The organism is Sphingomonas crocodyli (assembly GCF_004005865.1).
GTDB lineage: Bacteria > Pseudomonadota > Alphaproteobacteria > Sphingomonadales > Sphingomonadaceae > Rhizorhabdus > Rhizorhabdus crocodyli.
Genome location: NZ_SACN01000004.1, coordinates 1 through 56,992, shown reverse-complemented (window position 1 = coordinate 56,992; position 56,992 = coordinate 1). Strand labels below are relative to the sequence as shown.

Genomic DNA, 56,992 nt, shown 5'->3' with positions numbered 1-56,992 from the left:
GCCTTCCGCCAGGAAGACGGGGGCGGCCCGCCCGCCGCCGCACTCGATCGCGCAGCCGGTGATCGTCGTATCCCGGTGCGCCAGATAACCGATCAGCCCGGCGACCCGATCGGGCTGGAATGCGCGTTCGAGCAGGGCGACGAACGCCTTGTCGGGGATCTGGCTGGTCATCTGGCTGATCGCGGTGGGCAGGATCACGTTGACGCGGACGTTCTGCGATGCGCCCTCCATCGCCCAGGTCCGGCTGGCGGCGAAGATTGCGGCCTTCGCGGCGACATAGGTGCTGGTATATTCCGATCCGAAGATCGCGGTCGACGCGGTGTTGATCAGCCGCCCGTTCCCCGATGCGACGAGATGCGGCCACACCGCACGCGCCAAAGCCAGCGTCGAGGCGAAGTGCGAATCGAACACCCGATCCCATTCCTCCGGCGCCATCTTGTGGAACAGCCCGCCGCCGGTGAGGCCCGAACTGTTGACGACGATATCGAGCCGTCCGTAGCGATCGATCGTCTGCGCGACGATATCGTCCGCGCGATCGACCGACGATGCCACCACCGCAATCGCATCGCCACCGGCGGCGACGATCGCGTCGGCAACGGCCTGCGCGCTGTCGCTGATATCGTTGACGATCACCTTCGCCCCCAGCGCGCCGAACATGCGCGCATAGGCGCCACCCAGCGAACCGCCGCCGCCTGCGACAATCGCGACCTCGCCATCGAAGCGCAGCGTTTTACCCATCCACTCTCTCCTTGGAAGCGGCCGTTGTCCGGCGCGCTTTTTCACCGCAGATGCCGCGGCTCTATTATGTAAGTATGCACTCACTTTTGCTATCGACGGCCCCCGGATGAGTCAATACGAAGGGCCGGAACGAAGAATGCGTAGGGAGGAAATCATGACCGATCAGCCCGCAGCGGCCACGCTGCACTCCGCCGTCGCCGCGCTCGATCCGATCGTCGCGCTGCTCGCGCTGGTGCATCTGACGGGCGATCGGACATTGCTGCGCACGCTGGGCGGGGAGTTTGACGGCGTGCCGCGCGGCGGGGCCCAATCCTCCTTCAACCCGCGCGATACGGGCAAGCCCAAGGAACTCGATCCGGCGGTCGATGCCGATATCCGCGCGCGCCTGATCGCGGCGATGGAGAGTAATCCGAACCCGATCATCACCCAGCCCGATCGCGCGCTGTTCCAGCAGATGGCGGATTTCTGCATCGGCATGCCGCTCAAGCCCGATGCCACCGCGATGGGGCGCGAACAGGCGGGTTTCTCGCGTGACGAGGGCGCGGCCGAGGCGAAACGGGTGCCGCCCGAAGGCTTCAAGGTGTTCGTGCTGGGTGGCGGCATGGCCGGGCTGATCGCGGGCATCAAGCTGAAGGCCGCCGGCTTCGACTTCCAGATCGCCGAGCGTTGGGATGCGATTGGCGGCACCTGGATGGTCAATCGCTATCCGCATGTCGCGGTCGATACGCCCAGCGTCCAATATTCGCTGTCGTTCGAACAGAATGCGTCGTGGACCAAATATTATCCGCGCGGCCCCGAATATCGCGCCTATCTCGATCGCGTCGCCGACAAATATCAGATCCGCGACAAGATCGCGTTCAATACCACGATGACCGGATGCCACTGGGACGACGATCGCAATCTGTGGACGATCACGTGCACGCAGGACGGCAAGGAAGTCGTCTATGAGGCGAATGCGGTGGTGGTGGCGATCGGCTTCCTCAGCCGCCCGTCCTTCCCCGACGTGCCCGGTCTCGACAGCTTCGCAGGGCCGGTTCTCCATTCGGGCAACTGGGACGACAATGTCCAGATCGAGGGCAAGAAGGTGCTGGTCGTCGGCACGGGTGCGACCGCCGCGCAGCTGGCGACCAATCTGGGTGGGCGCGCCGATCACCTGACGATCGTGCAGCGCCAGCCCAATTATATGATGCCCGATCAGAAGACGCTGAAGGAGGTCGATCCCGACGAACGCTGGGCGCTGGAGCATATCCCCTTCGTGACGCAATGGCGCCGGTTCCAGAGCCTCGTCAGCTTGCTCACCCTGCCGATCTCGCCCGCCGTCATCGATCCCGATTATCGCGCGCGCACCGGCGGGGTATCGGCGATCAACGAAGGCGCGAAGCAAGTCAGCCTGCGCTACATCGCGGAAAAATTCGCCGACCGGCCCGATCTGAAGGCAAAGGTGACGCCCGACTTCCCCTTTTTCGCCAAGCGGCCGATCCTCGATTGCGGCTATTACGACACGTTGAAGCGGCCCAATGTCGATCTGGTCGAAGGATCGCTGGCGCGGGTCGAGCCCGACGGAGTCGTGCTGAAGGACGGCACCCGCATCGCGTGCGACGTGCTGGCGCTCGCGACCGGATGGACGCTCGATTATATGTCGAACCTCGACATTCGCGGGCGGGGCGGGCGCAAGTTGTCCGACACATGGGCCGAATATCCTTTTGCCTATAAGGGGCTGGAGGTGCCGGGCTTCCCCAATTTCTTCGTGACGAGCGGGCCGAACTCCGCGCTCACATCCTCGCACACCACGCTCGCCGAACAGCAGATCCATTATATCGTCGAGACGCTCAAGCTGATGGTCGATGAGGAATTCGCCGCGGTCGAAGTGACGCAAGAAGCGTGCGACGCCTATAATCGCGATCTGGAAAAGCGGCTGGAACAGACGATCTGGATCCAGAGCGGCACCGCCCACGGCTATTATCGGCACGCGACCGGGCGGATCGTGCTGGGCTATCCGGGCACCAACCTCGAATATTGGCTGGCGCTGCGCCGTCCGGTGGTGGAGGACCATCGCTTCACATCGAGCGATAGCGACGCCGCGATCGAGCCGGCGAGGGCGGTCCTCACCTGACGCCCCAAATGTTGCACCGTTGAAATGCGGCGCAATCGGGCTGCAAATGCCGGGGTCCATCGCTCCCTTGCCCGCAAAGCAAGGGAGCAACGCCATGCTGCAGACGCATCCGGAAACCGCGTTCGAAATCGACCTGAAGAAGCATAGCGCGATGGCGTGTGAAAACGGGCGACATTCGGCGGTTTCGCGCGTCCACGATCCGGCCTTGGGCGTCAGCTATGCCGAATGCCGCCACTGCGGATGCAAGCTGATGCGCACCGCCGCCGCGCGCCGCTGGTATCGCACCGGCGTGATGGGTTAGCGACCAAAACAGCCATCATGCGTTCAGTCGGGGTGAGTCATGAGGCCCCGATATGTCCGAATCCGCTATCGCCCTGAACCGCTTCGGTATCGGCGCACGGCCTGACGATCCGGCCCCGACCAATCCGAAACGCTGGCTGATCGACCAGTTCGATCGCTACGAACCGCGCCCGGCCGTGTGGGCCGCATTGCCGCCGATCGCCCAGCTTGCCGATGATTATGCGCAGGTGCGCATGGAGGTGCGGCAGGCGCCCAAGGACGATCCCGCCAAGAAGGATGCGCGCAAGGAGATGCGCCGCGACGCGCGGCAGAACTATCAGGATGCGGTCAATGCGCGCGCAGCCTCCGCGCTGACGGCGGCGGCGCCGTTCGTCGAGCGGCTCGTCTGGTTCTGGGCGAACCATTTCGCGGTGTCGGCCGACAAGGCGACCGTCGTCCCCTTCGCAGGCAATTTCGAGGCGGAGGCGATCCGCCCGCATGTTCTGGGCCGGTTCGAAGACCTGCTGCTCGCCGCCGAACGGCATGCGGCGATGATGCTCTACCTGGATCAGGCGCAGTCGATCGGGCCGGACAGCATAATGGCGCGGCGGGCGGCGATGAACAATCCGGGGCGGCAGCGCGGCCTGAACGAAAATCTGGCGCGCGAGATTATGGAGCTGCACACGCTGGGCGTCCGCACCGGCTATTCGCAGGCCGACGTGACCGAGTTCGCCCGCGCGCTGACCGGATGGAGCGTCGGCGGGCTGGGGCGCGGCGGCGGACGGCCGGGCGGCCCCAATCAGGGCGATCCCGGCGAATATCTGTTCCGCCCCGGTCTCCACGAACCCGGTGCGCGCACTATCATGGGGCGCAGCTACACCCAGGTGGGCGAGGCGCAGGCTGAGGCGATCCTGCATGATCTGGCCGTCGCGCCGGCCACCGCGCGGCATATTGCGACCAAGCTGGCGCGGCATTTCGTGGCCGACGATCCGCCGCCTGCGCTGGTCGATCGGCTGTCGGCGGCTTTCCTGCAGAGCGGCGGCGATCTGCCCAAGGTCTATCGCGTGCTGATCGATGCGCCCGAGGCTTGGGCGGCGGGCGCATCGAAGTTCAAGACGCCGTGGGAATGGAGCATCTCCGCGATGCGCGGGATCGGGATGCGCGAGATCGGGCAGATGCAGGTCGCGCCCATGCTCAACCAACTCGGTCAGCCGGTCTGGCGCCCCGGATCGCCGGCGGGCTTCGACGATGTCGCCGCCAGCTGGGCCGCGCCCGACGCGCTCGTCCGTCGGGTTGAGGTGGCGCAGCGTTTCGCGCAACGCGTCGGCGACCGGCTCGATGCGCGCAAGCTGGGCGCGACATTGATGCCCGGTACGATTGCGCCTGCGACCGAACAGGCGATCGGCCGCGCCGAAAGCCCGGTGACCGGTCTTGCGCTGCTGCTCGTCTCGCCCGAATTTCAAAGGAGGTGAGGATGATGATCCGCCGCCAGTTCCTGCGCTTCTCCGCCATCGGTGCCGGCGCATTGCTCGTCGCGCCGCGCCTCGCGCTCGCGGCGGCGCAGACCGATCGCCGCTTCCTGTTCGTGATCCAGCGCGGGGCGGCGGACGGGCTCAACACCGTCATTCCCTATGCGGATCCGGCCTATGCCCAATTGCGCGGCGCGCTGGCGATCGATCCGACGACCGCGACCAAGCTCGACGCGCAGTTCGCGTTGCATCCGTCGCTGGTCGAGATCGGCAAGATGCACGGCGCGGGGCAGGCATTGTTCGTCCATGCGGTCGCCTCGCCCTATCGCGAGCGATCGCATTTCGATGCGCAGAACGTGCTCGAGACCGGCGGCACCGCGCCCTATCGTCTGCGCGATGGCTGGCTCAACCGGCTGACCGGCATGATGACGGCGCAGAAGGAGGAGGCGATTGCCTTTGCGCCGACCGTGCCGATGGCGCTGCGCGGCCCCGCCGACGTCACCAGCTACGCGCCTTCCGCGCTGCCGCAGGCGACCGACGATCTGCTCGCGCGCGTCGGCGATCTCTACACCGAAGATGCGCAGCTCGATCCGCTCTGGCGATCGGCGATGGCGACGCGCGGCATGGCGGGCGAGAATGGTCCGAAGCAGGATCCCGCGAGCCTCGGCAAGCTGGCGGCCGGCTTCCTCGCCAAGCCCGATGGCCCGCGCATCGCGATGATCGAGACGGGCGGGTGGGATACGCATAGCGGGCAGGCCGGGCGACTGGCGGCGCAGTTGAAGGCGCTGGATGTAATGCTGGCGAACCTGCGCGACGGGCTGGGGCCGGTGTGGAACGATACGGTCGTGCTGGTCGCGACCGAGTTCGGGCGGACGGCTGCGGCGAACGGGACGGGCGGCACCGATCATGGCACCGGATCGGCGGCGATGCTGATCGGTGGTGCGGTGAAGGGCGGGCGCGTCGTTGCCGACTGGCCGGGGCTGGCGCAGGCCAACCTGCTCGATGGCCGCGATCTGAAGCCGACCGCGCAGCTCGACGCCCTGATCGCGGGCGCGGCGGGCGAGACCTTCGGGATCGATCCGCCCCGCGTCGCGCGCACTCTGTTTGCCGATGCTGTGCCCAGGCCAATGACGGGGCTGGTGCGAACCTAAGGCACCGACGCGAGATAGCGGGGCGGTTCGCGCCGGTGGGTGGCCTGCTCATAGGCGTAACCGATCGCCAGCAACTTCGCCTCCGACCAGGCCGGGCCGATGAAGGAAAGGCCGACCGGCAGCCCCTTCACAGGCCCCATCGGCACGGTCAGGTGCGGATAGCCGGCGACCGCGGGCAGGGTGGAGGCGCCGCCACCGCTCGCGCCGCCGCCGTTGACGAGGTCGCTTGGCCAGGCCGGCGGATTGGTGGGGGCGATCAGCGCGTCGAGCCTGTCTTTCGCCAGCATCGCATCGATCCCCTCGACACCGGCAAGCCGCGTCGCGGTCGCGGCGTCCTTCTGGACGGCGGGGTCGGTGACGGGTTTGGCGGCTTCGGCAAAGCCGAAGATTTCCTGCCCGAACCACGGCATTTCAGCGTCGGCATGCGCCTTGTTGAACGCGATCAAGGCGGTGAGATTGCGGCTCGGCACCTCGCTGGGGTCGGTCGACGCCAAATAGGCATTGATCCCCTCCTTGAACTCGGCCGACAGCAGGTCGCGCGTGATGGCGCGGATCGGCCGCAGGTCGAAGGCCGGAATCTCCACGATCTCCGCGCCGCCCTTTTTGAGGTCGGCGATCGCGTTGTCGAACAGCGCGTCGACCGCGGGGTGGAAGCCGGCGGCGAAGCGCATCACCCCGATCCGCTTGCCCTTCAATGCGCCGGCATCGAGCGCGGCGGCATAATCGATCTTGTGCGCATCGGACTGCGTGGTTGCGGGATCGGCCGCGTCGCTACCGGCCATCGCGCCGAGCAGCAGCGCGACGTCGCGCACCGATCGGCCCATCGGCCCGGCCGTATCCTGTCGCGCGGAGATCGGGATGATGTGGGTGCGCGAGACGAGGCCAACGGTCGGCTTCAATCCGACGAGGCCGTTGAGCGAGGAAGGGCAGACGATCGATCCGTCGGTTTCGGTGCCGATCGTCGCGGCGGCGAGGCTGGCGGCCGCCGCCGCGCCGCTGCCCGCGCTCGATCCGCACGGATTGCGATCGAGCGCGTATGGGTTGTGGGTAAGGCCGCCGACCGCGCTCCACCCGCTCGTCGACTTGAGCGATCGGAAGTTCGCCCATTCGGACAGGTTGGTCTTGCCCAATATGATTGCGCCCGCCGCGCGCAGCCGCGCCACCACAGGCGCGTCACGGCCGGTGACATTGTGCGCCAGCGCGATCGATCCGGCGGTGGTCGGCAGTGTGCCCGCGCTTTCGATATTGTCCTTGATCAGGATCGGCACGCCGTGGAGCGGGCCGCGCACCCTGCCGGCCTTGCGTTCGGCATCGAGCGTGCGGGCCTGCGCCAGCGCGTCGGGATCGACGGCGATGACGGCGTGGAGCTTCGAATCGATCTTGGCGATGCGCGCTTGATAGGCTTTGACGAGCGCGACGGCGCTGGTGCGGCCCGCCGCCATCTCCGCCGCTAGGGCATCGATCGGCTGCTCGACGATATCGATCGCCAGTGCGGCGGCGGGCGCCGCCAGCAATGTCAGAGCCAGACCCCAGCGAATCATAAATTGCCCCTCCCCGATCGGCCGAAGCTGATCGAAAAGCGCGGAAGCGCCAAGCCTGTGCTGCGGCGCGGCGTGGGGTCAGGGCAAATGGGGTGTCGCGCGCTCGACCGCGGCGAGCATCTGGTCGAGCCGTTCGACGGCGGCGTCATCGCCGTCCTTCACGGCCTTTTCGATCAGATGGACGATGTGCGGGATGGCATCGGATCCATAAAGTTTGATGATTTCAGCGGCTTGTTCGTCATAACCGTTCGGCTCGCCCATATCGCCCTCTGTTGCAACGCGACATCTCCCGGGCGCGGAACAGCTTGTCCCCTTTGCCGTATCTTTGCCAAACAGCATCCGGCCGGGTAGCGATGCTGATCCGGCTGACATGGATGCAAGCTGAACGGAGTGCTCCGGAATTTCCCCGATTACCGACATTATTCGACGAAAGCGTGACGGCCATGCGCTGACCGCTGACGAGATCGGACTGGTGGTCCGCCGCCTGGCCGATGGGTCGCTGCCGCGCGAGCAGGCGGCGGCGCTGGCGATGGCGATCTTCCTGAACGATATGGACGCGCGCGAGACGGCGGCATTGACCGCCGCGATGGCGCGATCGGGAACGATGATCGACTGGACGGGGCGACTCTCCGGCCCGGTGCTCGACAAGCATTCGACCGGCGGGGTGGGCGACAAGGTCAGCCTGATGCTCGCCCCGATCATCGCGGCCTGCGGTGGCTTCGTGCCGATGATCGCGGGGCGCGGCCTCGGCCATACCGGCGGCACGATCGACAAGCTGCAGAGCATCCCCGGCTACGATCCGTTCGCCGGCATCCATCGTTTCCAGCAGGTGGTGGCCGATGTCGGCTGTTCGATCGTCGGGCAGACCGATGATCTCGCCCCCGCGGATCGTATGATGTATGCGATCCGCGACGTCACCGCGACGATCGAGTCCACGCCGCTCATCACCGGATCGATCCTGTCGAAAAAGCTTGCGGCCGGGCTGGGTGGCCTCGTCATGGACATCAAGGCGGGCAGCGGCGCGTTCATGTCCGACGATGAAGAGGCGCGGGCGCTGGGCAATGCGATCATCGCCAGCGCGCGTGAGGCAGGACTGCCAGCGCGCGCACTCGTTACCGATATGGACGAGACGCTGGGCCATGCCGCGGGCAACGCGCTCGAGGTGATGGAGGCGGTCGCCTATCTGCGCGGCGACATCCGCGAGGCGCGGTTGCACGGGGTGACGGTGGCGTTGTGCGCCGAAATGCTCGTGATCGGCGGCCTTGCGACGGACATTGCGGATGCCGAGGCGAAGGTCGAAGCGGTGCTGGCCAACGGCGCGGCGGCCGAGCGTTTCTCAAAAATGATCGCGGCGCTGGGCGGGTCGGCCGACCTGCTCGATCGGCCCGAGACGCATCTGGCGGCCGCGCCCGTCATACGGCCCGTTCCGGCGCCCGTATCCGGTTGGCTCGCGAAGGTCGATGGCAAGGCGGTGGGCGAGGCGATCATCGATCTGGGCGGCGGGCGGCGGCGCGTCGACGATGTCGTCGATCCGCGCACCGGCTTTGCCGATGTGGTCGCGATCGGCACGCGGTTCGACGCGGGCGATCCGGTCGCGATCGTCCACGCGGGTGACGAGGATGCGGCCGATCGCGCGGTGGAGGCCTATCTGGCCGCCTGCACGTTCGACGATGCGCGCCCGGCCGATCGCCCGCTGGTGCGGATGGTGTTGGGGCGCTGACGCGGCAGGGGCTTGCGCCCGCCGTCATCTTTGGGTCACATTCGCACTTGCAGCACGAAAGGGCCGCGAGATGAGCGTTGAGCCGGGCATTGTCGATCGGGGCGTCGCGGATGGGCCGCGCACCGTCACCCTGCCCGCCCGGCCCGAAGGGCTGCGGATCAGCGCCGACGATACCGCCGTCGTCGTGATCGACATGCAGAATGCCTATGCGACGGAGGGCGGCTATGTCGATCTCGCGGGCTTCGACATTGCGGGCGCGGCCGGGGTGATCGGGAAGATCGGCACCGTCCTCGATACCGCGCGGGCGGCGGGGGTGCCGGTGATCTTCCTGCAGAACGGCTGGGACGCCGATTATGTCGAGGCGGGGACGCCGCAATCGCCCAACTATCACAAATCGAACGCGCTCAAGACGATGCGCGCGCAGCCCGAACTCAAGGGGAAATTGCTGGCGCGTGGCGGCTGGGATTATGAACTGGTCGACGCGCTGACGCCCAAGCCCGGCGACATCCGCGTCCACAAGACCCGGTACAGCGCCTTCTTCAATTCGCAGCTCGACAGCATCCTGCGCTCGCGCGGCATCCGCAACATCGTCTTCGTCGGGATCGCGACCAACGTCTGCGTCGAAAGCACGCTGCGCGACGGCTTCCACCTCGAATATTTCGGGATCATGCTGGAGGACGCGACCCACCATCTCGGCCCGCCGATGATGCAGGAAGCGACCGTCTACAATGTCGAGAAATTCTTCGGCTGGGTTTCGACCGTGGCCGATTTCTGCGGCACCTTCGGGCAGATCGAGAAAGCCTGATGCGATGGCGCGCCGCATCCCTGCTGGTTGCGGCGGGATGGTTGTGGGCCGGCGTCGCGCCCGCCGCGCAGCAGAGCGCCGAAGATTATGTGCTCTCGATCTATGAAGTGCTGCCCGACAGTGACTGGACCAAGCTCCATTACGCCCCAAAGCTCGATGTGCTGATCCGGCGGGATCAGGCGTGCGCCAAGGCGACGCGCGCGATCTGCCGGCTCGATTTCGATCCTTTGTGCGGGTGTCAGGATTTCGCCGGTGATTATCGGCTGGAAAGCATCCGATCTTTGTCCGCCACCAGGGTCGAAGTCGTGATCGACAATGGCGGACGGCAGGTGATCACAATCGATCTGGAGCCGCTCGGCGCCCGCTGGGCGATTGCCGATATCCATCACAAGGACGTTCCCAGCCTTGTCGCGCTGTTGTCGCGCGACGTGTCAAAGGAGTAGCGCGCGTGCCGTTCGAGCCGATCAATCCGCCCCAATTCCCCACCCCGATCGCGCCTTATTCGAGCGGCGCAAAGGCGGGGAACACGCTCTACGTCTCGGGCATGCTCGCGTTGGGCGAGGGCGGGGTGGTGCTGCATATCGGCGATGCGGCGGCGCAGACGCGGCATGTGCTGGACGCGATTAAGACGACGGTGGAGGCGGCGGGCGGCAGCATGGCCGATGTCGCGTTCAACCACATCTTCCTGAAGGACTTTGCCGATTATCCTGCGATGAACGCGGTCTATGCCGAATATTTTCCGGGCGCGAAGCCCGCGCGCTACTGCATCAAGGCCGATCTGGTGAAACCTGATTGCCTGGTCGAGATCGCCAGCGTGGCGCACCTGCCCGCATGAGCGTTTCCGGGGGGCTTCACTGGGAAGCATTTGGGCAGCCGGGGGCGGAGCCGCTGATCCTGTCGGCGGGGCTGGGCGGATCGGGCGGTTACTGGGCGCCGAACATCGCCGCGCTCGCGCGCGATTATCGTGTGATCGTCTATGATCATCGCGGCACCGGCAAATCGGATCGCACGCTCGAGGGGCCGGTCAGCGTCGATACGATGGCCGACGACGTGATCGGGCTGATGGACGCGCTGGGGATCGAAAAGGCGCATTTCATGGGCCACGCGGCGGGCGGGGTCGCGGGGCTGGCGCTCGCGCTCAAGGCGCCGCAGCGATTGTGCCGGCTGGTGGTCGTCAACGGTTGGTCGAAGCTCGATCCGCATTTCGCGCGCTGCTTCGACATCCGCCTCGAAATCCTGCGCAACGGCGGGCCGCGTGCCTATCTGCGCGCGCAGCCTCTGTTCCTCTATCCGGCCGAGTGGATCTCGCGAAACCTGGGCCTGCTCGACGATGAACTGGAACAGCATCTCGCCAGCTTCCAGGGCGCGGACAATCTGTCGAAGCGGATCGCGGCATTACGCCTGTTCAACATCGATGCGCGGCTGGGCGAGATCGGCGTGCCCACGCTCGCGCTCGCGGCGGAGGACGATATGCTGGTGCCCGCCAGCTGTTCGCAGCGTATCGCCAACGGCATTCGCGGCGCGCGGCTTACCCTGTTGCCCAAGGGCGGCCATGCCTGCAACGTCACCGTGCCGGAACGGTTCGACGATATCGTGCTACGCTGGCTGAAGGCGTTTGATTGAACCACCGACATCCTCCCCCGCCAGGGGGAGGTGGCGCCAAAGGCGACGGAGGGGGAGGGCGGCGACCAAATGGCGTTTCGCGTCCTCCCCCTCCGTCAGCTACGCTGACACCTCCCCCTGGCGGGGGAGGATGAGAATGGATTGAGGTGAGGCGATGCAGGTCGGTGTCTTCGTTCCCATCAACAACAATGGCTGGCTGATCTCGACGACGTCGCCGCAGTACAAGCCGAGCTTCGATCTGAACAAGGAGATCGCGGTCCGCGCGGAAAGGCACGGGCTCGATTTCCTGCTGTCGATGATCAAACTGCGCGGCTTCGGCGGCAAATCCGAATTCTGGGAATATGGTCTCGAAAGCTTCACGCTGATGGCGGGCCTCGCCGCGGTGACGGAGCGGATCAAGATCTTCGCGACCTGCCCGACGTTGGTGATCCCGCCGGCCTTCGCCGCGCGGATGTGCAACACGATCGATTCGATCAGCCACGGCCGCTTCGGGCTGAACCTGATCACCGGCTGGCAGCCGCCCGAATATACGCAGATGGGGGTGTGGCCCGGCGACGAGCATTTCAGGAACCGGTACAAGATGCTCGACGAATATGCCGGCATCCTGCGCGAGCTGTGGGAGACCGGCGTCTCCGATTTCAAGGGCACCTATTATCAGATGGACGATTGCCGCGTCCGGCCGCAGCCGACCGGCGACATGAAGATCATCTGCGCGGGGAGTTCGGACGAAGGGCTCGCCTTCTCGGCCAAGTGGGCGGACTATGCCTTCTGCCTGGGCAAGGGCGTCAACACGCCGACCGCCTTCGCCTCCAACAACGAACGGCTGGCGGCGGCGACCGCGAAGACGGGGCGCGACGTTTCGATCTTCGTGCTGGTGATGATCATCGCGGCCGAGACGGACGAGGAGGCCTTCGCCAAGTGGAAGCATTATAATGACGGCATCGATCTCGATGCGATCGACTGGCTCGCCGATCAGGGCGCGAAGGACACGCACAATACGACGACTAACGTCCGCCAGCTTGCCGCCCCCGAGGGCGCGATCAACATCAACATGGGCACGCTGATCGGCAGCTACGAAAATATCGCGCGGATGCTCGATGAAATGGCCGAGGTGCCGAATACGGGCGGGGTGCTGCTGACCTTCGACGATTTCGTCGAAGGGGTCGAGGCGTTCGGCACGCGCATTCAGCCGCTGATGAAGTGCCGGCAAAACGTGGCGACCGCATGAGCGCCGAATCCGTCCGCGCGTTTCTGGCCGAACATGCGCCCGATGCCGAGATCATCGATCAGGGCGCCAGCACCGCAACCGTCGAAGAGGCAGCCGCCACTTTGGGCGTCGAGCCGGGGCGGATCGCCAAGACATTGTCGGTGCGCGTGGGCGACCGGGTCGTGCTGGTGGTCGCGCGCGGTGATGCGCGGCTCGACAATCGCAAGGTCAAGGATGCGCTGGGCGGCCGCCCGCGCATGCTGGGCGCGGAGGAGGTGATGGCGCTGACCGGCCATCCGGTTGGCGGAGTCTGCCCGTTTGGTCTGGCGACTCCGCTCGCGGTCTATTGCGATCATTCGCTGCGCGATTTCGACGAGGTTTTCCCCGCCGCCGGATCGCGCACCAGCTCCGTCCGGATCACGCCGGATCGTCTTGCCGCCGTCACGGGCGCGACCTGGGCGGATCTTTGCCGTCCGCCCGAAATCGAGTCCGGCGAGGGCCTGCCCCCCACATAGGGGAGGATCGCTTCGCCCGTGCTCGATATCCGCCGCCGGCGGGTTGAACAAACATAGTCGTCGCAAGCGGTTGCATGCATCATTCACTGTCCGGATTCGGGCCGGAAATGTCGTATTTCTGCTGCGCGCGCTCGTTTGACTCGACCATCGGGTAAGGTTTACCAACCGTTAAGCGGCAGGGGTGCCGCGCGATCTGTCCGGCTGCGGTCGGTCAGAGGGCGTGAGGGGGAAGATGACAAATCGATTCGTGGCGGGCCGCGCGCTCGCCAATGCCGCGCGTGCAGCCGTCATTCTTGGCCTTGCTACCCCCGCTATGGCGCAGGTCGCTCCGCCTCCCGTCGCGCCCGCTGGCTCCGTGCCGCAACAGGATCAGCTCGATCTTCCCAAGCCCCAAAGCGCGGCCCCCGCATCGCGTGCCACGGTCGACAGCCGCAAGGTGCAGGCGGCGCCGTGCCCGCTGGCGGATTCGGATGTGCTGGTGTCGATCAGCCAGGTCGAGTTTACGGGCCCCAATGGCGGCGCGCTGCCCGAAGGGTTCGGCGCGCTGCTGGCTGGCATCGCCGCCAGCCCGCCGTCGGGCGAGCAGAAGGTCGCCGTGGTCTGCGAGATCCGCGATCGTGCCGCCGCCGTGCTGCGCAAGGAAGGCTATGTCGCCTCGGTCCAGATTCCGCCGCAGCGGATCGAGAACGGGCAGTTGCGCCTCGAAGTCGTCGCCGCGCATATCACCGAGGTTCGCGTGCGCGGCGATGCCGGCCGCTATCGTCGCACGCTGGCCGCGCGCATCGAGAAATTGAAGGCGCTCAATCCGCTCAACGAGCATGATGCCGAACGCATCCTGCTGCTCGCCGCCGACGTGCCGGGGCTCGAGGTGCAGCTCACCCTGCGCCCCGCGGGGACCGAGCCGGGCGCCGTCATCGGCGACCTGACGATCGCCGCGCGCCGCGCGACCGTGCTCGCGAACGTCCAGAATTACGGTTCGCACCAGCTGGGCCGCATCACGATGTACGGCCGCACCGATCTCTACGGCCTCACCGGCCTGTCGGACGTGACGTCGATCGGAGGGCAGGTGACGGGCGATCTGCAGGAGCAGCGCGTGCTGCAGGCCGTCCACCAGATGGGCCTTGGCAATGACGGCATCACGATGTCGCTCAACGGCACCTATGCCTGGTCGCGCCCCGATCTCGGCACGCTCGATCTGCGTGCGGAATCGGCGATTGCAGGGATCGAGTTCAACGCGCCGATCGTGCGCAGCGTGCGCAAGAGCCTGTTCGTCGGTGCCGGCGTCGACATCAGCGAGCAGCGCACCCGCGTCTTCGGCGGCAACAATGCCGCGGGCAATGCCAGCAGCAGCCCGCTGAACCGCGATCGCATCCGCGTCGCCTTCCTGCGGCTGACCGGCATCCGCCGCACGCCGACGCTCGACGGCGGCGACGCCTTCTACCTCGCGGGCCGGCTGGAGGTCCGCAAGGGGCTCGACATCCTGGGCGCGACCAAGATGGGGCTGCAGACCGGTGGCGGCTATCTGCCCTCGCGGATCGAGGGCAGCGCGACCGCGTGGGTGGTGCAGGGCGATCTCGACGCGGCGGTGCAGGTGACGCCCGCTCTGTCCTTCGCCGGTTCGGCGCGCGGGCAGTGGGCGAACGATCCGCTGCTCAACTATGACGAATATTCGATCGGCAATCTGACGATCGGCCGTGGCTACGATCCGGGCGCGAACAGCGGCGATCGCGCGATCGGCGTGCGCGGCGAGGCGCGCGTGCGCTGGTTCAACACGCCGCGCCTGCGGGTGGAGACGTTCGGCTTCTACGACCATGTCTGGCTGTGGAACCTCGACAGCTCCGCGATCGAGGATAATCGCAAGCTCGGTTCCTATGGCGGCGGCGTGCGCGTCTCGCTGCCCGGCATGGCGACGCTCGACGTCATGTACGCCAAGCCCACCGATCCGCCTTTGCTGTTGCCGGGGGTGAAGAAGGCGTCCGATCGCCTGATGCTGTCGCTGACGGCGCGCTTCAATTCGGGGGGCAAGTGATGCGTAGCGAGAAGCAGGCTATGGGGAGCCGCCCGGTGAAGATCCGTCCAGCGAAGATCCGCCACAAGCTGTCGGTTTCGACGATCCTGATGACCGGCATGATCGTAGTCATGCCGCAGACGGCGCGCGCGCAGGCGTTGCCGACGGCGGGCGATGTCGCGAACGTCGCGATCTCAGCCGAGGTCGGTGGCGCGATGCCCACCATCTCCAATCCCACGGCGACGAGCCTGCAGGTCGATCTGGGCGCCAATCGCACGATCATCGACTGGAACGGCTTCAACATTCCGACCGGCAATTCGGCGAACTTCACCGATGTCCGCACGGCCGGAGCCGGTACGACGCCGGTGGCGGTGCTGAACCGCGATATCAGCGGTGTCGGATCGGTGATCGATGGTAGCCTGACCACCACGACTCCGAACATCTCGGTCTATCTGCTCAACACCGCTGGCATCACCATCGGTACTGGCGCCAACGTCAATGTCGGTGCCCTGATCGCCAGTTCGCTCAACATCACCAACGACAATGATTTCCTGAACGGGTTGAACACGCTGCGCTTCATGGGCGGAGCGAACGACACGACCGGTGTGACGATAAATGGCGGGACGATCCAGACCGCCAGCAATATGGTGTTTCTGGGCGCGACGGTGACCCAGGACATCGGCGCAAGCTCGACGGCGACGGGCGGAAGTGCCGCTTTCGTTGCGGGCACTGACATCACGATGACGGCGAGCGTGGGCAGCCCTCTCGCCTTCCAGATCAATCGCGGCACCACGGTTGCGAACGCAATCACGGCAAGCGGCACGATCAACGGCCAGAACGTGACGCTGGCGTTCGCCACGCAGGATGCCGTCGCCGCTGCCACGCTCAGCGTCGACGCCAACATCACGGCGACGACCGCGACGGCGACCGACCGGGGCGTCGTGCTGGCGGCCGGCACGGCGGCGACGGGCGTGACCTTCGGGGGCACCGAAACCAATGGCGATGGCGCGGTCGTAGGCGGCGGCGACATCACGTCGAGCGGCACGGTCGATATCACCGGCCGCAATGGCGTGCTCCTCGTGGGCACGCTGACGCTGAACGGCGTTTCGACGGTTTCGTCGGCGACGGGGAACGTGACGCTGACGGCGGTCGAAGGGATGACCAACGGCGCGGGCGCGCTGACCGTCACCGCGTCGTCGGGCGTCGCGTCGCTGATCGGGGCGATCAATGACATCGCGTCGCTGACGATCGCCGGGGCGACAGCCGTGACGCTCGACAACGGCACGGTCGTGACGACCGGCGCACAGAGCTACACCGGCGCCGTCACGCTGGGCGCGAACGCTTCGCTCACCGGCTCGACCGTCAGCTTCGCCAGCACCGTTAACGGCACGCAATCGCTTTCGATCACCGGCGACGCCAGTTTCGGCGGCGTGGTTGGCGGCACCAATGAACTGACCAGCCTCAATGTTTCGGGCCTCAGCTCGATCGGTGCCGACATCTCCACCAGCGGCGCGCAGACTTATACCGGCGCGGTGACGCTGACGGGGGGCGCTACACTCGCCAGCAGCAGCGGCGGTGTGATTGGTTTCACCGATACCGTCGACGGTCCGTTTGGCCTCACCGTCACCAGCGCCGGCGCGAAGAATTTCGGCGCGGCGGTCGGCGGCAATGCGTTGCTCACCTCGCTCACGACCAGCGGGGCCGGCACCACCACGATCCGCAGCGTCAGCACCAGCAACGCACAAAGCTATGGCGATGCGACCACGCTGGGCGCCGATGCGATTTTGACCGGTAACGGCATCACCTTCTCCAGCACGCTCGACGGCGCACAGGCGCTGACGATTGCGGACAGCGGCACGACCACCTTCGGCGGGGTGGTCGGCACGGTGGCGCTCACCTCGCTCACCACCAATGCGGGCGGCACGACCGCGATCAATGGTGGATCGATCACGACCACGGGCGCGCAAACCTATAACGACGCCATCACGCTGGCCACGAACAACGCCACGCTGACCAGCAACAATGCGGGTGCGATCAGCTTCGACAGCACTATCAACGGCGCGCGGGCGCTGACGGTCAACACCGGCGGCGTCACCGCGTTCAACGGCGCGGTGGGCGGCACTGCTGCGCTCACCAGCCTGACGACCGATGCGGGCGGCGGCACCTCGATCGGCGCGAACATCCGCACCGCCAACGCGCAAAGCTATGGCGACGCGATCACTCTGACGGGCGATGCGACGCTCAGCAGCACGGGCAACAGTGCGTTCAACTTCACCACCACGATCGACGGCGCATTCGGGCTGACGGTCACCAGTTCGGGCGATACGACCTTCGGCGCGGCCGTAGGCGGCACCACTGCGTTGACGGGCATCAGCACCAATGGTGGTGGCACGACCAATATCAACACGGGTTCGATCCGCACATCGGGCGCGCAGAGCTATCTCGACAATGTCGTCCTGGGCGCCGACGTCACGCTCACCAACGGCGGTACGGCGGGCTTCTTCGGCACTCTGGACAGCAGCGGCGGCAACAATTTCTCGCTGACGGCGGGCCGCGTGCGCTTCGACGGCGCGGTCGGCGGGACGGAGGCGCTGGGTAACATCAGCGTCGGCGTGGCGGCGATCAACGGCGGAGCGGTCACCACCACCAGCACGCAAAGCTATGGCGGTGCGGTCACGCTGGGTGCGGACACAACGCTCACCAGCACAAGTGATGCGGGGATCAGCTTTACCGATACCGTGAACAGCCTCGCGGCCAACCGCTCGCTCACGCTGGCGACGGCGGGGACGACCACCTTCGGCGGCGCGGTCGGCGGTTCGCTGGCGCTCAGCACTTTGTCGGTCGGCGGCACGTCGAGCATCGGCGCATCGATCGCCTCGACGGGTGCGCAGACCTATACCGGCGCCGTCACCCTGACGGGCACGAGCACGATCAGCGGCGCGGGCCTCACCTTCTCCAGCACCATCAACGGCGCGCAGGCGCTGACACTTACCGATAGCGGCGCGACCAGCGTGACCGGCGCGATTGGCGGTAACGCAGAACTCGCCAGCCTTACCGTCAATGGCGGCGGTACGCTCGCGCTGACGGCGGGTAGCGTGACGACCAGCGGCGCGCAGAGCTATGCGAACCGACTGCTCCTGGCGGCCGACACCACGCTGACGAGCAATAGCGGCGGCGCGATCACGCTGACCGGCGGTGCGCAGAATGCCTTCGCGCTCACCACCGGCACCGATGGCGCGACTTCACTCAGCGGCGGCGTCGGCACCACGGCGGCGCTGACATCGATCACCACCAACGGCGCCGGCACGCTCACGCTCGGCGGCCAGTTCAATGCGACGGTCGGCCAGAGCTACAATCAGTCGGCGACGACGCTCAGCGGCCTGGTGCAGATCACCGGCTTCTCGAATTCGGACGTCACCTTTGCGGGCACGGTCGATGGCGCGGCCTCCGTGGTCATCAACACCGGCGGCGCGACCACCTTCACCGGCGCGGTCGGCAGCAATAGCGCGCTGACCAGCCTGCAAACCGACGCTGCCGGCACGCTGGTGCTGACCGCGGGCAGCGTGACGACCAGCAGCGGCCAGACCTATGGCGAAAACATCACGCTCGCGGCCGATACGACGCTCACGAGCACCGGCGGCGGCGTGCTGTTCAGCGGCACTGTGGATGGCGCCCAGACGCTGACCATCAGTTCCGCGACCACCAGTTCGTTCGGCGCCGCGGTCGGCAACGGCACTGCGCTGGCCAGCTTTACCAAGAATGGCGCCGGCACGATGCAGGTCGTCGGCGGCCTCGTTCGCACCACGGGCGCGCAGACCTACAATAGCGGCACGTCGTTCACGACCAACGCAACGCTGACCAGCACCACCGGCGGCGACATCCTGCTCAACAGCGGTTCTGTCGGCACCAACGGGTCGCAGACGCTGACGATCAACACGCAGGGCAACAGCCGGATTTCGGGCGCCAGCAACCTCGCCTCGATCACTACCGATGCGGGTGGCACCAACACGCTCAGCGGCACGATCTCGACCGTCGGCGCGCAGACCTATAACGGCGCGATCACGCTGGCGGCCAACACCATGCTCACCAGCACCGGCAATGCCGACTTCATCTTCGACAGCACGATCAACGGCGGCTTCGCGCTGACCGTCAACACCACGGGCGTGACGACCTTCGGCGCGGCGGTGGGCGGCACGACCGCGCTGACGACGCTGACGACCAATGCGGGCGGCACGACCAATATCAACGGCGGTTCGATCGCGACCAGCGGCACGCAGACCTTCAATGACGCGGTCGTGCTGGGCGCGAACACGACGCTGACCAATGGTGGCCTTGCGACCTTCGCCAGCACGCTCAACGGCGCCTTCTCGCTCGGCGCGAACGCCGTCAGCTTCGGCGGCGCGGTGGGCGGGACCAGCCCGCTAAACAACCTGACTGTCACTACGGCCACGGTCAATGGCGGTTCGGTCGCGACCGTCGGCGCGCAGACCTATAGCGGTGCGGTGACGCTGGGTGCGGCGACCACCTTGTCGAGCAGCATGAGCGGCAACATCGCCCTCAACGGCGGGACGAGTGGCGCGTTCGGTCTGACGATCAACACCGCAGGCGTCACGACGATTGCGGGCGCGACCGGCGTCGCATCGATCACCACCGATACCGGTGGCACTAACACGCTGGGCGGCACGATCTCGACGACGGGCGCGCAAAGCTATGGCGGCGCAATCAACCTGGCGGCGGATACGACGCTGGTCAGCACCGGCAACAGTCCCTTCAACTTCGGGAGCACGATCGACGGCGGCTTTGCGCTGACCATCACGTCGTTCGGCGCCACGACCTTCGGTGCGGCCGTGGGCGGCACGACGGCGCTCGCCAGCCTGACGACCACCGACTTTATCGCCACCAATATCAACGGCGGTTCGGTCCGCACCACGGGCAACCAGCGATATTACGACCTCAATCTGGGCGGCACGACCACGCTGACCAGCACGGCGTCGGGCGATATCGCGATCACCAACATCGTCGCCGGCACCGGCACCGTCGGCCTGACGGTCAATACCGCCGGCATTTCGACGATCAATCGCGCGTACGACCTCACGTCGCTCACCACCGACGCGGGCGGCACGACGGCGCTGGGCGGCGACATCCAGACCAGCGGCGCGCAAACCTACAACGACAATGTCACGCTGATAGCGGATACGACCACCAACAGCGGCAACGCCGCGATCACCTTCGCCGGCACCGTGAATGGCAACCAGCGACTGACGGTCATCACGAACGGGACGACCACATTCGGCGGCGCGGTGGGCGGGTCGACCGCGCTCAGTTCGCTCCTCTTCTTTCCGGGCGGCACGCTCAATCTGAACGGCGGCGGGGTGACCACCACTGGCGTCCAGAATTATGCGGTCAACGCCGTCCTGGGCGCGAACACCGCGCTGACCAGTACCAATTCGGGCGCGATCTCCTTCGCTGGCTCGGTGGATGGCGCGTTCGCGCTGACGGTGAACACTGCCGACACGACCACCTTCGGCGGCGATGTCGGCGGATCGACCGCACTTCAGAGTCTCACCACCGATGCACCCGGTTCGCTGGTTCTGCAGTCGGGTCTGGTCACGACCACCGGCCTGCAAAGCTATGGCGACAGTCTTAACCTTTCGACCGATACGATCCTTACCAGCACCAATGGTGGTGCGATCACGCTGGGCGGCACGGTCAACGGCGCCTACGGCCTGACGGTCAATACGACGGGCGCCACGACGTTCAGCGGCATCGTGGGCGGCGGGAACGCCCTGACGAACCTGACGACCGACGCGGGCGGCACCACCACAGCCCACACGGTCACAACTACCGAGAACCAGACCTACAATGATGCGCTGCTGCTGACGGCCGATACGACGCTCACCAGCACGGCCGGCGGTACGATCGACATATTGGGCGGCGCGGACGGCGGCTTCGCACTCACGCTGTCGAGCGTTTCGGCCACGCTGGCGGGCGGCGTCGGCGGTACCGCGCCGCTCACGTCGATCACGGCCGAAGGCGGCGGCTTCCTGACGCTGAACGGCGCGATCACGACATCGGGAGCGCAGAGCTACGATCACGCGACGACGACACTGACGGGCACGACCACGCTGGCGGGCAGCACGGTCGGCTTTACCGGCACGGTCGATGGCGCGTTTGCGCTGACGGTCAACGCCAGCGGCGCGACCAGCTTCGGTGGCGATGTCGGCGGCACCGATGCGCTGGCTTCGCTCACCACCAATACGGGCGGCACCACAACCTTCGCGACCGGCCTTGTGACGACCACCGGCGCGCAGACCTATGGCGACAGCGTCTCGCTCGTCGCCGGCACCACGCTCACCAGCACCACCAACGGCAATATCTCGCTCAACGGTGGCGTGACAGGCGCGCAGACGCTCGCGCTCGATACGCAGGGCACGTCGAGCATCGTCGGCGCGACCGGCCTCACCTCGATCACCACCAATGCGGGCGGCACGACCTCGCTCTCGGGCACGATCGCGACGACCGGCGTGCAGACCTATAACGACGCCGTCACGCTGGCGGCGTCGACGACGATCACCGGCACCGACATCAATTTCGTCTCGACGATCAACGGCGCGCAGGCGCTGACGGTCGGCGGCACCGGCACGACCACGTTCGGCGGCGCCGTGGGCGGATCGACCGCGCTCGCTTCGCTCACCGTCAACGGCGGCGGCACGACCAGCATGACAGGCGGCGCGATCACCACGTCGGGCGCGCAGACCTACACCGAAGCCGTCACCGCAACGGGCGCCGCTACGTTCAACGCGGGCGGCGCGCTCGGCTTCACCTCGATCAGCGGCGACAACAGCCTGTCGCTGACGGGCGGCGGCGTCACCGGCTCGACCCTCAGCGGCACGGCGGTCACGGTCGCCTCGACCGACGGCTCGGTCACGATCAACGGCGCGGTGACGGCATCGGCGGGCGACTATACCGTCACCGCCACCCGCACCTCGCCCGGCACCGCGACCGTCACTCTGGGCGACGGCACCACCATCCTCCAGCAGGCGACCGGCGCCATCTCGATCAGCGGCCGTGACGGCGTGACGGGCAGCACCGGACTGACGCTCACGTCCAACTCGGGCGGGGTGGCGGACGCGGGCAACACCCGGACCGTCACGCTGGCGAGCAGCGCGGGCGAGATCAACTTTGCCGCTGGCTCGACGTTGAACGGTGGGACGGCTCAACAATCCAATATCGTCGTGAATACGAACGATGCGAGCAAGGCCGTCCAGCTTGGCAACATCACGGCGAAGTCGGTGACGGGCCTTGAGGCGCGGCTCGGCACCGTGACGATCGGCAATGCGACCCTCTCGGGTGGTATCGATGTTTATACGGGCGGCGTTCCCGCCAATGGAGACATCGCCGTCGGCGATATCGTCGCGGCGGGCGGCGTGCGGTTGCGTTCATTCCAGGGCGGTGTGACGGGCGGCAATCTGACGGGTAGTTTCGTTGAAGTCAGTGGCGGGTTGAATGTAACAGCGGGCGATATCGTTGCGACGTCGACTTTCGCTCAAGTTCAGTCGACAACGGGATCGCTGTCGGTGGGCGATGTCACGGCCGCCAGTGGCAGCGTGACATTGGAAGCGAGCCAAGCGCAGGGCACGGGCACCCTAACCGCAGATGACGTTCAGGCCGGAACGAGCCTGACTATTCGGGGCGCAGGCGGTGTTACGCTGACGAGCTTCAATGTGGGCGGGGCCGCGTTGATTTCCGCTGGCCGGGAGAATGTCACCGATGGCGATTTGATTTTCGGCAGCGGCACCGCGGCCAGCGTCACGTCGAACACCAAGGGGAATATTCGCGCGGATTCAGTCACGGGGGCGATCTCGCTCGACGCGACAGGATCGATCACTGGCAGGGCGATCAGCCCTGTTGCGGACGGACGGCCCGCTCCCGATTTCGCGCGTATTGTCATCAACGGCGGTTACAAGCTGAGTGCCACCGACATCGTGCAGGCGATGGCGACGACCGCGAATGTCGACTCGCTGTCGGGCGGGGCCATCGACATCATCGCACCAAGCTTCAGCTTCGGTATCGGCTCGACCCCGCTCTTTGGCGGCTCCGCGAAGCTTCTGGCTACAGCGGGCGGCATCAGCTTCTCTCCCTTTGGGGCAATAACGCTTCGCACCAGCGCCGATTTCACCGCGAATGGCGGGAATATCAGCTTCAACTCGTTGCAGGCCGGTCAGGCGGCGGCTGGCACCGTCAATCTGACTGCGAGCGGGAGCATCAGCGCCGGCGCGATCGCCAATGCGCGCGGCTCGATAAACCTCAATGCGGGTGGAAACATCGACGTCGGGCCTTTCGTGAACGTCAGCATCGGTAATGCGCCAGGTTCGCTCAGTTCCAGCGCGGACACGATCATCGTTGCTGGCGGCGCGCTCAATCTCGATGGCAACGTCACCGCGGGCGGCGATTATGTCGCAGACGCAGCCAGCATCAATCTGAACGCCTCTGGTCGAAATGTTACTCAGGCGGCGGCAGGTCGCGTTCGCCTGACGGCAACCAACGGCAATCTCAATGGCGGTGCGGGCCTCACGCTCAGGTCGGACAGCGACAATGCGGGCGGTGGGGCGGTGCTGCTGCGCGCGACGGGCGGCAATATCGCCTTCGCGTCGAGCAGCACGATCAATGCCGGTGCCGATATCCTCGGTATCGGTCTCGCGACGGGTGGATCTTCGCTGTCGCTCGGCAATGTCAACGCGCAGAACCTCCTGGCGGTCGGCGCGAGCGACGGTGCGACGTCGGCGCTCGTCACCAGCGGTCCGATCAGCGCGACCGCGATCACGACGACGCAGAGCCTGTCGCTGCGCACCACCAATGGCGTGATCGGCATCGGGACCGTGACGACGGGTGGCGACGCGACGCTAAGTGCTTCGAGCGCGCTGGCAGTGGATCAGGTGAATGCGGGCGGGGCGGTGACGCTGGCGGCCGGAACCACGCTTGGCGGGGTCAGCGGGCGGACGGGCATCGCCGCTGGCGGCGCGCTGGCGGTCAATGCGGGCGGGGCGGCTTCGCTGGGCACCGTGACGCACGGCGCGGGCGCGGCCACGATCACGGCCGGCTCGGTCGATCTGGCGACCACGACCGCTTTGGCGCTCGACAGCCTGACCGCGACGGGGGGCAATGCGACGATCGCGGCGGGCGGTAACGCCGTCACGCTCGGCTCGGCTGCGGCGACGGGCAATCTCACGATCACGGCGGGTGCGATCACCATGCCAGGCGCGGTCACGGTCGGCGGCGATTATAGCCTGACCGGCTCCACGCTGGCGCTGGGCGTCGATGCCGATGCTGAAACGCAGGCAGCGGGCGGCAGGATCGCGCTTACCGCCACTGGCGGCGATATTGTCGGTGGCGCTGGCCTCACGCTTCTTTCGAACAGCGGCGGGGTGGCCGATACCGGCTTCGTCCGTTCGCTGAACTTGGATGCGGCCGGATCGATCCTGTTCGATGCGAGCAGCACGATATCGGGTGGTACCAATCGGCAGAGCGTGATCGGTCTGCGTACGGCAGGTGCTGCGCTGACGCTGGGCACCGTCGCGGCGCGCGGGGTGCGGCAGGTCAATATCGGCTTCACGACCTATTCGACCCCGGTGACGACCACGGGCAATGTCAGCATCCAGTCGCTGACTAGCACCGAATCCTTCGGGCTGAACACGACGGCGGGCACGATCGGGCTGACCAGCCTGACCGTCACCAATGGCGATGCGGCGCTTGCTGCCAACAGCGCGACGATCGGCAATGCGGTGGCCTCGGGCGCGCTCACCGTCACGACGCGCGCCGGCGATCTCAGCTTCGGGCAGGGCGGTGGTGGTACGACCACGACCTTCGATGTCGCGGGCGTCGCCAATCTCGCGTCGGCGGGGACGGTGTTTGCGGGCGGCGCGACGCCGGCGACGGCGAACCTGCTGCGGCTCACGGCGCGCGATGCGAATATTCAGGGGGCGGTGCGTGCCTTCGGCGTGACGGTCACCAGCCGCAATCCCGGCCTGATGCGTCTGGGCGAAAGCACCGAGGGAAGCGCCGGCTTCGATCTGTCGACCGCCGAGGTCAATCGGATCGCGTCGACCAACCTGACGATCGACGGCGCGACGCGCGGCGTGAAGATCGGGGCCTTCGCACTCGCCAACACCGCAGGCAGCAAGACGTTCGAGGTGCTGACCACCGGCCAGATCGACGTCACCGGCACCTTCCAGACCAGCGGCGCCAACCGCACGATCCGGCTGGGCGGCAATTCCAGCCTGATCCCGGCTGTCACCGGCCAGGCGACGACGACCGCGGACAAGGCCAGCTTCATCCGCGTGGCGGCAACGTCGGGCGGTGGCGGGCGGCTCTACATGGGCGATGCCGATCTGGATCTGCGCGCGATCCGCGTCGCGGTGGGCCAGGATGCGGGCTTCATCAGCGTGATCGACGATCTGGCGGTCGGCGAAGTCGTCAACCGCTTCGTCGCGCAGCCGAGTTCGGCGCTGTTCTCCCCGATCAACGGCGGCGGGCAGGCCTATACGCTGCAGGATCTGGTCAAGGCATCCAGCATGTCGATCAGCTTCACCGATTATGCCCTGTTCCAGAATACCGGCCTGTCGAGCGACACGGCGGGCGTGGTGCTGAACAAGGAATCGGGCGTCGCGCTGCGGCTGACGTCGAGCGGGTCGGGCGCGGCCAACGCCTTTGCGATGTTCGGCACGATCAACGGGCGGAGCGCCAGCGCGGCCGCTCTGCTCGGCCCCGACGTGATCGTCGTCGATGATCTCAACCGCGGCAATACCCGCCTCAACGGCTGTCTGGTCGGGTCGGGCGGTGGCGGATGCCTCATTACCTCGATCACCCCGCCGACAGTGGGCGTGTTCGATCCCAACACGATCAACCTGTTCCGCTCCGCCGACGATCTCGCGCTCGCCTTCGATCCGGTGGTCGGCGCGAATAACGAGGCGCTCTTCTCCGATCTCGGCACGATCGATTTCGTGCCGGGCACCGAGGAGGGCGATTGCGACGGGGATGAGTGCGCCAAGGAAGGAGCCGACCAGTGAAGGCCGCATCGTTGATCCGGGCCGCCGGCTCGCTGCTGATCGTCGCTGGTCTGCTGGGCGGCTGCGCCGTCACGCAACCGACCCTGCCCGATCGTTTCGCGGTGGGGCGTGACAGCAATGCCAATCGCTGCACCGCCAGCCGCAGCTGGAACGATCCGCAACTGACCAGCCAGTTCGACAGCGCCTATGCCATCGCCTGCGAAGGCGTGTCGGCCAGCCGCGCTATGGCGTCGATCTCGATCGTGCCGGCCAAGGCGCGCAAGGCGGAGAAGGTGGAGGATTGCGGCGCGCCGTCGATGGTCGATGTCGCCGGGATCGGCCCGGTCGAGGCGCGGCGCTGCAACGATCAGGCGCTCGCGGCGCGCGCCGTGGTGGTCAGCTTCACGCGCAGCGGCACCTCCTATCGCGGTGCGGCGGTGTCCGCGGTGATCGATCCGATGGCGCGTGCGCTGGCGGCGCTGGCGACGGGCAAGTTGCCTGCGGCCGATGTCGCGATGGCCCCGTCTGGCATCAACGTCGCGTCGCTGGCCGATGCGCCGGCGGTGGCGACCGCGGCGGGCGATGCGACATTCGATCCGGGCATCCCGCTGCGCGACGGCATCTCGCTCAACCGCCAGGGTCTGTATGCGGAGGCGTCGCGCGTGCTGAACGACGCGCTCAGCCGCCTGTCGGACGGCACGGCGGCGAGCGTGAAGGTCGAGTTGCTGCTCGAAGCCGCATTGGCCGATTCGAACATCCAGTTCGGCGAGGCCGCGAGCGATCATTTCGCGCAGGCGGAAACCCTGCTCGCGACGATCCCTGAAAGCGACCAGACCGCCTTCCTCCAGCGCAAGCGTTCCACCTATCGCGCGCTCGATGCGCTCAACCGGCGCAACTGGGGCCGCGCGCTCGCCGCGCTCAACACCGCGCAGGCGAGCTTCCCGCTCGAAAACCCCGCGCTGATCGCGGAGCTGAACCGTCCCAAGGCGAACGACGTGTCGTCGGCGGTGTCGAGCCGGTCGTCGGCGCAGCTTTCGCAGGTCGTGCTCGATGCGCAGCGCGGTTGGGCGATGAGCGTGGCGTTGCTGTCGCAGAACGCGCCCGGCGCGCTCGACAAGGGTAAGGATGCGCTGCAGGATTCGGCGATCCGCGTCGGCGGCCTGCTCGGCGATCCGCAGGTCAGCCCGGCGGCCTTGCTGTGGCTCACCGCGCAGATCGAGCGCCAGTCGGGCCGCATCGATGCGCGCGCCGCCGAAGCCATGACCGGCGATGTCCGGCGTCAGGGCTATGCCAAGGCGGTCGGCAAGTTCGATTGCGCGCTTGCGGCCCTGCGCGCCGGCCATCCGAACAGCGAGGCCGCCTGCGCGATCCCGCTCGACGGGGCGACACGCGCGCGACTCATCGCGGCGGCGGGGCAGGGCATGGGCCCGGTCATCCCCGAAACCCAGATCGAACGCGCATCTTTACGCGAACAGGCGGGCGATCCGGCGTCGGCGGTGCTGGCCGATTATAGCCAGGCGATCGAAACCCTGCTCGCCTCCGGCCGTGGTGGCGCATCGGCGCCGTCGCGGCTCGAAGATTATCTCGACCTGCTGATCAAGACCTCAAAGGGCGAGGGGGCGGAGGCCACCGCCGCCACCGACAGCTTCTTCCAGGCGATCCAGGCGGTCGGCGAACCCGGTATCGCGCGCCAGCTGTCGCAGCTGCAGCAGGTCGTCTCCGCCGACAGCGGCACCGCGATGCTGCTGCGCCAGCGTGCCGAACTCAACCGCGACATTGCGGGCCTGCGCTACCAGATCGCCGACGCCAATGCTGACCCCGCCGCGCGCGCCGCGCTCGATGAGACGCGCAAGGCCAAGGAAGGCGAACTGATCGCGCTCGAGGACAAGTTGCAGAGCAACCGTCGCGCGCAGGCGATCGATGATCGTCCGGTCACGATCGCGGAGGTGCAGGCGAAGCTCGCCGCCGACGAACTCTATTTCAAGCTGTCGGAGATCCGCGCACGCACCTACGGCATCGTCATCGCGAAGACCGGGGCGACGATCTACGCGGCGGGAGAAAGCTCGGCGAACCTGCGCAAGCTCGCGCAGATCGTGCGCACTTCGGTGCGCCTGCCTGATGGATCGCGCGCGCCGTTCAAGGTGCCGGAGTCCTATGCGCTGTTCAGCCTGATCGCCGGCCCGGCCGAACGCCAGCTGGCCACCGCCAAGGCGATCGTCGTCGATCCTTCGGGTCCGCTCGCGAACCTGCCAGCGTCGGTGCTGGTGATCGATAAGGCCAGCGTCACCGCCTATATCAACGGACCGCGTCTGCAGGCGAAGGGGATCACCGATCCGATCCGCCGCCGCGCGGTGCTCAACGATTATAGCCAGGTCAACTTCCTCGCGAACGAGGCAAGCCTGTCGATCGCGCTGTCGCCGCGTTCGTTCGTCGATACGCGCGGCCTGCCCGAATCGACCGCGAGCAATCCGTTCATCGGCTTCGGCAATCACGGCCTGCCGATCGACGCGGTCGATGCGAACCGGACAGAGCAGATCGGTCTCGGCTGCCCCGTATCGCGCGCCGAACTCGCGCGCATTTCGGAGGCGAACGAGCCGATCGACGCGCGCAAGCTCGATATCGCGGCCAGCTCGCTCGGCGTGCCGAATGCGCCGCGGATCACGGGGGAGGCGTTCACCGACACCGCCGTGCTCAACCGCGACGATCTGAGCAGCTATCAGGTCGTCCATTTCGCGACCCACGGCCTGCCCGAAATCAAGCTGGGCTGCGCCACCGTGCCGCCGTCGCTGCTCACGACGCTGGGGCCGCCGCATTCGGATGGCTTCCTGAGTTTCAACGAAGTGGCGGGCCTGCGCCTCAACGCCAATCTGGTCGTGCTGTCGGCCTGCGATACGGCGGCGTCGGCCAGCCGCGCGTCGGCGCGTCGCAGCGGGCAGGAAGATAGCGGCCGATCGCTCGACGGCCTCGTCCGCGCCTTCCTCACCGCCAATGCGCGCGCCGTGCTGGCGACCTATTGGCCGGTGTCGGTGGCTGGCGAATCGGACGAGCTGTTCAAGACCTTCTACACGCGCGGCCGGACCGAAGAGATTGCCGACGCGCTCCACGATGCGCAGCGCGGGCTGATGCATCAGCCGGCTTATTCGCATCCTTATTTCTGGGGCGCCTATTTCGTGGTCGGCGACGCGAGCAAGACGATGCTCGACAAGCCGCATACGGTCGCCGCCAAATAAATCGTTTCTGCTCCGTTACCACGCAGCCGTGTCGCCTTGTCAGGCGGCACGGCTTGTGACTTGATGCACAGCGCGGGCTTTGAGGATGGGGGATAAGCCCGCCTGTGGGTAGCGACACCGGCGAGAATCGCCGGGCGTGGGGGTGGACATGGCGACGATCGCGGGCGACGACCGGCATAGGGGTCGCAAGACCATCCTCAAATTTCTGATTCTCGTGGCCGTCGCGACGTTGATCGTGATGGGCTGTATCGAAGGGGCGGGCGCCTTCCTCGATGGCCATCCCGAAATCGATGCGAACCCGCCGCTCGCCGATACGCTTTTCACCCTCGCGATCTTCGTGCCGCTGGCCCTGCTTGCTCTGGTCGGCTGCGCCTTTTCGCGCGTGCGGCCGCAGGTCGGCGCGCATCCGGCGCGCTGGGTCGGCCCTTCGTTCGCGATGGGCGTCGGCGGCGTCGCGATCGGCATGGGCTATGCCTGGCTGTGCGGCGGGTTGAGCGGTGGCGGGTCCGGCGGCGGGATCAACCTGTGGTGGTGGGGCGGCACCTTCCTGATCCTGTTCCAGACGACCACCGAGGAAATCTATTTCCGCGGCTGGATGCAGCCGGTGATCGAAAAGGTGTGGGGCGGGGCGGCCGCGGTGATGCTGACCGCTTTGGGCTTCGCGGTTGTCCATCTGGCGAGCGGCCCGCGCCCGCCTCTGACTTTGTTCAACATCTTCCTGGCGGGCGTCTTCTTCGGGCTGCTCACCCTGCGCTCCCGCGGTCTCCTCGCCTCCTGCGCGGCGCATTTCGCGTGGAACTGGAGCGAGCAACTGGTCCTCGGCCTCGATCCCAATCCGGCGGTCGGATCGTTCGGGTCGATCTTCGATTTCGAACTGACGGGCATGCCGTGGTGGGGCGGATCGACCGAGGGGCTCAATATGAGCCTGGGGACGAGCTTCGTGCTGCTCGCCTTCATCCTGCCGCTGGCGGTGTGGCGCTTCGGCGCGAAGCCGCCCTCAGCGCAATCGGTTTAGCGTGCGAGCAAAGCGGCGGCGGCCCCCAGCGCGAGGATCAGGCCCGATCCGCCCAGCGACATCGCGAAGCGCGATACATGGCCGCGTTCGATGATGGCGGGGGCAGGGCCGGCGGCGGGGCCGACATCCCAGGTCTTGGGATCGAAAGACAGATCGAAGTCAGACGACCAGCTCGATTCGTCACCCATCATGCTTACTCCCGCTACTAAACACGAAGCATTTGCTGCCCTCGTTCTTACGATAACGTGCCTTCCGACGAACGAAAAGCTGTGCTTTAAAGAGAATAAGCTGCGTCATCGTGGGGGAGTGATCGCGTGACGCGGCAATGCTTTAGGCTGGATAGGGGTATCCGATCATGAGCGCGAACGGCGAACAGCCGGCACCGAACCGGACGGTATTTCGTCCGTCGCCGCTACAGGGGCTGAAGACTGGCGCGACTCAGTTCAAGCCCGCGACGCCGATCACGCCCACTGCGCCGCCGCCTGCGGGTGCGCCCGGCCTTGCGCATGACGACGTACCCGAACCCGCCACCGCGCCGGTTCTGCGCAACACGATGATGGGCGCCGCCGCCCCGCTGCTCGCGCTGATCGCCAGCGTGCGGACGGGCCGGGCGCGCGTCGCCTTGCCCGAACTCAATCGCCGCGCCGCCACCGCGATCGGCGATTTCGATCGGATCGCGGCGGACTATTATCCCGAACAGCAATGCGCCGCCGCCCGTTACGCCTTGTGCGCGACGGTCGACGATGTGGTCGGCAATCTGCCGGGCATCGGCGCCGATGCCGACGAATGGAAGAAGCGGTCGATGGTCGCCACTTTCGTCAAGGACGATGTCGAGGAAGATCGCTTCTGGAAGTCGTGCGACAATCTGCTCGCCCGCCCCGATAATGGCCGCGACCTGATCGAACTGCACCACGCCTGCATCGCCGCCGGTTACGAAGGTCGCTTCCACCGGGACGAGGATGGAGCCGGCGCGATCCGCGGCTATATGGAGGGCCTCGTCGCCGGGCTCGAAGCGCCGCGCGCGGGGCAGCTTGTCCGCCAGTGGCGTGGGCAGAAGGCGCCGATGACCAAGGTCGGCTTCGGCCTCTATATCGCGCTCGCGGCGCTGGGCGCGGCGGTGCTGCTGATTGCGCTCTATGTCGTCGTCGGGAGGATGTGATCATGGGGCGCATCTTCGCAAATTGGTGGGTCGTCTCCGCGCTGATCGCGCTCCTCGCGATCGTCGTCCTCGCGATTGGCGCGCCGATCGTGGTGCCCGCGCTCGGCGCCTTGTGGATTCGCGGCGCGATCGTCGTCGCGGTCCTCGCCGTCTGGGGCGCGGTGTCGCTCGCGCGGGTGATGAATGCGCGCGCCGCCTCCGATGCGATCGCCGCCTCGCTCGCGGGCGATGGCGCGGATGAGGAGGGCAAGATCCTCGCCGGCCGGATGACCGACGCGCTCAAGAGCCTGCGGGAGAATGCCGGCGGGCAGCGCGACTATCTCTACAGCCGGCCCTGGTATGTGATCATCGGCCCGCCGGGCGCGGGCAAGACGACCGCGCTCGTCAATTCGGGGCTGCGCTTCCCGGTTTCGACCGATCAGTTCAAGGGCGTCGGCGGTACCCGCAATCTCGACTTCCTGTTTTCGGAGCAGGCGGTGCTGGTCGATACGGCCGGCCGCTACACCAGCCAGGATTCGGACGCGGCGGTCGATGCGCGTGGCTGGTCGGAGTTTCTGGGGCTGCTCAAAGCCAATCGCCCGAAGCAGCCGATCAACGGCGTCATCGTTGCGATCGGCGTCGACGAACTGATGCGCGGCGATCGCGCGACGATCGACGGCCATGCCGATGCCGTCCGCCGCCGCCTGGCCGAAGTGAAGAAGGGGTTGGGCGTCGGCATTCCGATCTACGTCCTGCTCACCAAGTCCGATCTGATCGCCGGCTTTGTCGAATATCATGACGATCTGGATGTCGAGGGGCGGCGCGCGGTGCTGGGCCACACGCTTCCTTATGCCGACGGGCCGACCGCGTCGCAGCGGCTGGTCGATGCGTTCGACGAACTGGCGCGCGCCATCTCGGCGCGGCAGGCGCGGCGTCTGTCGGCGGAGGCGGATGCGCAGCGGCGCGCGCTGATCCTCGGCTTCCCCAGCCAGATCGGCGCGCTGCGCTCGCGCCTCGTCCGCTTCCTCGAACGCGCCTTTGCGGGCGACGAGCCGGTGGGCGTACTGCGCGGCTTCTACCTGACCAGCGGCATGCAGGAGGGGACGCCCCTCGATCGCATGATGTCGGGCATGGCCGATGTCTATGATCAGCCGCGTCAGAAGGTGGCCGGCGCGGGCCGCGCCTATTTCCTCAACCGTCTGCTGGGCGATGTGATGTTCCCCGAGGCCGGGCTGGTGCAGAGCAATCCGGCGGCGCGCGCGAAGCGGCGGACCCAGTTGATCGCGGCGCTGGGCGCGATCGCGGTCGTCACGATCATCGGCGCGGTGCTGATCATCCTCAACGCGCGGTCGTTGGTCGCGGCGGCGACGCCGGTGGCCGCCGTCAGCCAGGAGAGCGGGAGCGACACGTGAACGCCTTCGTCTTCGGAAAGCTGCCCACCCATCGCGACTTCGTGGTGCGCGGGCTCGATGCCGCGGCCCGCGACTGGTGGGACGGATGGCTGTCGGGCCAGTTGTCGGACGCGCGGCGCACCCTGGGCGATGCGGCGTTCGAAGATGCCTATGATCGCGCGCCCGTCTGGCGCTTCCTGCTGACGCATGACGATATCCGCATGGCGGGCGCGCTCGCGCCGTCGGTCGATGGCGCGGGCCGCCGCTTCCCGATCGTCGCGGCGCTCTATGGCGACGTCGGCGATGATGCCGCCGCGCTGTGCGAAGACCGGCTCTATGACGGCTTCGATCAGGGCTGGCAGGTCGATCAGCTTTACGATGCGCTTGCGGCGGCCGCAGTTGGCGGCGGCGGCGCTTCGTGCCAAGACCGATGGTGGACGCTTGGCAATGACGAGTTTCCTGAGGCCACCCTGTCGGGTGAGCATCCCGAGGGGCTGTGGCGTATGATGATCTTGCCGGGTGGGGCCAACTGATGGGCGCGTTTCGTATCGATACCGGTGCCCGCACCGACACCGGCCGCGTCCGCGCGCACAACGAAGACAGCTATTGCGCGCGCGGCGACATCGGCCTGTGGGCGGTTGCCGATGGCATGGGCGGGCACGAAAGCGGGGACTGGGCCTCCGCGACGACGATCGCCGCGCTCGAAGCGGTGCCGGCGGCGGCTTTTGATACGTTGATCGAGTCGGTTTCCGACGCCATTTATGGCGCGAATGCAAAGATTTTTGCCGAATCGCAAAAACGCGGATCGCAAATGGGCACGACGGTCGTCGCGCTTGCGATGCTCGGCGATCGATTCGGTATTTTCTGGGCGGGGGACAGCCGCGCCTATCTGCTGCGTGAAGGGCAATTGGTGCAGCTGACCGTCGATCATACCCAGGTCCAGATGATGCTCGACCGCGGGCTCATCAAGCCGGAGGAAGCGGCCGTCCATCCGATGCGCCATGTCCTTGCGCGCGCGATCGGCGTCGATGGCGGGATGGAGATCGACGCCTTCGTCGATGAAGTCGTGCCCGGCGACATCTTCCTGCTGTGCAGCGACGGCCTGACCGGCGTGGTCGACGATCATGAGATCGAAGATGTGATGCGCGGCGGCGGCTCCAGCCGCATCGCCGATCAGCTCGTCTCGATGACGCTCGATCGCGGCGCGCCCGACAATGTCACCGTCTGCGTCGTCGGCGTCACCGCCGATGAACTCGCGCTGGGTGGGGAGGCGTCGCGATGAGCGACCCCGAAAACGAACGCACCGTCTTCAACGCCGGCGGCCCCGCCCCGGCGCAACCCGCGCGCGCGCCCGGCCATATCCAGATCGGCGATGTGCTGAACCACATCTTCCGCGTCACGCGCTTTATCGCGCGCGGCGGCATGGGCGAGGTGTTCGAAGGCATCAACGATCAGTCGGACGAGCGCGTCGCGATCAAGGTCATGCTCCCCGCGCTCGCGGCGGATGAAAATGTCCAGGCGATGTTTCGCAAGGAAGCGCGCACGCTGACGCGGCTCAGCCACCCTGCGCTCGTCCAGTATCGCGTGCTGGCGCAGGAACCGACGCTGGGCGTCCTCTACATCGTCACCGAATTCGTCGATGGCACCAACCTGGCCGACGTGCTGACCACGTTGAAGCCGTCCCCGGCCGACGTGCGCGCGCTCGCGCGGCGTCTGGCGGATGGTCTGCGCGTCGCGCACAGCCTGGGCGCGATCCACCGCGACATCTCGCCCGACAACGTCCTGCTCGAAGGCGGGCAGTTGAAGGCCGCGAAGATCATCGACTTCGGCATCGCCAAGGATCTGGCGCCCGACAGCAAGACGATCGTGGGCGACGGTTTCGCCGGCAAGCTCAACTATGTCGCGCCCGAACAGCTGGGCGATTTCGGCCGCGAAGTCGGGCCGTGGAGCGATATCTACAGCCTCGGCCTCGTCCTCCTCGCGGTCGCGCGCGGGCGCGAACTCGATATGGGCGCGACCTTCGTCGACGCGGTCGACAAGCGGCGTGCCGGGGTCGATCTCAGCGACGTGGCGCCCGAACTGGTGCCGATGCTCGAACCGATGCTCGTCGCCGATCCGGCGCAGCGCCTGCGCTCGATGGACGCGGTCCTCTCGGTCATCGACGGCGCGCGGCAGCAGCGCCGCGCCAGCGACACGGCCACGCCGATGGCGACCTTCACCACCGCCCAGCCTTTCCAGCAGGTCCAGCTCACCGACATCTCGCTCGAGGGCAAGGGTGGTGCCGGCGGCAAGAGCGGCGGGCCGAACAAGGCGATCATCGCGGCCTCGGCGGCGGGCGCGCTGCTGCTCGCGGCGATCGGCGGCTATTATGTGATCGGCGGCAAGGGCGGCACGCCCGCCACGGTCGAGGCACAGAACGGCAAGCCCGACGAACAGGCGCGCGCCGCGGTCGAATCGGCTTTGCCCAACATCGCCTGCTCGTGGATCGACATTTCGGACGTCAGCGATCGCGGCGGACAGGTGTCGGTCACGCTCAAGGGCGTGGCGCTCGATACGGCCGGTGCGAAGACCGCGGTCGAAAAGGCGCTGGGCGATGCCGGACTGAAGGGCGTCAACGTCAGCTATGACAATGTGCTGGTCGGCAGCCAAGGCATTTGCGAACCGCTCGACGCGCTGCGGCCGATCCGCGTCGCGGGCAGCCCGCACATCTTCGCGCCCGGATCGAAGTTCGAACTCGCGCAGACCGGCGGCAAGCTCGTGGTGCGCGTGCCGGTCGATATCGACGTCGGCACCGAAGGGGAGGGCCTCGCCTTCTACGGGATCGAACCCAACGGCCAGTTCGAAAAGATCGCGAACAGCCGCGCCGAGTTGGAGGCTATCCTCCACGATCCGGGCACCGCGATCACCCCGCTGGGCGGATCGAGCTACCGGATCCCGGTCGATACCGATCATGAGGGGCTGTCGGGCCTGCTGCTGCTGTCGGGCCGCGAGCCCTTCGACGAAAGCCTCGTCGCCACCCCACCGCCGCTGCGCGGCGACGACTGGCGCGAACTCTTCACGGCAGAGGCCAAGAAGAAGGGCTGGACCGCCAACATGCTCTGGTACCGCACCGTCGACGAGACGCCGGGTTGATTTGATCCTCCCCCGGAGGGGGAGGGGGACCGCGAAGCGGTGGAGGGGTATTCGCCACAAGCGATGACCTCCGTTGCCGGCCAATACCTCTCCACCGCCCTGCGGGCGGTCCCCCTCTCCCTCCGGGAGAGGATTTGAGAGTTAATCCAGCAACGCCATCCCGTCGTAGATCGTCCGCCCGACCTCGGCGATGATCGCCTCCGCCTTCGCGCCGTCGTCATGGCTTTTCACGAACACCGCGATCGCGACATGGCCGCCGCCGGGCAGGGTCAGGATGCCGACATCGGCGCAGATGCCGACCAGCGTGCCCGTCTTGTGCGCGAAGACCGTCCGGGGCGGCAGCAGGCCCTTCACGCGCTTCGCACCCGTCACCGTGTGCGCCATCACGTCGATCAGCCACGCGGTATGTTCGGCGTTGACCAGCTTGCCCTGCTGGAGCTTTGTGAGCAACGCGACCATCGCGTCGGGCGTCGAGCTGTCGCGCGGATCGGCGATGAAGGCGGGGTCGAGCGCGCTGTTCGGTTCGTCGGGATTGTCGTCGCGCAGCGACATGACGCGCGCGAGCGTCTGCGCCTGGTTCTTCCCAGGCTCGGGCGTCAGATGCTTATAGTCGAAGATCAGGCCGGCGACGTCGCGATCGACCCGCTGGCCCTCGATCCCGACGCTTTTGAGCCATGCGGTGATCGCCTGCGGGCCGCCTACCATCTGCGTCACCATGTCGGCGGCGGTGTTGTCGCTGCGGGTGATCGTCAGGTCGATCAGATTGGCGACCGACAGCGAGACGCCGGCATGCGGCATCGACGTGCTGATCCCGCCCGATTGGACGCGCAGCGCATCGTCGACGGGGATCATCTGCGTCATCGTGAAGCGGCCCTGCTCGACCTGGTGGAGCAGGGTGAGGACGGCGGCGAGCTTGTAGGCGCTCGCCATCGGAAAAGCTTCGGCGCCGTTGACCGAGACGGTCGCGCCGCTTTCGAGGTGGATCGCCGCGATGCCGACGCGGATCGCGTCCTTGCGCTGCGCATAAGCTTCCAGCCGCGCGTCGAGCCGCTGGGCGATCGCATCGCGGAGCTTGGGGGCCAGCGGGGCGGACGGGGCCTCGGCCAAGGCGGGGGCCGCCAGAGCGAGGGCACAAAAAAGGCCGCCCAGCAATGCCGGGCGGCCCTTCTTGTTCGATGTCAGCATCCGGATCAGTGCTTAATGCCCGCCCAGATGTTGCGATACGAGAACCAGGCGAGGGTGGTCGCGATCAGCAGGAAGATGATCACGGCAACGCCGGTCTGGTGACGGGCTTCGAGCTTGGGCTCGGCGCTCCAGATCAGGAAGGCCGCGACGTCCTTGGCCATCTGATCCTTCGTCGCCACCGTGCCGTCGGCATAGGTGACCTGCCCGTCGGCCGCGAGGGGCGGCGGCATCGCGATGTTCAGGTTCGCGAAGTACGGGTTGAAGTGCAGGCTGTCAGGCGTCTTGGCGTCCGGGAACTCCTTGAGCAGTTCCTGGCCCGCATGGTTCTTGAAGCCCTTCTGATCGGTGTAACCGGTCAGCAGCGAGTAGATGTAGGCGCCGCCGTCGTGGCGAGCCTTGGCCATCAGCGAGAGATCCGGCGGCAGCGCATTGTTGTTCGCGGCGCGCGCGGCGACTTCGTTCGCATAGGGGCTCGGGATCTTGTCGGCCGGGGTCGACTTGCGGGTCGCGGGCTCGCCGGTTTCCGGGTTCACCGACGGGGTTTCCGTCGCCCAGCCCTTGGCGATCGCCTTAACCTCGGCTTCCGAGAAGCCCAGATCCTTGAAGTCGCGGAAGGCGACCTGGTGGAGCGAGTGACAGGCGGCGCAGACTTCCTTGTAAACCTGGAAGCCGCGCTGCAGCTGCTGGCGGTCGAACTTGCCGAGCGGCCCGTCCGAAGCGAAGTGAACTTCCTTCGGATGCAGGTGGAACTCATGCTCGACCGTCTTGGCCGGCGGCTCGCTGATGAACGAGACCGCGCCCATGATCAGCGAGTAGAGCAGGATGCCGACGAAGCCGAGGCCGGCAAGCATTGCGATGGGACGAACCATTGTCTTGTCTTCCCCTTAGGCCTGGCCGCTCTTGGCGAGCACCGCCTCGGTGATCGAGTTGGGCAGCGGCAGCGGCTTTTCCAGCTTCGACACGATCGGCAGGATGATCAGGAAGTGCGCGAAGTAATAGGCCGCCGCGAACTGCGAGATCATCACATAGGGCTCTTCCGCCGGCGCGCCGCCGCAATAGCCCAGGACCAGCACGTCGATGACCAGCAGCAGGAAGAACTTCTTGAACGCCGGGCGGTAGTTGCCCGAACGCACCGGCGACTTGTCCAGCCACGGCAGGAAGAACAGCAGCAGGATCGACGCGAACATCGCGATCACGCCCAGCAGCTTGGCGGGGATGAACCAGATGTCGAAGGTGAAAGCGCGCAGGATCGCGTAGAACGGCCAGAAATACCATTCCGGAACGATGTGCGCCGGGGTCGAGAGCGGGTTTGCGGCGATATAGTTGTCCGGGTGGCCGAGATAGTTCGGCGCGAAGAACAGCATGCCGCAATAGAGGATCAGGAAGATGCCCAGCCCGAAGCCGTCCTTCGCCGTGTAATACGGGTGGAACGGAACGGTATCCTGCGGACCCTTAACGTCCACGCCGGTCGGGTTGTTCGAACCCGGAATGTGGAGCGCCCAGATGTGCAGGATGATCACCGCCGCAATCACGAACGGCAGCAGATAGTGGAGCGAGAAGAAGCGGTTCAGCGCGGCGTTGTCCGGCGCGAAGCCGCCCAGCAGCCACGTCTGGATCGGCGTGCCGACCACGGGGATCGCGCCGAACAGGCCGGTGATCACCTTGGCACCCCAGAAGCTCATCTGGCCCCAGGGGAGGACGTAACCCATGAACGCGGTCGCCATCATCAGCAGGAAGATGACGAGGCCGAGCAGCCAAACCATCTCGCGCGGGGCCTTGTACGATCCGTAGTAAAGGCCGCGGAAGATGTGGAGATAGACCACGATGAAGAAGAAGCTCGCGCCGTTGGCGTGCGCGTAACGCAGCATCCAGCCCGAGTTTACGTCGCGCATGATATGTTCGACGCTGTCGAAGGCAACCAGCCCGTTGGCGGCATAGTGCATCGCCAGGATGATGCCCGTGACCAGCTGGATCGCCAGCGCAGCGCCCGAAAGCACGCCGAAGTTCCAGAAATAGTTCAGGTTGCGCGGCACCGGATAGCCGGCGCCCACCGCGTTATAGACGAGACGCGGCAGAGGCAGCTTTTCGTCCAGCCAGCGCATCAGCGGATGCTTAGGCGCGTAATGATTTGCCCAGGGGAAGCTCATGTCTTTCTACCTCAGCCGACTTGGACGACGGTATCGGATTTGAAGGCGTATTTCGGCACTTCGAGATTCTTCGGTGCCGGGCCTTTGCGGATACGGGCCGCCGTGTCGTAGTGCGAACCGTGGCAGGGGCAGAAATACCCGCCGAACTCGCCCTTCACTTCGCCCTCGCCGGCGCCCAGAGGCACGCAGCCCAGATGGGTGCAGACACCCATCGTGATCAGCCACTGCTTCTTGCCACCCACGGTGCGCTGTTCCAGCGTCTGCGGATCACGCAGGCTGGCAGGGTCGGTCTTGTCCGCCGCCGTGATTTCCGCCGCCGTCAGATGGCGCACGAAAAGCGGCTGCTTGCGGAAGATCGTCTTGATCGCCTGGCCTTCCTTGATCGCAGACAGATCGACTTCGATCGAGGCGAGCGCGAGCACGTCTGCCGAAGGATTCATCTGGTTGATCAAGGGAAGCAGCACGGTCGCTGCGCCCACGCCGCCAAAGGCGACGGCGGCGATATTGATAAAGTCGCGGCGACGGACGCCGTCTCCGGCATCTACGCCGGGCGTTTCACTATGTTCGAGCGTCGCCATTCCGAAACCTTTGCGCTGCCACGATCCCGCACGGCTTATCCAAGGTTTCGGGCGTTCCCGCCGCAGCCCCCTGAATGCCGCGCACCGCCTTTTTACCCCCGGCGGATGGCCGGCCTGATAGCGCCGGATCAACGGCTTTGCCAATCCCAATTCCTAGAATCTTGCCGCGATGCGACATATTCGCCTATCGCCCGGCGATGCGGATAGCCCTTTATCAACCCGACATCGCCGGAAACGTGGGTGCCGTGCTGCGCATGGCGGCCTGTTTCGGCGTCCCCGTCGACATCATCGAACCGTGCGGATTCGCCTTTTCGGATCGGTCGTTGAAGCGCGCCGGCATGGACTATGCCGCCGCAGCCGAGGTGGTTCGCCACGCCGATTGGGCCGCATTTCGGGCCGCTACGCCCGGCCGGCTGGTGCTTTTGACGACGAAAGCCGATTTGACGATCGTCAACGCGGGCTTCGAAACGGACGATATCCTGCTGCTTGGTTCGGAAGGCGACGGCGTGCCCGATGATGTGCACGAAGCCGCCGATCTGCGCGTCCGCATCGGTATGCGGCCGGGATTCCGATCCTTGAACCTGGGGATGTCGGCTGGCATCGCCACCGCCGAAGCCCTGCGCCAGACCGGAGGATGGCCCGAATGACACTTGTTCTCGATGATGCCCAGACGGCCGCGCGCGCCTGGTTCGAATCGCTGCGCGACCGGATCTGCGCGGCGTTCGAGGCGATCGAGGCGGAGGCGGGCAGCGATGCGCGCTTCGGCTATACCCCCTGGAATCGCGATGGCGATCCCACCGGTGCCGGCGGCGGCGGCGTTCAGGGGCTGATGAAGGGCAATGTGTTCCAGAAGGTCGGCGTCAATGTCTCGACCGTCGGCGGCGCGTTCAGCCCCGAATTCGCGAAAACCATCCACGGCGCGGGCGAAGAGAATCCCGGCTTCTTCGCGACGGGAATCAGCCTGGTCGCGCATATGGCAAATCCGCACGTCCCCGCCGTTCACATGAACACTCGCTATCTGGTGACCACGAAGCGGTGGTTCGGCGGCGGCGCTGATCTCAACCCGCCGATTCCCTATGATGAGGATACCGCCGCCTTCCACGCGCGGCTCAAGGCGGCCTGCGATTCCCACGGCGCCGACTATTATGATCGGTTCAAGGCGTGGGCCGACGATTATTTCTGGATCCCGCACCGCAAGGTTCATCGCGGCGTCGGCGGCATCTTCTACGATCATCTCGATTGCGTCGACGATGCCGGGTTCGATGCGAACTTCGCCTTCACCCGCGACGTGGGTGAGGCCTTCCTCGATATCTTTCCGAAGATCGTCCGCGCCCGCATGGGGATGGCCGCATCGGCGGAGGATGAGCGCGCGATGCTCAACTTCCGCGGCCGTTATGCGGAGTTCAACCTCGTCTATGATCGCGGCACCGCCTTCGGCCTCAAGACCGGCGGCAATATCGACGCGATTCTGATGAGCCTGCCGCCCGTCGCGACGTGGGAGTGATCCACCCCCTTATCCTCCCCCGCCAGGGGGAGGTGTCAGCGCAGCTGACGGAGGGGGAGGATGCGATGATCCGGAGTTGGTCGCCGTCCTCCCCCTCCGTCGCCTTCGGCGCCACCTCCCCCTGGCGGGGGAGGATTGAGGAGGCCTTATGCCCCTAAGCCCGGTCGAACCGCATCTGGTCGCCACGATCGTCACCTCGCTGGAGATGACCGAGCGGCCGAAGCCGCGGGCGATGGCGGCGGCGCCGTTCCGGCTGGTGCGGTGGCAGGCGCCGACGCCCGAAAAATATCGCGCGCTGTTCCGCCGCGTCGGCGAAAAATGGTTGTGGTTCTCGCGCCTCGTCATGCCCGAGGCCGAGCTGATCGCGATCATCCACGATCCTGCGGTCGAGATCTACGCGATGGTCGACGCGCGCGGGCTCGAGATCGGGATGCTCGAACTCGATTTCCGCAAAGGCGGCGAATGCGAGATCGGTTTCTTCGGCCTGATCCCCGAACTGGCGGGGAAGGGGCATGGCGGCTGGCTGATGGCGCAGGCGATGATGCTGGGCTGGCGCAAGGATGTGATGCGGATGTGGGTGCATACCTGCACCTGCGATCATCCGGCCGCCTTGCCCTTCTACATGAAGCAGGGGTTCCGGCCCTTCGCCCGCGCGGTCGAAACCTTCGCCGACCCGCGCCGCGCCGGCCTGCTGCCGGCCGACGCGAGTCCGCATGTGCCTATGCTTCCATAAATCCTCCCCCGGAGGGGGAGGTGGCAGTCCGCAGGACTGACGGAGGGGTATTGGCCGGCAGCGATGCCCTTGCGAGTAGCTACCCCTCCACCGGCTACGCCGGTCCCCCTCCCCCTCCGGGGGAGGATTTAAGACGTTACACCTTCAGCTTGCGGTACGCGATCGCCAGATAGACGGTCCATCCCATCATCAGCACCGCGCCGATGAAGGCGACCGCGATATTGACGATCAGCTTCAGCAGGTCCGCTTGCCCGAGCGCCAGCCCGATCAGCCCGAACAGCGACGTCAGGACGAGCTGCGCGATCGACACCAACGTCACATAGACCAAGGCGAAGATGATCGTGACGGCCAGCGACTTAAGCGCCTGACCGCGCGTCATCGTGAAGGCTAGCTTGATCGAGGGGATCGGCCCGCGCCCGCTGTCGGCGACGGCGGGCCATAGCACCAGCATCCGGATCGACACCCATACGGCGGGCACGATGATGATCGCGATCAGCGCGTCCATCCCCCGGCCGCCGGTCGCCATGCCGGCGCTCAGCGCCACGATCGTCACGACGATGATCAGTGCGAACATCGCCACCATGCCCAGCCCCAATATGCCGAGCGCGGCGGGCAGGCGGGTGACGGCCAGCCGCAGCGAAGCCGCCAGCTGCGCGCCGGGCCGCAACACGACCAGGCTCACCGCGATATTGCCCAGCGTCGTCAGCATCAGTGCCGGTATCACCCACAGGGCGCGCAGCCCCGGCTGCGGGATGCTGCCATCGGCGGGGCGCGGCCCATCGGCGGCGAAGCCGAGCAGCAGCAGCGCCAACCCGAAGGTCGCAAGCGCAAGGGGCAGGAGCAACGCATGCTCCCGCCGCAGGAAGGCTGTCATCTCCTCCCAGACAGTATCGATCGAAAATCCGGCCATGCCCCTGCCTATCCCGTGAAGGGGCCGGGGCGCAATCTCTCCCCGATCCTCCCCCTGGCGGGGGAGGATTATTGGAGGAAGTCCAGCATCGCCTTCGCCGTCTCCTCCGGCGCCTCCTCGGGCAGGAAATGCCCGCAATCGACCTCACCGAAGCGCACGTCGGTCGCTTCCGCGCGCCATGCGGCCTCGACATCGAACACGGTCGCCGTCGAGGATGATCGCGTTCCGCACAGCACCAGCAGGGGCGTTGCGATCTTCGTGGCCGCATCCGCCGCGTCATATTCGCTGTCGATGCCTGCACCCGCGCGATAATCCTCGCACATGGCGTGCAGGCTTTCGATATTGCCGTTGGTGCGGACATAATCGTCGAACACCTCGGGCTCGGGCGCGACCGATTTCACCATCAGCTTCAGCATCGCTTCGGGGTTCAGCACGGTTTCGGGCACCGGCTCGGGCGCGGCCCAGATCGCCCAGTTCCACAGGTTGATCTGCGCCTTCTTGTGGATGTGGCCGTACAGCCAGGTCGTCGGCACGATATCGAGGATCACGGCGCGATCGACGCGGTCCGCATGATCCTTCACCAGCCGCCGCGTCACCCGCGCGCCGCGATCGTGGCCGGCCACCGAAAAGCGGGCGTGGCCCAGCGCGTCCATCACCGCGATCAGGTCCGCCGCCATCCGCCGCTTCGAATAATCGCCCTTCCACGGTTTGCCGCTACGCCCATAGCCGCGCAGGTCGGGGATGATCAGGGTGAAGCGATCCTGCAGCAGCGGCGCCACCAGCCGCCACATGATATGCGATTGCGGCGCGCCGTGGATCAGCAGCAGCGGCGGCCCCTTGCCGCCGACGACATAATGGATGTCGACATCGGCATCGACTGTCAGCCGCTTGCTCTCAAACCCCGGAAACAGCGCCGCCGCGCCCTGATCCTCCGCCATATCGATCCTCTCTTATGATGTGGGCGCACAGTGCGTCTCTTGATCCCCGCGCGACAAGGGGACATCTGCACGCGCATGATCGACGACATCGAATGGCGGGTGACGCCGGGCCTCTCGCCTTATGCCGAGACGCTGGCGGAAATGGAGGCGCGCGTCGCCGCGATCCGCGCGGGGGAGGCGCGCGAGCTGGTCTGGCTGCTCGAACATCCGCCGCTCTACACCGCGGGCACCAGCGCGGTGGCCGATGAACTGCTCACCCCCGATCGTTTCCCCGTGTTCGAAATCGGGCGCGGCGGGCGCTATACCTATCATGGGCCGGGGCAGCGCGTGGGCTATGTCCTGCTCGATCTCGACAAGCGCGGGCGAGATGTGCGCGCCTTCATCGGCGGGATCGAGGCATGGCTGATCACGGCGCTCGCCGATTTCGGCATCGCGGCGCGCAGCGAGCCGGGCCGCGTCGGCATCTGGACGGGCGAGGGGGCGAACGAGGCCAAGATCGGGGCGATCGGGGTCCGGCTGCGGCGCTGGGTCAGCTTCCACGGTTTCGCGATCAACGTCGATCCCGATCTCAGCCATTTTGCGGGCATCGTTCCGTGCGGCCTGCCCGAATTCGACGTCACCAGCATGGCGAAACTGGGGGTGGGGGGCGACATGGCCGCACTCGATACCGCGCTCAACCGCCATTTTCCGGTGCTGCTCAACGCACTCGAATCGGGTGAGAAACAACTTCCCCAACACGGTTGAGCCGCCGAGTCGCGTGCGGTATGATTCCGCGTAACGACACCGTATTCAGGGAGCATCGATGCGATATCCGACCGGCACCCGGCTGGCCGCAGCCCTCATCCTCGGCGCCACGCTGGCGCTCGCCGCCTGCGGCAAGAAGGACCAGAGCGCCGACACGAATATCGTCGCGATGAATGCGATGGACGGCTCGATGAACGACATGACCACGGTCGACGCGGCGACGCTCGACGCGGCGGGCAGCACCAATCTCGATGCCAACGCCACCACGGCGGACAACGCATCCAACGCAATGTGATCCCGAACAGGGAGAGAAAAGGGTATGACGATGCGCAACACGATCGGTGCGATCCTGGCGGCGGGCGCCGCGATCGGCATGGCGAGCCCGGCTTCGGCCTATCTGTTCTGGTACACGCCGAACTTCACCGGCGGGCCGGTGACGGGCACCGAACCGGGGATCGGCCTGCCGATGCCCAAGGCGACTCCGGCCGAGCTGAAGGCGCATTTGCTGTGGAACATGCGCGCCGGCCTGAACGTCGCGGCGCTCCAGTGCCAGTTTTCGCCGATCCTGTTCACGGTCAGCAATTATAACGACCTGCTGAACAAGAATACGGTCGAGCTGAACGCTGCGTACAAGACGCTCGGCGCCTATTTCAAGCGCACCGGCGGGCCGAAGTGGCAGGTCGCTTTCGACCAGTACACGACGAAGACCTATAACGGTTTTTCGACGATGCACGCGCAGCTCGGCTTCTGCGAAACGGCGAGCCGGATCGGCAGCGATGCGCGCAAGCTGGGCCGTGGCGGCCTCTCCAACCTCGCCGCCGAACGGATGCAGGAATTCCGCAACAGCCTGGTCCCCGCGGGCGACCAGATCTTCTCGCGCCGCTATTTCGCGTCGTCGGCCTATCCGATGCCGTCCTTCGCGGACAAATGCTGGAAGAAGGGCTCGCTCCGCTCCGAATGCGCGGTCGTACGCTACAGCGTCGCTTCGTCGACCGGCGGTCGCGCGAACTGATCCGACAATCCTCCCCCGCTGGGGGAGGATTGAGGACTATCTGATCCCCACCACCTTGTGCGTCTGCGTCGACAGCCGCCATTGGGGGTGATCGAGGACATAAGCGATCGCCGCCTCGCGCGTGTCGATCAGGTCGGGGCCGTCCATCGGCTGCAGCAGGAAATGATCGAAGGCCCAGCCGGTCATGTCGCGCGGGTCGATCCCCGCCTGCGGCCACACCAGCTTGAGTTCGTTGCCCCGGCGCAGGACGATTTCGGTCCCGGCCTTGGGGCTGACGCAGATCCAGTCGATCCCGTCGGGTGCTGCCTGCGTCCCGTTGGTCTCGATCGCTGTCTCCACGCCCCGCGCCTTGAACGCGGCGATCAGCGCGTCGTCGACCTGCAGCAGCGGCTCGCCCCCCGTCATCACGACGAAGGGATCGGACAGGGCGCCCCACAGTTCGACCACCTTGTCGGCCAGCGCGTCGGCATTCCGGTAACGCGCGCCATTGTCGCCATCCATGCCGACGAAATCGGTGTCGCAGAAGCGGCAATCGGCGGTCGCGCGATCCTGCTCGCGCCCGGTCCACAGGTTGCAGCCCGAAAAGCGCAGGAACACCGCGCGCCGCCCCACCTGCATCCCTTCGCCCTGCAGCGTCAGGAACATCTCTTTGACGGCGTAACTGCCCATTACGGATGCATCGCGTAGATCGTCGGATCGGGCAGGCCCGCCGCTTCGAACCCGGCCGATCGCAGGCGGCAGCTGTCGCACAGCCCGCAATGCTTGTTGTCAGGCGTCGGATCGTAGCACGACCAGCTCTGCCCCGCGTCGAGACCCAGCCGCGCCGCCTCCGCCGAAATATCGGCCTTGGTCATGTGTTGGAGCGGCGCGTGGATCGTGAAGCCTTGCCCCTCCACGCCCATGCGGGTCGCAAGGTCGGCCAGCTCCTGAAACTTCGCGATGAACTCGGGCCGGCAATCGGGATAGCCCGAATAATCGAGCGCGTTGACGCCCAGGAAGATGTCGCGCGCGCCGGTCGCTTCGGCCAGGCCCAGCGCCAGCGACAGGAAGATCGTGTTGCGCGCGGGCACATAGGTCACCGGGATCGCGCCTTCCTCGACTCCGGTCTTGGGCACGTCGATATCGTCGGTGAGCGCGGAGCCGCCGAAGGCGCGAAGGTTGAGCGGCAGGGTGACGTGCCGATCGACGTCGAGCATCTTCGCAACGCGCGCCGCCGCCTCCAGCTCGACCCGGTGGCGCTGGTTGTAATCGACGGTCAGCGCGGCGAGCTTGAAACCCTGTTCGCGCGCGATCCCGCCCGACACCATCGAATCGAGTCCGCCGGACAGGAGCACCACGGCGCGGCGCCCCTCTGAACTGTTTGCTTGTGACATGCGCCGGCCCTTAGCGCCTTTTCGCCCCAAAAAAAATGGGCCGCTCGGTAAGGAGCGGCCCAGTGAGGCTGTAAAGCCTGCTTGGGAGGAAAGCGTGCCCAAAGGGGAAGAAGGCACGAGAAGGCTTTTACACCGCCAGGCATAAACGAAGGGTTAACCACGGCGGGCCGATGCGCGTCCCCGAGGTCCGACTTTGGTCGAATCGCTTTTTGATCCGCTCACGCGGATGAAGCGGCACCGGCCCGCTCCCCCACCCGGCCTCCCATTCAGGGTACTCTCGTGGGAGGCCGGGTGGGGGAGCGGGCCGGTGCCGCCGCAGGTTCAGCTCTGCTGAACCTGCCTAAGCAGTCAAAATCTCGGCCGATTCGCCCTCGATCACCGCGCAGGTGAGGATGCCGGTGGCGTAGGCGCCGGTGTCGATCGAGATGCGGTCGCGCGTCAGCAGCGGCTTTTCGATCACCGTATGGCCGTGGACCACGCGCCAAGGCAGATTCGTGCCCGCGAAGAAGGCGTCGCGGATCATCAGCAGGTCTTCGCGGCGCTGCTGCTCGATCGGCTTGCCGGGGCGGATACCGGCATGGACGAACATATATCCGCCCAGCTCGATCCACAGTTCGAGTGATTCGAGGAATTCGCGATGCGCGGGCGGAAGCGCCTCGGCCAGCCCCTTGCGCAACTGCTCCTCGCGGCTGTCGCTCGATCCGCCGGTGGGCTTCACGCCATAGCTGGCGAGCGTCGCCATCCCGCCATGCGCGAACCAGGCGGGGCCGACCTTGCCGTCGTCCAGGAAGCGCAGCATCGCATCCTCGTGATTGCCCAGCAGGAATCGCGCGGGCAGGCCGGCGAAGCGGCGATGGCGCAACACATTGATGATGGCCGAAGAATCGGGGCCGCGATCGATATAGTCGCCCATGAAGATCACGATCGCCTCGCCCTGCGGCGGCCGTTTCAGGATGTCGCGGCGGATCGCGGGCTCCAGCGTCAGCAGGCAATCGAGCCGCCCGTGCACGTCGCCGATCGCATAGACGCGCAGGCCCGGCGGCAGCGATGCCGGGGGGCGGGAAGGCGCCTTGCGGCGTCGCAGGAAATCGAATGAGAAACGGGACATGGCGCGCTTTATGCAGTATATGTCGAACCGCGATTTTTCCTAGGTGGGGTTTAACCGTGCGTTCCAAAGTGTTGATGTGGCTTGCCCTGCTCCTCGTTTCGCTCTCGGTCCAGCCGGCTATGGCACAGGATATGGCCTCGGCCGGTGGCTCTGTCGCCGCCGCGCAGGCCGCGGCTTCGGGCGAACTCAAGGGCACCAGCGGCTATCGGCTGGGCGCCGGTGATAAGGTGAAGATCACCGTTTACAACGAAGACATGCTGTCGGGTCAGTATGAGATCAGCGGTTCGGGCATCATGTCGCTGCCGCTGATCGGCGAAGTGCCCGTCGCGGGACGCAGCGTGCCCGAAGTCATCGCCTATCTCACCAAGACGCTGAAGGACGGCGGCTACATGCTCAATCCGTCGGTCTCGATGGAGGTGATGAACTACCGCCCCTTCTACGTGCTGGGTGAGATCAAGGATCCGGGCAAATATGCCTATGTCAGCGACATGAACGTGTTGAACGCGGTCGCGCTGGCGGGCGGCTACACCTATCGCGCGAAGAAGGACAAGGCGCTGATCATCCGCGCGAGCGATCCGGAAAAGAAGGAACAGGTCGCCAAGCCCGGCGATCAGGTGATGCCCGGCGACATCATCCGCATCCCCGAACGCTTCTTCTGATCGCCCTCAACAAAACAAAGCTAACGCCGCGATAACCAGCCTCGGTAGGCATGGCTTGAGGGGTGAGCGCTAGATCGGGGTCCGCACAGTAAAGGCGGACACTGATCATGGCGTATTTGATGAACGGTTCGGTCACCTTCGGCGCGCGCTTCCGCGCCGCGGCGCTTGGCCTGTTGGCGACTTTGTCGTTGTCGGCCTGTGCGACCGATCAGGGCACCGCCCATGTCGGCAGCGCCTCTTCCTCCGCCGCGATGCGCGACGGCGGGATCGTGATGCCGCCCGCCGGCTGGCTCAACTTCTGCGGCCAGCATGCCGACGATCCCTCGTGCAAGGTCGTCCAGCTCGATCAGACCCGCTGGAAGGAATTGCAGGCGGTGCAGGCCAGCCTGCGCTCGATTCAGCGCGTGTCCGAAAAGAAGGGGCAGGCCGATCTTTGGCAGGTCGCCGATCGTCAGGGCGATTGCGAAGATATCGCGCTGCTCGCCCGCGCTCGTCTGCTCGCCGCCGGTTGGCCGCTGTCGTCGGTGCGCCTCGCCACCGCCTGGACCGAAAATGGCGATTATCACACGATCCTGACGGTCGATGCGGTGAAGAACGGCACGCCCGTGACCTACGTTCTCGACAATCGCTTCGCGGTGGTCCTGTCTTATCAGAAGCTGGCGGACATTGGCTATCGCTTCCACATGCGCCAGGCCGCGCGTGGCCCCAACTGGGTCGCCGTCCGCTCGTAAGTTACGAGATTGCGGTCACGGCGATCGCGCCGATCCCGACCCACAGGGCCATGCTGATCGGCAGACCCAGCAACAATCCTTGCAAAGCTTTGTCGGCGCGCGGACGCACCGTTTCGATCGGTCGCATACCTCTCCTCCAGCCGGCATCGATGTGCCGGATCCGTTATGACATAGGAATGAATGCCCACTACGCAAACGTTGCGTAAGACCGTAAGTTCCCTGATGTCCGGGGTGGGAAGGTCAGCGGTGGAGCACGAACTTCCGGAACAGGACGATCCCGACCACCAGCAGCAGCGCGATCACCACCAGCCAGATGCGCGACATGCGCTGGGTCGGCGGCTTCGGGGTCCATCCTTCGGGCAATTCGTCGGCGCGCATCTCGCGCCATCCGCGCCGCGATCGCACCAGATCGGCGCCGCAATGGCCGCATTCCGAAATTGGCCGGTGGCCGATCATGATCACCGACGCGCGGCGATGAAAACCCATCTGACAGGCATAACGTTTGGCTTGCCTACGCATGCGATGCGAGGCGCGTCGACCCTCCGAGGGCGGGGGCAGGGTCGGGGCTTCGGTCGCCATCCACTTATCCCGATTCCTCGTCATACGTTGCGCTGCAGCATCACAGATTTACCAAAGATAATCCAGCGATTCACTTGGAAAATGGCCCATTATCGCCCCAACTCACCGTGGGGCGTGCCAACTTCCGGACTAACGCCGCAGTCGTGGTCGCAAATGCAACAACAGCATGATCGTCACTGGCCAGAACAACGTCGTCACGGCATCGCCGATCGTATCGGGCCAGCGCCAGTTACCGTGAATATAGCGATCCGCGCATTCGTTGATCGCTTCGGCCGCCGCGACGACCAATAACGGGCGAATGTCGCGCAGCGGCCGGCGCAGGATCAGCGCGGCCACCACCCAGATCAGCAGCCCGGCATGGAGGTGCGCGACCCGGTCGCTGCCGCTCACCCCCTCGACCCAGAGCGTCAGATGTTCGTAGCGGGTCAGCAGCCAGCGGGTCATCGCGTTAAGACTTTATTTACGAGGGCGGGCCTATCCGGGCGACAGAGGTGAGACATGGCCAAGACCCAGTTCCGACTGCCGACTTCGATCGACGCCGACACCATCGGCCCGCGGCTTCCGCAGGACGGTGACGTCGCGGTGGCTTCGCCCGTCCACGCGCTGCAGCAGCGTATCGTCGCTTCGGCGGTCGCCGCACCCGCGCCCTTCACGATCCGCCCCGCCGCGATGCGCCTGACGTTGTTCGTCGCGGTGCCGCTGGTCATGTGGGCCAGCCTGTTCCGGGCCGCTTCAACCCTGATCTAATTCCGCTCGGCCAGCTTGCGTTCCCATGCCACGGCATGGGCGACGATCGTGTCGAGATCGGCCAGCTTCGGCTTCCACGGCGTCGTCGCCAGGATGCGGCTGTTGTCGGCGATCAGCGCGTCGGGATCGCCCGCGCGGCGCGGCTCCAGCTTGCGCACGATCGTCTGGTTGGTCACGCGATCGACCGCGTCGAGCACTTCCAGCACCGAAAAACCCTGGCCATAGCCGCAGTTCATGATGTGGCTGGTCGCCGGATCTGCGATCAGGGTCTCCAGCGCGTGGATATGCGCCGCCGCCAGATCGCTGACATGGATATAGTCGCGCACCCCGGTGCCGTCGGGCGTCGCATAATCGGTGCCGAACACGGCGACCGATTCGCGCTTCCCCGTCGCCGCCTCGACCGCGACCTTGATCAGGTGGGTCGCGCCCGCGGTCGACTGGCCCGAACGCCCTTCGGGATCGGCGCCCGCGACGTTGAAATAACGCAGCGCGCAATAATTCATCGGATGCGCGAAGGCGACGTCCTTCAACATCGCCTCGGTCATCAGCTTCGACATGCCGTACGGGTTGATCGGCACGGTCGGCATATTCTCGCGCACCGGGCTTTCGTCCGGAATGCCGTAGGTCGCGGCGGTCGATGAGAAGATGAAATGCTTCACCCCGCCGGCCACCGCGCTGCCGATCAGGCTGCGGCTCTTGGCGGTGTTGTTGTGATAATATTTGAGCGGGTCGCTCACCGATTCGGGCACCACCACCGATCCGGCGAAGTGCATGATCGCGCCGACATTCTGTTCGGCGATGATCTTCGCCAGCAGCGCCTCGTCGGCGATATCGCCCTGATAGAAGGTCGCGCCCTCGGCTACCGCCCAGCGGAAGCCGGTGACGAGATTGTCGATCACCGCGACCTTCCACCCCGCATCGAGCAGGGCCAGGACCGCGTGGCTCCCGATATAGCCGGCACCGCCGGTGACCAGGACGGTGAAGGGCTTTTCGGTCGCCATCTCGATCGGCTCCTTACTGCGCCCGGCCGATGCCGGTATATTGCAGGCCCGCCGCCGCGACATCGGCGGGCGGATAGACGTTGCGCAGGTCGACCAGGATCGGCGCATTGAGCATCCCCGCGATCCGCTTGAGATCGAGCGCGCGGAAAGCGTCCCATTCGGTCACCAGCACCAGCGCGTCGGCGCCTTCGGCCACCGCATAAGGGTTGGTCACGAACTCGACATTGCTCATCACCGCCTTCGCCTGTTCGACGCTTTCGGGATCGTAGGCACGGACCTTCGCGCCCGCATCCTGCAGCGCCTGCACGATCGCGATCGACGGCGCGTCGCGCATGTCGTCGGTGTTGGGCTTGAAGGCGAGGCCGAGCAGGCCGACGGTCTTGCCGCGCACTTCGCCGCCCATCGCGTGGATCACCTTGCGGCCCATCGCGCGCTTGCGATTGTCGTTCACGGTCACGACCGCCTCGACGATGCGCAGCGGCACCTCATTATCCTCGGCGGTCTTGAGCAGCGCCAGCGTGTCCTTGGGGAAGCACGAACCGCCATAGCCGGGGCCGGCGTGGAGGAACTTCGAACCGATCCGTCCGTCGAGCCCGATGCCGCGCGCAACCTCCTGCACGTCCGCGCCCGCCTTTTCGCACAGGTCGGCGACTTCGTTGATGAAGGTGATCTTGGTCGCGAGGAAGGCGTTCGCCGCGTACTTGATCATCTCGGCGGAACGGCGCGCGGTGATCATCAGCGGCGCCTTGTTCAGCGACAGCGGACGATAGACGTCCTGCATCAGCTTGGTCGCCTCCGGCCCTTCGCAGCCGACGACGATGCGGTCGGGGCGCTTGAAGTCCTCGATCGCGGCGCCTTCGCGCAGGAATTCGGGGTTGGACGCGACCCAGATCGCCTTTTCGGGCGCGACTTCGGCCACGATCCGCTCGATCTCGTCGCCGGTGCCGACGGGCACGGTCGATTTGGTGACGATCACGCAGGGCTTCGTCACCGCCAGCGCCACGTCCTTCGCGGCGGCATAGACGTAGCTCAGGTCCGCATGACCATCGCCGCGGCGCGACGGGGTGCCGACCGCGATGAACACCGCGTCCGCATCCTTCACGCCTTCGACCACGTCGGTGGTGAAGGTGATCCGCCCCGCGCGGACATTGTTGGCGACCAGTTCGGCGAGACCCGGTTCGTAGATCGGCATGATGCCGCTCTCGATCTTGTCGATCTTCGATTTGTCGAGGTCGACGCAGCACACGTCATGGCCGAAATCGGCGAAGCAGGCGCCGGACACAAGACCCACATAACCCGTGCCGATCATCGTGATACGCATATGTTCCCACCCCACTCGTCGCGACTGATGCCGCCGGTAGCCGGCTCGGCCGACACAATTGTTACATGGCCGGTCCGCGCCATCCCTAACCGGGCGATCTGGATGCTGCAATGCGGCAAATGGCGATGGGCTTCCCATCCGCGACGAATCTCAATAGGGAGACGATCAATCGGCTTGGGGCGCTTAGCTCAGTTGGTAGAGCATCTCGTTTACACCGAGAGGGTCGGCGGTTCGAGCCCGTCAGCGCCCACCATCCCCAGCCCTACAGGATCATAGATGGCCGCCGGAGTTCGGGTCGATCAATTGCTGGTGGACCGCGGCCTCGTCGAAAGCCGCGCGCGCGGGCAGGCGCTGATCCTCGCCGGCCTTGTCTTTTCGGGCGAGACCAAGATCGCCAAGGCCGGACAGCCGATCAAGCCGGATGCCCCGCTGGAGGTGCGCGGCCGCGATCATCCGTGGGTGTCGCGCGGCGGCATCAAGCTTGCCCATGCGCTCGACCATTTCGGCTGGGCCGTGACCGGCGCGGTCGCGATCGACGTCGGATCGTCGACCGGCGGCTTCACCGACGTGCTGCTCACCAAGGGTGCGGCACGGGTCTATGCGGTCGATTCGGGCACGAATCAGTTGGCGTGGAAGCTGCGGCAGGACGATCGCGTCATCGTCCACGAACAGACCAACGCCCGCCACCTCACCGCCGCCGAAATCCCCGAATCCGTCGATATCATCGTGTGCGACGCCAGCTTCATCGCGCTCGCCAAGGTGCTCGACACGCCCGTGACCTTCGCCAAACCCGGCGCCCGCCTCGTCGCACTGGTGAAGCCGCAGTTCGAGGCGGAGCGGGGCGAGGTCGGCAAGGGTGGCGTCGTGCGCGATCCCGCCGTCCACGCCCGCGTCTGCGACGCCGCCGCCGATTGGGCGCGATCGAAGGGCTGGCGCGTCGAAGGCGTCGTGCCCAGCCCGATCACCGGGCCGGAGGGCAATGTCGAGTTCCTGCTCGCGGCTCATCTCGACGCAGCCAGCCTCGACAGCGCAGCCGTGCCGGAGCAATGAGGGGCGAATGAACGAACTCGCTTCCCCAGGCCAGTTGCGCCTGTCCTACATCCGCTGGGCGCTCGTCACCGTGCCCGCGATCGTCCTGCTCGGCATCCTTTCCGGCCGCGTCTCGCAATCGGGCTATGGCAATCCGTGGTTCGATGCGCTGGTAAAGCCCGCGATCATGCCGCCGGGCTGGGCCTTCGGCGTCGCCTGGACGATCCTCTACATCCTGATGGGCCTCGCCTTCGCGATGATCCTCAACGCCCGCCGCGCGAAGGGCAGGGGCATCGCGATCGCATTGTTCCTCGTCCAGCTGGTGATGAACCTCGCCTGGTCGCCGCTTTTCTTCGCCGCGCATCAGGTGACGGCCGCGCTCGGCCTCATCGTCGCGCTGGCCTTGCTCAACCTGGTCGTCGCGGCGCTTTTCTGGCGCATCCGCCCCATCGCGGGGCTGTTGCTCGTCCCCTATCTCCTGTGGCTCGGCTTCGCCGCCGGCCTCAACTATCAGATCCACGCGCTCAACCCGGACGCCGAAAAGCTTGCGCCGGGTAGCGCCGATACCCAAATCTCGCTTTGATTGCCGCGATTTCCGAGCCGGCGGATGTGCCATCCGCCTCGAAATCGCTATGAAGGAGCCTTCCAATGCAGTCCGAAAACCGCCTGTTCGACGATTTCGTGAAGATGATGAACGGCGCCGCCGGCACCCTCGCCGGCATGGGCCGCGAGGCTGAGGCGGGTCTGAAGGATCGCGCCAAGGATTGGATCGGCGGGCTCGATTTCGTCACGCGTGAGGAGTTCGAGGCCGTCAAGGCGATGGCCGTCGCCGCGCGGGATGAGGCCGATGCCCTGCGCGCGCGCCTCGACGCGCTCGAAGCCAAGGCCGCCAAGCCCAAGGCCGCGCCGAAGGCGTCGCCCGAGTCTCAGGGCTGACACTATCCACAGTTTTGTAAGACGTGCCGGCTATTGCCGCTTGAACCGTCGCGCCATTGGCGTCACGGCTTGGGTCGGTCGCTTCCGGGGGGAAGAGGATGGACGTGGACGATTTTGAATCGGTGCGCTTTTCGGGCACGCCGATCGACCTGCTCGAACAATATTTCGCCGCACACGGCTGGACCCATGATCGCCAGGGGGATGAGGAAATCGTCGCCCAATATCAGGGCAGCTGGGCGAAGTACGAGCTGCGCGCGGTGTGGCGGGAGGAGGACAGCGTTCTCCAGTTCCTCGCCTTCCCCGACATTCGCGTCACCACCGACAAGCGTTCGGCGGTGTACGAGACGATGGGCCTGATCAACGAACAGCTATGGCTCGGCCATTTCGAGCTGTGGCAGTCGTCGGGCCTCGTCCTGTTCCGACACGCCGCCTTGCTCGAACGCAGCGACGAAATGGTGCTGACGCTCGATCAGGCCGAAACCCTGATCGAGACCGCGATCGACGAATGCGAACGCTTCTATCCGGTGTTCCAGTTCGTCCTGTGGTCGGACAAGTCCCCCGCCGACGCGCTGGCTTCGGCGATGATCGAGACGCGCGGCGAAGCTTGACCCCATTCGTCATCCCCGCGAAGGCGGGGACCCATCCAGTGTCATCTCACGCGGAGAGTCTGGATAGGCCCCCGCCTTCGCGGGGGTGACGGAGATAAGAATGACCCTTTCCCTCACCACCCCCCTCTGGCTGATCGGCGCCGGCAATATGGGCGGCGCGATGCTGCGCGGCTGGATCGCGGCGGGGGCGGACCCACGGCAGATCACCGTCGTCGATCCCTTCGTCGAAGGATTGCCCGAAGGCGTCACCCTGCACCGCGAACTCCCGGCCGACGCCGCGCCCGACATCCTCGTCCTCGCGGTAAAGCCGCAACAGATGGGCGCGGTGCGCGACATTTTCTCGGGCAGCCCGCGCCTGCTCCTGTCGATCCTCGCGGGGGTCGAGACCGAAACCCTCTCCGCCGCCTTCCGCGCCGTCAGCAATGTGCGTGTCATGCCCAACCTGCCGGTCTCGATCGGCGAAGGCGTCAGCGCCCTGTTCTCCGACGATGCCGATGCCGCCACCCGCGATGAGGCGCAGGCGCTGATCGCCCCGCTCGGCCTCACCGAATGGATCGCCGAGGAAAAGCTGTTCGACGCGGTGACCGCGCTGTCGGGCTGCGGCCCCGGCTTCCTGTTCCGCTTCATCGATGCGCTGGCCGAAGCCGGCACCGCTCTGGGCCTCCCCGCCGATCAGGCCGCGCGTCTGGCCACCGCCACGGTCAAAGGCTCGGGCCTGCTCGCCGCCGCCTCCGACGAAAGCGCCTCCACGCTCGCCGATCGCGTCGCCAGCCCCGGCGGCTCGACCCGCGAAGGCCTCAACGTCCTCGATGCGGACGAGGCGCTCAAGGACTTGCTCAAGCGCACCCTTGCGGCCTCCGCCAAGCGTAACGCGGAGTTGGCGGCCGCCGCCCGCTCCTGATCCCGTCGCCCCCGCTAAAGCGCGGCCCATGACGATCGACAAAACCTTCGACCCCGCCGCCATCGAAGCGCGCTGGTATAAATATTGGGAAGAGACGGGCCTGTTCCGTCCCGAACGCCCCGATGCCG

The 56,992-nt window shown here is 66.3% G+C and carries 52 protein-coding genes and 1 tRNA gene (1 of these 53 cut by a window edge); 35 read left to right on the top strand and 18 right to left on the bottom strand.

What is annotated here, in order from left to right; translation table 11 throughout:
* A protein-coding gene (locus tag EOD43_RS20285; RefSeq protein ID WP_127745879.1) for an SDR family oxidoreductase crosses the window boundary here: on the bottom strand, positions 1–738 show its 5' portion. It extends 210 nt beyond the left edge of the window; 738 of the gene's 948 nt are visible here — the first part of the coding sequence; the start codon lies at positions 736–738; the stop codon falls past the left edge of the window.
* A gap of 154 nt (positions 739–892) precedes the next feature.
* On the opposite strand from EOD43_RS20285, the gene EOD43_RS20280 reads away from it, so the two are divergent.
* From EOD43_RS20280 to EOD43_RS20265, 4 genes are all read left to right on the top strand, one after another.
* Positions 893–2,851 (top strand): flavin-containing monooxygenase, encoded by a 1,959-nt coding sequence (locus EOD43_RS20280; RefSeq protein WP_164857376.1) that lies wholly within the window; start codon positions 893–895, stop codon positions 2,849–2,851.
* A 94-nt stretch (positions 2,852–2,945) separates the two neighbouring features.
* Positions 2,946–3,152 carry a hypothetical protein gene (locus tag EOD43_RS20275; RefSeq protein ID WP_127745877.1) on the top strand — a complete coding sequence of 69 codons (207 nt, stop codon included), beginning with the start codon at positions 2,946–2,948 and terminating at the stop codon, positions 3,150–3,152.
* 52 nt (positions 3,153–3,204) lie between these two features.
* The gene (locus EOD43_RS20270) at positions 3,205–4,602 is read left to right on the top strand and encodes a DUF1800 domain-containing protein (RefSeq protein WP_127745876.1); all 1,398 of its coding nucleotides are present in this window, start codon (positions 3,205–3,207) and stop codon (positions 4,600–4,602) included.
* A gap of 2 nt (positions 4,603–4,604) precedes the next feature.
* Complete coding sequence (locus EOD43_RS20265; RefSeq protein WP_127745875.1) at positions 4,605–5,750, top strand: DUF1501 domain-containing protein; 1,146 nt, start codon at positions 4,605–4,607, stop codon at positions 5,748–5,750.
* On the opposite strand, the gene EOD43_RS20260 is transcribed toward EOD43_RS20265, so the two are convergent.
* Entirely contained in the window at positions 5,747–7,291 is a 1,545-nt protein-coding gene (locus tag EOD43_RS20260; protein WP_127745874.1) for an amidase, read from the bottom strand. The genes EOD43_RS20265 and EOD43_RS20260 overlap by 4 nt on opposite strands.
* A gap of 78 nt (positions 7,292–7,369) precedes the next feature.
* Positions 7,370–7,552 (bottom strand): hypothetical protein, encoded by a 183-nt coding sequence (locus EOD43_RS20255; protein WP_127745873.1) that lies wholly within the window; start codon positions 7,550–7,552, stop codon positions 7,370–7,372.
* A 139-nt stretch (positions 7,553–7,691) separates the two neighbouring features.
* Between EOD43_RS20255 and deoA the strand changes: the two genes are divergently transcribed.
* The 11 genes from deoA (at position 7,692) to EOD43_RS20200 (ending at position 30,459) form a co-directional block, all read left to right on the top strand.
* On the top strand, positions 7,692–9,011 hold the full coding sequence (gene deoA / locus EOD43_RS20250; protein ID WP_127745872.1) for a thymidine phosphorylase: 1,320 nt from the start codon (positions 7,692–7,694) through the stop codon (positions 9,009–9,011).
* Positions 9,012–9,081: 70 nt separating this feature from the next.
* Complete coding sequence (gene rutB, locus EOD43_RS20245) at positions 9,082–9,816, top strand: pyrimidine utilization protein B (protein WP_127745871.1); 735 nt, start codon at positions 9,082–9,084, stop codon at positions 9,814–9,816.
* Positions 9,816–10,259 (top strand): hypothetical protein, encoded by a 444-nt coding sequence (locus EOD43_RS20240; protein WP_127745870.1) that lies wholly within the window; start codon positions 9,816–9,818, stop codon positions 10,257–10,259. The genes rutB and EOD43_RS20240 overlap by 1 nt, the downstream gene beginning before the upstream one ends.
* A gap of 5 nt (positions 10,260–10,264) precedes the next feature.
* Positions 10,265–10,651, top strand: a complete 387-nt coding sequence (rutC, locus tag EOD43_RS20235; RefSeq protein WP_127745869.1) for a pyrimidine utilization protein C — start codon at positions 10,265–10,267, stop codon at positions 10,649–10,651.
* A complete protein-coding gene (rutD, locus tag EOD43_RS20230; protein ID WP_127745868.1) occupies positions 10,648–11,439 on the top strand; it encodes a pyrimidine utilization protein D in 792 nt (263 codons plus the stop codon). Before rutC ends, rutD begins: the two co-directional genes overlap by 4 nt.
* A 154-nt stretch (positions 11,440–11,593) precedes the next feature.
* Positions 11,594–12,667, top strand: a complete 1,074-nt coding sequence (gene rutA / locus EOD43_RS20225; RefSeq protein ID WP_127745867.1) for a pyrimidine utilization protein A — start codon at positions 11,594–11,596, stop codon at positions 12,665–12,667.
* Positions 12,664–13,161 (top strand): YbaK/EbsC family protein, encoded by a 498-nt coding sequence (locus EOD43_RS20220; RefSeq protein WP_127745866.1) that lies wholly within the window; start codon positions 12,664–12,666, stop codon positions 13,159–13,161. Before rutA ends, EOD43_RS20220 begins: the two co-directional genes overlap by 4 nt.
* Before the next feature lie 232 nt (positions 13,162–13,393).
* Complete coding sequence (locus EOD43_RS20215) at positions 13,394–15,190, top strand: ShlB/FhaC/HecB family hemolysin secretion/activation protein (RefSeq protein ID WP_127745865.1); 1,797 nt, start codon at positions 13,394–13,396, stop codon at positions 15,188–15,190.
* Positions 15,191–15,225: 35 nt separating this feature from the next.
* Entirely contained in the window at positions 15,226–26,235 is an 11,010-nt protein-coding gene (locus EOD43_RS20210) for a filamentous hemagglutinin N-terminal domain-containing protein (protein WP_164857375.1), read from the top strand.
* Entirely contained in the window at positions 26,232–29,444 is a 3,213-nt protein-coding gene (locus EOD43_RS20205) for a CHAT domain-containing protein (RefSeq protein WP_127745863.1), read from the top strand. Before EOD43_RS20210 ends, EOD43_RS20205 begins: the two co-directional genes overlap by 4 nt.
* A gap of 148 nt (positions 29,445–29,592) precedes the next feature.
* Positions 29,593–30,459 (top strand): CPBP family intramembrane glutamic endopeptidase, encoded by an 867-nt coding sequence (locus EOD43_RS20200; RefSeq protein WP_127745862.1) that lies wholly within the window; start codon positions 29,593–29,595, stop codon positions 30,457–30,459.
* Here the strand turns inward: EOD43_RS20200 and EOD43_RS20195 are convergent.
* Positions 30,456–30,650: a hypothetical protein gene (locus EOD43_RS20195; protein ID WP_127745861.1), complete on the bottom strand. Its 195-nt coding sequence runs from the start codon at positions 30,648–30,650 to the stop codon at positions 30,456–30,458. The two genes, EOD43_RS20200 and EOD43_RS20195, sit on opposite strands and share 4 nt — an antisense overlap.
* 164 nt (positions 30,651–30,814) lie before the next feature.
* On the opposite strand from EOD43_RS20195, the gene icmH reads away from it, so the two are divergent.
* The 5 genes from icmH to EOD43_RS20170 are packed head-to-tail and all read left to right on the top strand — an operon-like array spanning position 30,815 to position 36,120.
* Positions 30,815–31,618, top strand: a complete 804-nt coding sequence (gene icmH / locus EOD43_RS20190) for a type IVB secretion system protein IcmH/DotU (protein WP_127745860.1) — start codon at positions 30,815–30,817, stop codon at positions 31,616–31,618.
* A 2-nt stretch (positions 31,619–31,620) separates the two neighbouring features.
* Positions 31,621–33,009: a type VI secretion system membrane subunit TssM gene (tssM, locus tag EOD43_RS20185; protein ID WP_127745859.1), complete on the top strand. Its 1,389-nt coding sequence runs from the start codon at positions 31,621–31,623 to the stop codon at positions 33,007–33,009.
* Positions 33,006–33,521 carry a type VI secretion system-associated protein TagF gene (gene tagF / locus EOD43_RS20180; RefSeq protein WP_127745858.1) on the top strand — a complete coding sequence of 172 codons (516 nt, stop codon included), beginning with the start codon at positions 33,006–33,008 and terminating at the stop codon, positions 33,519–33,521. The genes tssM and tagF overlap by 4 nt, the downstream gene beginning before the upstream one ends.
* Positions 33,521–34,270 (top strand): PP2C family protein-serine/threonine phosphatase, encoded by a 750-nt coding sequence (locus EOD43_RS20175; protein ID WP_127745857.1) that lies wholly within the window; start codon positions 33,521–33,523, stop codon positions 34,268–34,270. The genes tagF and EOD43_RS20175 overlap by 1 nt, the downstream gene beginning before the upstream one ends.
* Positions 34,267–36,120, top strand: coding sequence for a serine/threonine-protein kinase (locus EOD43_RS20170; RefSeq protein ID WP_127745856.1), 1,854 nt, complete (start codon positions 34,267–34,269; stop codon positions 36,118–36,120). Before EOD43_RS20175 ends, EOD43_RS20170 begins: the two co-directional genes overlap by 4 nt.
* Before the next feature lie 141 nt (positions 36,121–36,261).
* Here EOD43_RS20170 and bla read toward each other — a convergent pair whose 3' ends face one another.
* Genes bla through petA form a run of 4 tightly spaced genes read right to left on the bottom strand, consistent with a single transcriptional unit; the run spans position 36,262 to position 40,030 of the window.
* Positions 36,262–37,305, bottom strand: coding sequence for a class A beta-lactamase (bla, locus tag EOD43_RS20165; RefSeq protein WP_127745855.1), 1,044 nt, complete (start codon positions 37,303–37,305; stop codon positions 36,262–36,264).
* A 5-nt stretch (positions 37,306–37,310) separates the two neighbouring features.
* Positions 37,311–38,174, bottom strand: a complete 864-nt coding sequence (locus tag EOD43_RS20160) for a cytochrome c1 (protein ID WP_127745854.1) — start codon at positions 38,172–38,174, stop codon at positions 37,311–37,313.
* Positions 38,175–38,189: 15 nt separating this feature from the next.
* Complete coding sequence (locus EOD43_RS20155) at positions 38,190–39,452, bottom strand: cytochrome b (RefSeq protein ID WP_127745853.1); 1,263 nt, start codon at positions 39,450–39,452, stop codon at positions 38,190–38,192.
* Positions 39,453–39,463: 11 nt separating this feature from the next.
* Positions 39,464–40,030 carry a ubiquinol-cytochrome c reductase iron-sulfur subunit gene (gene petA / locus EOD43_RS20150; RefSeq protein ID WP_127745852.1) on the bottom strand — a complete coding sequence of 189 codons (567 nt, stop codon included), beginning with the start codon at positions 40,028–40,030 and terminating at the stop codon, positions 39,464–39,466.
* Positions 40,031–40,227: 197 nt separating this feature from the next.
* Here petA and EOD43_RS20145 point away from each other — a divergent pair, with 197 nt between their 5' ends.
* From EOD43_RS20145 to EOD43_RS20135, 3 genes are all read left to right on the top strand, one after another.
* Entirely contained in the window at positions 40,228–40,677 is a 450-nt protein-coding gene (locus EOD43_RS20145; RefSeq protein ID WP_127746190.1) for a tRNA (cytidine(34)-2'-O)-methyltransferase, read from the top strand.
* Positions 40,674–41,534, top strand: coding sequence for an oxygen-dependent coproporphyrinogen oxidase (hemF, locus tag EOD43_RS20140; RefSeq protein WP_127745851.1), 861 nt, complete (start codon positions 40,674–40,676; stop codon positions 41,532–41,534). Before EOD43_RS20145 ends, hemF begins: the two co-directional genes overlap by 4 nt.
* A gap of 148 nt (positions 41,535–41,682) precedes the next feature.
* Entirely contained in the window at positions 41,683–42,267 is a 585-nt protein-coding gene (locus tag EOD43_RS20135; RefSeq protein WP_127745850.1) for a GNAT family N-acetyltransferase, read from the top strand.
* 136 nt (positions 42,268–42,403) lie between these two features.
* Here EOD43_RS20135 and EOD43_RS20130 read toward each other — a convergent pair whose 3' ends face one another.
* Positions 42,404–43,177: a hypothetical protein gene (locus EOD43_RS20130; RefSeq protein ID WP_127745849.1), complete on the bottom strand. Its 774-nt coding sequence runs from the start codon at positions 43,175–43,177 to the stop codon at positions 42,404–42,406.
* Positions 43,178–43,245: 68 nt separating this feature from the next.
* On the bottom strand, positions 43,246–44,115 hold the full coding sequence (locus tag EOD43_RS20125) for an alpha/beta fold hydrolase (protein WP_127745848.1): 870 nt from the start codon (positions 44,113–44,115) through the stop codon (positions 43,246–43,248).
* Positions 44,116–44,190: 75 nt separating this feature from the next.
* On the opposite strand from EOD43_RS20125, the gene lipB reads away from it, so the two are divergent.
* The 3 genes from lipB to EOD43_RS20110 are packed head-to-tail and all read left to right on the top strand — an operon-like array spanning position 44,191 to position 45,871.
* On the top strand, positions 44,191–44,859 hold the full coding sequence (gene lipB, locus EOD43_RS20120) for a lipoyl(octanoyl) transferase LipB (RefSeq protein ID WP_127745847.1): 669 nt from the start codon (positions 44,191–44,193) through the stop codon (positions 44,857–44,859).
* A 58-nt stretch (positions 44,860–44,917) separates the two neighbouring features.
* Positions 44,918–45,154: a hypothetical protein gene (locus tag EOD43_RS20115; protein WP_127745846.1), complete on the top strand. Its 237-nt coding sequence runs from the start codon at positions 44,918–44,920 to the stop codon at positions 45,152–45,154.
* A 30-nt stretch (positions 45,155–45,184) separates the two neighbouring features.
* The gene (locus tag EOD43_RS20110; RefSeq protein ID WP_240653423.1) at positions 45,185–45,871 is read left to right on the top strand and encodes a hypothetical protein; all 687 of its coding nucleotides are present in this window, start codon (positions 45,185–45,187) and stop codon (positions 45,869–45,871) included.
* A gap of 36 nt (positions 45,872–45,907) precedes the next feature.
* Here the strand turns inward: EOD43_RS20110 and queE are convergent, their stop codons facing one another.
* The 3 genes from queE to EOD43_RS20095 form a co-directional block, all read right to left on the bottom strand.
* The gene (gene queE / locus EOD43_RS20105; RefSeq protein WP_127745845.1) at positions 45,908–46,540 is read right to left on the bottom strand and encodes a 7-carboxy-7-deazaguanine synthase; all 633 of its coding nucleotides are present in this window, start codon (positions 46,538–46,540) and stop codon (positions 45,908–45,910) included.
* A complete protein-coding gene (queC, locus tag EOD43_RS20100) occupies positions 46,540–47,244 on the bottom strand; it encodes a 7-cyano-7-deazaguanine synthase QueC (protein ID WP_127745844.1) in 705 nt (234 codons plus the stop codon). The genes queE and queC overlap by 1 nt, the downstream gene beginning before the upstream one ends.
* A gap of 340 nt (positions 47,245–47,584) precedes the next feature.
* Positions 47,585–48,352: a metallophosphoesterase gene (locus EOD43_RS20095; RefSeq protein ID WP_127745843.1), complete on the bottom strand. Its 768-nt coding sequence runs from the start codon at positions 48,350–48,352 to the stop codon at positions 47,585–47,587.
* 56 nt (positions 48,353–48,408) lie between these two features.
* On the opposite strand from EOD43_RS20095, the gene EOD43_RS20090 reads away from it, so the two are divergent.
* Both EOD43_RS20090 and EOD43_RS20085 read left to right on the top strand, forming a co-directional pair.
* Positions 48,409–49,011 (top strand): polysaccharide biosynthesis/export family protein, encoded by a 603-nt coding sequence (locus EOD43_RS20090; RefSeq protein ID WP_206363610.1) that lies wholly within the window; start codon positions 48,409–48,411, stop codon positions 49,009–49,011.
* A gap of 107 nt (positions 49,012–49,118) precedes the next feature.
* Positions 49,119–49,742 carry a transglutaminase-like cysteine peptidase gene (locus EOD43_RS20085; RefSeq protein ID WP_127745842.1) on the top strand — a complete coding sequence of 208 codons (624 nt, stop codon included), beginning with the start codon at positions 49,119–49,121 and terminating at the stop codon, positions 49,740–49,742.
* A gap of 1 nt (position 49,743) precedes the next feature.
* On the opposite strand, the gene EOD43_RS24090 is transcribed toward EOD43_RS20085, so the two are convergent.
* From EOD43_RS24090 to EOD43_RS20075, 3 genes are all read right to left on the bottom strand, one after another.
* Positions 49,744–49,869, bottom strand: a complete 126-nt coding sequence (locus tag EOD43_RS24090) for a hypothetical protein (protein WP_276318212.1) — start codon at positions 49,867–49,869, stop codon at positions 49,744–49,746.
* A 113-nt stretch (positions 49,870–49,982) separates the two neighbouring features.
* Positions 49,983–50,228: a hypothetical protein gene (locus EOD43_RS20080; RefSeq protein WP_127745841.1), complete on the bottom strand. Its 246-nt coding sequence runs from the start codon at positions 50,226–50,228 to the stop codon at positions 49,983–49,985.
* 222 nt (positions 50,229–50,450) lie between these two features.
* On the bottom strand, positions 50,451–50,765 hold the full coding sequence (locus EOD43_RS20075) for a hypothetical protein (RefSeq protein ID WP_127745840.1): 315 nt from the start codon (positions 50,763–50,765) through the stop codon (positions 50,451–50,453).
* 54 nt (positions 50,766–50,819) lie between these two features.
* Between EOD43_RS20075 and EOD43_RS20070 the strand changes: the two genes are divergently transcribed.
* Positions 50,820–51,068: a hypothetical protein gene (locus EOD43_RS20070; protein WP_127745839.1), complete on the top strand. Its 249-nt coding sequence runs from the start codon at positions 50,820–50,822 to the stop codon at positions 51,066–51,068.
* On the opposite strand, the gene galE is transcribed toward EOD43_RS20070, so the two are convergent.
* Together galE and EOD43_RS20060 are read right to left on the bottom strand one after the other, a co-directional pair.
* Positions 51,065–52,069 (bottom strand): UDP-glucose 4-epimerase GalE, encoded by a 1,005-nt coding sequence (galE, locus tag EOD43_RS20065; RefSeq protein ID WP_127745838.1) that lies wholly within the window; start codon positions 52,067–52,069, stop codon positions 51,065–51,067. The two genes, EOD43_RS20070 and galE, sit on opposite strands and share 4 nt — an antisense overlap.
* Positions 52,070–52,082: 13 nt before the next feature.
* A complete protein-coding gene (locus EOD43_RS20060) occupies positions 52,083–53,390 on the bottom strand; it encodes a UDP-glucose dehydrogenase family protein (protein ID WP_127745837.1) in 1,308 nt (435 codons plus the stop codon).
* 177 nt (positions 53,391–53,567) lie between these two features.
* Here EOD43_RS20060 and EOD43_RS20055 point away from each other — a divergent pair.
* The 6 genes from EOD43_RS20055 to proC all read left to right on the top strand — a co-directional run bounded on the left by EOD43_RS20055 (position 53,568) and on the right by proC (position 56,864).
* Positions 53,568–53,643: transfer RNA gene (locus tag EOD43_RS20055), tRNA-Val, on the top strand.
* Positions 53,644–53,666: 23 nt separating this feature from the next.
* The gene (locus tag EOD43_RS20050; protein WP_127745836.1) at positions 53,667–54,440 is read left to right on the top strand and encodes a TlyA family RNA methyltransferase; all 774 of its coding nucleotides are present in this window, start codon (positions 53,667–53,669) and stop codon (positions 54,438–54,440) included.
* A gap of 7 nt (positions 54,441–54,447) precedes the next feature.
* Positions 54,448–55,002: a TspO/MBR family protein gene (locus EOD43_RS20045; protein ID WP_127745835.1), complete on the top strand. Its 555-nt coding sequence runs from the start codon at positions 54,448–54,450 to the stop codon at positions 55,000–55,002.
* A 65-nt stretch (positions 55,003–55,067) separates the two neighbouring features.
* A complete protein-coding gene (locus EOD43_RS20040; RefSeq protein WP_127745834.1) occupies positions 55,068–55,355 on the top strand; it encodes an accessory factor UbiK family protein in 288 nt (95 codons plus the stop codon).
* 98 nt (positions 55,356–55,453) lie between these two features.
* Positions 55,454–55,963 (top strand): type III secretion system chaperone family protein, encoded by a 510-nt coding sequence (locus EOD43_RS20035; protein ID WP_127745833.1) that lies wholly within the window; start codon positions 55,454–55,456, stop codon positions 55,961–55,963.
* Positions 55,964–56,063: 100 nt separating this feature from the next.
* A complete protein-coding gene (gene proC, locus EOD43_RS20030; protein ID WP_127745832.1) occupies positions 56,064–56,864 on the top strand; it encodes a pyrroline-5-carboxylate reductase in 801 nt (266 codons plus the stop codon).
* The last annotated feature ends 128 nt before the right edge of the window (positions 56,865–56,992 follow it).

Excerpts from the sequence above, each read along its gene's own strand:
- EOD43_RS20280 (WP_164857376.1), top strand. The coding sequence starts at position 893 with ATGACCGATCAGCCCGCAGCGGCCACGCTGCACTCCGCCGTCGCCGCG.
- EOD43_RS20275 (WP_127745877.1), top strand. The coding sequence starts at position 2,946 with ATGCTGCAGACGCATCCGGAAACCGCGTTCGAAATCGACCTGAAGAAG.
- EOD43_RS20270 (WP_127745876.1), top strand. The coding sequence starts at position 3,205 with ATGTCCGAATCCGCTATCGCCCTGAACCGCTTCGGTATCGGCGCACGG.
- EOD43_RS20265 (WP_127745875.1), top strand. The coding sequence starts at position 4,605 with ATGATGATCCGCCGCCAGTTCCTGCGCTTCTCCGCCATCGGTGCCGGC.
- EOD43_RS20260 (WP_127745874.1), bottom strand. The coding sequence starts at position 7,291 with ATGATTCGCTGGGGTCTGGCTCTGACATTGCTGGCGGCGCCCGCCGCC.
- EOD43_RS20255 (WP_127745873.1), bottom strand. The coding sequence starts at position 7,552 with ATGGGCGAGCCGAACGGTTATGACGAACAAGCCGCTGAAATCATCAAA.
- rutB (WP_127745871.1), top strand. The coding sequence starts at position 9,082 with ATGAGCGTTGAGCCGGGCATTGTCGATCGGGGCGTCGCGGATGGGCCG.
- EOD43_RS20240 (WP_127745870.1), top strand. The coding sequence starts at position 9,816 with ATGCGATGGCGCGCCGCATCCCTGCTGGTTGCGGCGGGATGGTTGTGG.
- rutD (WP_127745868.1), top strand. The coding sequence starts at position 10,648 with ATGAGCGTTTCCGGGGGGCTTCACTGGGAAGCATTTGGGCAGCCGGGG.
- rutA (WP_127745867.1), top strand. The coding sequence starts at position 11,594 with ATGCAGGTCGGTGTCTTCGTTCCCATCAACAACAATGGCTGGCTGATC.
- EOD43_RS20220 (WP_127745866.1), top strand. The coding sequence starts at position 12,664 with ATGAGCGCCGAATCCGTCCGCGCGTTTCTGGCCGAACATGCGCCCGAT.
- EOD43_RS20215 (WP_127745865.1), top strand. The coding sequence starts at position 13,394 with ATGACAAATCGATTCGTGGCGGGCCGCGCGCTCGCCAATGCCGCGCGT.
- EOD43_RS20200 (WP_127745862.1), top strand. The coding sequence starts at position 29,593 with ATGGCGACGATCGCGGGCGACGACCGGCATAGGGGTCGCAAGACCATC.
- EOD43_RS20195 (WP_127745861.1), bottom strand. The coding sequence starts at position 30,650 with ATGATGGGTGACGAATCGAGCTGGTCGTCTGACTTCGATCTGTCTTTC.
- icmH (WP_127745860.1), top strand. The coding sequence starts at position 30,815 with ATGAGCGCGAACGGCGAACAGCCGGCACCGAACCGGACGGTATTTCGT.
- tssM (WP_127745859.1), top strand. The coding sequence starts at position 31,621 with ATGGGGCGCATCTTCGCAAATTGGTGGGTCGTCTCCGCGCTGATCGCG.
- EOD43_RS20175 (WP_127745857.1), top strand. The coding sequence starts at position 33,521 with ATGGGCGCGTTTCGTATCGATACCGGTGCCCGCACCGACACCGGCCGC.
- EOD43_RS20170 (WP_127745856.1), top strand. The coding sequence starts at position 34,267 with ATGAGCGACCCCGAAAACGAACGCACCGTCTTCAACGCCGGCGGCCCC.
- bla (WP_127745855.1), bottom strand. The coding sequence starts at position 37,305 with ATGCTGACATCGAACAAGAAGGGCCGCCCGGCATTGCTGGGCGGCCTT.
- EOD43_RS20160 (WP_127745854.1), bottom strand. The coding sequence starts at position 38,174 with ATGGTTCGTCCCATCGCAATGCTTGCCGGCCTCGGCTTCGTCGGCATC.
- EOD43_RS20155 (WP_127745853.1), bottom strand. The coding sequence starts at position 39,452 with ATGAGCTTCCCCTGGGCAAATCATTACGCGCCTAAGCATCCGCTGATG.
- petA (WP_127745852.1), bottom strand. The coding sequence starts at position 40,030 with ATGGCGACGCTCGAACATAGTGAAACGCCCGGCGTAGATGCCGGAGAC.
- EOD43_RS20145 (WP_127746190.1), top strand. The coding sequence starts at position 40,228 with ATGCGGATAGCCCTTTATCAACCCGACATCGCCGGAAACGTGGGTGCC.
- hemF (WP_127745851.1), top strand. The coding sequence starts at position 40,674 with ATGACACTTGTTCTCGATGATGCCCAGACGGCCGCGCGCGCCTGGTTC.
- EOD43_RS20135 (WP_127745850.1), top strand. The coding sequence starts at position 41,683 with ATGCCCCTAAGCCCGGTCGAACCGCATCTGGTCGCCACGATCGTCACC.
- EOD43_RS20130 (WP_127745849.1), bottom strand. The coding sequence starts at position 43,177 with ATGGCCGGATTTTCGATCGATACTGTCTGGGAGGAGATGACAGCCTTC.
- EOD43_RS20125 (WP_127745848.1), bottom strand. The coding sequence starts at position 44,115 with ATGGCGGAGGATCAGGGCGCGGCGGCGCTGTTTCCGGGGTTTGAGAGC.
- lipB (WP_127745847.1), top strand. The coding sequence starts at position 44,191 with ATGATCGACGACATCGAATGGCGGGTGACGCCGGGCCTCTCGCCTTAT.
- EOD43_RS20115 (WP_127745846.1), top strand. The coding sequence starts at position 44,918 with ATGCGATATCCGACCGGCACCCGGCTGGCCGCAGCCCTCATCCTCGGC.
- EOD43_RS20110 (WP_240653423.1), top strand. The coding sequence starts at position 45,185 with ATGCGCAACACGATCGGTGCGATCCTGGCGGCGGGCGCCGCGATCGGC.
- queE (WP_127745845.1), bottom strand. The coding sequence starts at position 46,540 with ATGGGCAGTTACGCCGTCAAAGAGATGTTCCTGACGCTGCAGGGCGAA.
- queC (WP_127745844.1), bottom strand. The coding sequence starts at position 47,244 with ATGTCACAAGCAAACAGTTCAGAGGGGCGCCGCGCCGTGGTGCTCCTG.
- EOD43_RS20095 (WP_127745843.1), bottom strand. The coding sequence starts at position 48,352 with ATGTCCCGTTTCTCATTCGATTTCCTGCGACGCCGCAAGGCGCCTTCC.
- EOD43_RS20085 (WP_127745842.1), top strand. The coding sequence starts at position 49,119 with ATGGCGTATTTGATGAACGGTTCGGTCACCTTCGGCGCGCGCTTCCGC.
- EOD43_RS24090 (WP_276318212.1), bottom strand. The coding sequence starts at position 49,869 with ATGCGACCGATCGAAACGGTGCGTCCGCGCGCCGACAAAGCTTTGCAA.
- EOD43_RS20080 (WP_127745841.1), bottom strand. The coding sequence starts at position 50,228 with ATGGGTTTTCATCGCCGCGCGTCGGTGATCATGATCGGCCACCGGCCA.
- EOD43_RS20075 (WP_127745840.1), bottom strand. The coding sequence starts at position 50,765 with ATGACCCGCTGGCTGCTGACCCGCTACGAACATCTGACGCTCTGGGTC.
- EOD43_RS20070 (WP_127745839.1), top strand. The coding sequence starts at position 50,820 with ATGGCCAAGACCCAGTTCCGACTGCCGACTTCGATCGACGCCGACACC.
- galE (WP_127745838.1), bottom strand. The coding sequence starts at position 52,069 with ATGGCGACCGAAAAGCCCTTCACCGTCCTGGTCACCGGCGGTGCCGGC.
- EOD43_RS20060 (WP_127745837.1), bottom strand. The coding sequence starts at position 53,390 with ATGCGTATCACGATGATCGGCACGGGTTATGTGGGTCTTGTGTCCGGC.
- EOD43_RS20050 (WP_127745836.1), top strand. The coding sequence starts at position 53,667 with ATGGCCGCCGGAGTTCGGGTCGATCAATTGCTGGTGGACCGCGGCCTC.
- EOD43_RS20045 (WP_127745835.1), top strand. The coding sequence starts at position 54,448 with ATGAACGAACTCGCTTCCCCAGGCCAGTTGCGCCTGTCCTACATCCGC.
- EOD43_RS20040 (WP_127745834.1), top strand. The coding sequence starts at position 55,068 with ATGCAGTCCGAAAACCGCCTGTTCGACGATTTCGTGAAGATGATGAAC.
- EOD43_RS20035 (WP_127745833.1), top strand. The coding sequence starts at position 55,454 with ATGGACGTGGACGATTTTGAATCGGTGCGCTTTTCGGGCACGCCGATC.
- proC (WP_127745832.1), top strand. The coding sequence starts at position 56,064 with ATGACCCTTTCCCTCACCACCCCCCTCTGGCTGATCGGCGCCGGCAAT.